The following is a 57,671-nucleotide window of genomic DNA, read 5'->3' on the forward strand; positions in this document are numbered from 1 at the left end:
TGTTTTGAACACGGGTATCAGGATCCTTACAAGAATATGAGCTAAGCTTTTTGCCTTGCTTAGTGCACAAACCCCGCCTACATAAGAAACAAGGCTGCTGATTTTTAAAGCCAGAGCAGCTTGTTCTGCGGATGCTTTGAAATCCGGCTTACAGTCCTAGTTCAGCTAAGCGCTTATTTAACTCTACCGTGGCCTCCGCTTCCCAATTGGGCTTTTCTTTTGCAATTAGTTGTTCGAGAGCGGACTTGATGGGCAGCTTTAAGCCTTGGCAGTTTAGTTCTGTTTGTGGAATAGGAATTAGCATTTCCAGTTCACTGCTTAAGCTTTCTGCAAACAGTGGTTTAAAAACTATCTCGCTAGGGGTTTCAAATTCGGTCTCGCAAGCGATATCTATTTCTTGACCAAAAAGCTTTTGCTTAACTTTGCCACTAAGTCTTACCTTTAAGGGCAAATGTGCGGTAATGGTTTCGCTAGCGCTGCTGATATCTGCTTCGCCCGCTTTTGCAATATGCAGATTGTAATGCCCATATTCCCAAGGAACATCTTTGGCCGCAAATAGCACATGGGGCAGCTGTTTACTTACCGCTCTTTCAAGCAACATGTTCAGGGCATTGTCAGCATGGGCCGCAGTGCTTAGCAATGTAGCTAGCATAACAATAGTGGGTACGGGGAAAGTTATTTTCATAGTCATATCTTTTAAAACAGTTAGCGGCGCCAGAAGCTGGGTGAGAATAGCACTAATAAAGTAAAAATTTCTAAGCGACCCAATAACATGGCAAAACACAGTATCCACTTAGCGGGGTTGTTAATGTCGGTGTAGTTTAAAGCAACATCGCCCATACCCGGACCTAGGTTCGAAATACAGGCACCAACAGCCGATACTGAAGTAAGAAAATCCAAACCAGTTGCCATCAACAAGATAAACATAATCATATAGCTGATCACAAATACTGCAAAAAAGCCCCAAACGGCTTCCACTACACGATCGGATACAGAAGTCTGCCCAAGCTTAATGGGGATTACCGCATTGGGGTTGATCAATCTTTTGATTTCGCGAATACCCTGCTTACAGATCAGTAATACACGAATTACTTTCATACCGCCGCCGGTAGAGCCGGCACAACCACCCATAAAGGCAAATAGAAAAATAAAGAAAGGGAGGAAGCCTGGCCAAATGGTGAAATCCGCAGTGCCAAAACCGGTAGTCGTTAAAATTGAAATAAACTCAAAGCTACCGTGAATTGCACTGGTTTCCAAATCGTAGGTATCGGTGTGGGCTAGATAGGCAACGGTAATTGGAATCCCTATCGCTAAACAGCTGATATAAAATTTAAACTCCGGATCCTGCCAGTAGTGTGCAATGGAACGATTACGGCTGGTATAAAAATGCAGAGCAAAATTCACACCCGATAAAATCATAAACAGCATGCATACGATTAAAATAATCGGGCTATCAAAGTAACCCATACTGGCATCGTGGGTGGAAAAGCCGCCGATCGCTACGGTAGAAAAAGCATGGCCAATGGCGTCGAATAAGGTCATGCCTGCAGCCCAATAGGACAATGCGCAGGTGATGGTTAGGGCGCAGTAAATTAAAAATAATGCCTTGGCTGTTTCGGTAATTCGCGGAGTAAGTTTCGAGTCTTTCACAGGCCCAGGAGTTTCCGCGCGATACAGCTGCATGCCCCCAATACCTAGCATAGGTAGAATAGCTACAGCGATAACAATAATACCGATACCGCCTAACCACTGCAGTTGTTGGCGATAATACAAAATAGATTTTGGTAGATCGTCTAAGCCGGTGATTACTGTAGCTCCGGTAGTTGTCAAACCGGAAAGCGATTCAAACATCGCATCGGTAAAGCTTAGACCTGGCTGTTCAGAGAAAATAAAGGGTAAGCAACCCGCTATTCCAAGTACCGCCCAAAACATAACGGTAATTAAAAAACCATCCCGGGTTCGTAAGTCATGTTTGGTCTTATTGCTAGGTAGCCAAACCATAAAGCCGCTAGCGAAAATTAATGCCATTGCCGAAATAAAAGCGACTAGTGATTCATCGTTATAGTAAATGGACACAAAAGTAGGCGGCAACATGGTCATGCTAAAAAGCATGAGCAAAATACCCAGTACACGAAAGATAACCGAAAAATGCATAGTTGTTTGTGTATTGCCTATTTATTATGCCGCTAAAAGAAGCTAATTCCTGTTTGAAACAGGTGCTCGATATCGCGGGTATATTTTTTATTTACTAAGAATAGAATTACGTGATCACCGTCTTCGACGATAACGTGATCATGGGCGATTAACACTTCGCTGCCGCGGCTACTCTCACGAACGATAGCGCCAATAGTTGCTCCGTCGGGCAGGTCAATATCTTCGATAGCCTTGCCAACAACTTTTGAATTCTCTTTATCACCATGGGCAATAATTTCGATAGCTTCGGCCGCACCACGTCGTAGAGAGTGAACGTTAACCGTATCGCCTTCGCGTACATGGGTAAGCAAGCTGCCTAGAGTTGTCTGTTGTGGCGAGATGGCGATATCAATATCGCCACCTTGCACTAAATCGACATAGGCAGGGTTGCTAATTAAAGCCATCACTTTTCGAGCGCCCAGGCGTTTGGCTAGCATGGACGACATAATATTTGCTTCATCGTCATTGGTAACCGCTAAAAACACATCGGTGTTTTCTATATTTTCTTCCAGCAGCATTTCCTGGTCAGAAGCGGAGCCATGCAAAACAATGGTGCGCTCTAGTTGCTCTGAAAGAAACTTGCAGCGCTGAGCATAAAACTCTATGACCTTGACGGCATAGCGGCTCTCTAATTTCTTGGCCAAGCGATAACCGATGTTACCGCCACCGGCAACAATAATACGTTTATAGTGAGTCTCTAATCGACGTAGCTCACTCATTACCGCCCGAATATTTACCTTGGCGGCAATAAAGAAGACTTCATCGTCTACTTCAATAACGGTTGAACCTTCAGGAGTGATGGCGCGACCGCGACGATAGATAGCGGCTACGCGAGTATCTACCGAGGGCATGTGCTGACGCAAAAAGCGTAGCTCCTGACCTACCAGTGGGCCACCATGGTAGGCTCTCACGGCTACTAGCTGTACCTTGCCATCGGCAAAGTCGACAACCTGCAATGCACCAGGATGTTCGATCAATCGGAATATATAATTGGAAACCAATTGCTCCGGGCTGATTAAAACATCAATGGGAATATTTTCATCAGCAAAGAGCCCGGGTTTATTTAAATAGGATTGGGCGCGAATTCGGGCGATCTTAGTTGGAGTTTTGAACAAACTGAAGGCGATCTGACAGGCGATCATATTGATCTCGTCATTATTGGTAACAGCAACCAACATATCGGCTTCATCGAGACCGGCGCGCAGCAAAACATCGGGGTGGCAAGCATGTCCAGTTACCACGCCAATATCGATGTGATCACGTAGCTCGCGAAGGCGGTTCTCATCGGTATCGACAATAGTAATGTCGTTAGCTTCGTTGGCGAGGTTTTCGGCGAGTGTTCCACCAACCTGGCCGGCCCCGAGTATAATAATTTTCATAGGTTGAACAGCTTAGCTAATCCATTGCGGCTTATAAGGCCATTGCCCGCCAATTCTACGCCTTTTATCCGGCTTTTTGCAGACGTGCGTAGTAAAAACCATCATGACCACCTGGTTGAGGGAATAATTGACGGCCATGCTTTACCTTGAGCCCCCAGCTGGCATCTATTTCTAGCTCATTCGCATCACTGTGTTTAGCTAAGAAAGAGGAGATCTGTTCTTCATTCTCTTGGGGTAATACTGAGCAAGTGGCGTAAACCACAATCCCACCAGGCTTGAGTGTAGTCCAAAGTTTCTCTAGTAACGTTTGTTGTATTTCACACAGCTCGATAATGTTGTTTGGCTTGCGAAGTAGCTTAATATCAGGGTGGCGACGAATAACACCTGTGGCTGAGCAGGGGGCATCAAGCAAAATACGATCGAATGCTTGACCATCAAACCATGCATCAGTATTGCCGGCATCTTCGCAGACTAGCGTTGCGTTCAAATTTAAGCGGCTTAAATTCTCTTGAACACGTTTTAATCGCTTAGCTTCAGTATCTATAGCGGTAAGGGCGATACCTTTTGCGCACTCAAGAATATGGCCTGTTTTTCCGCCAGGGGCGCAACAAGCGTCCAATATTCGTTGATTATCGCCTATTTGCAGTAAACCTGCGCTAAATTGCGCAGCTTCATCCTGTACGCTTAACCAGCCTTCCATAAAGTTGGGCAGCTGTTCTACAGGGCAGGGTTTAGCGAGCGTGATTCCATCAGGGCTAAATTGGCAGGCGCTGGCCTCGATACCTTGTTGGTCTAAAAGCTTGAGGTAATCGTCACGGCTCACGCGTTGGCGATTTACTCGCAAGCTAAATGGCGGGTGTTGATTGTTTTGTTCAAAAATTGCATCGGCCTGTTCGGGCCAAGCTTGGTGCAATTGTTTATATAGCCATTTAGGGTGGCTTTGTTTTAGCCATGGTTGTGAGCTGACATCGCGACTTTCCAGGCGTTGATAGCTACGCAGTACACCGTTAACGAGTTTACAGGCCCAGTTCTTTTTTAGCGCTCGACACGCCTCAACACAGCTGGCAACAGCCGCGTGGGGGGGAATGCGACTGTAGTCCAACTGATAGCAGCCAATAATCAATAGCGCTTGGATATCTTGATCTTTAGGCTTAAGCGGCTGCTTTAACAAGCCCTGCAAATGCTGGTTGATCAGATGAAAGTATCGCAAGCTACCGTAACAAAGTTCTTGCAGTAGCCCCTTGTCTTGAGGCTTAACTTGCTTCAGCAAGGGTGGCAGGGCGCTGGCCAGTGAGCCCTGTTGTTTGAATACCTGAGCAATGGCTTTTGCTGCGGCTGCACGTGTGTCGAGTGCCATACTTAGCTCAAGGCCTCGCCGACAGTGAAGAGGTCGGCGCGACCGTTCAATAAATCCCTAAGGCTCATTGGCTTTTTGCCTGGCAATTGGATTTGGCTGATATGCAGCTGCTTTTTGTCACCACAGGCCACCCAGATACCGTTTTGGTCCACCTTTACAATAGTTCCTGCGGGCGCTGAGTTACTTTCCTCTAATGCATTTGCCTGCCAGATTCTTAGCCGTTGCGCTTTGCCCTTATCTTCGAACCCACAATGGGCGACAGGGAAGGGGTTATAAGCTCGCACTGTCTGCTCAATTTGTTGAGCAGAGCTTTGCCAATCAATCGCGGCATCGGCTTTGCTGAATTTGTGAGCATAGCTTACGCCTACACTTGGCTGAACCTGGGCAGAGGCAGTGCCGTCAGCAATTTCTGACAGAGCTTGCAAGAGCGCAGGTCCACCAATTTTCAGCAATTTATCATGCAGGCTGCCACCGGTTTCATCGCCCTCAATCGAGCAACGGCGTGTAACTAATACCGGGCCAGTATCTAAACCCGCATCCATTTGCATGATGCATACCCCTGATTCGCTATCACCAGCTTCAATCGCACGCTGGATTGGCGCTGCACCGCGCCAACGCGGCAATAAAGAGGCATGCACATTGATGCAGCCATATTTTGGCGTATCCAAAACCGCTTGCGGTAGCAACAGTCCATAAGCGACAACCACCATAATATCGGCGCCAAGAGCGTCGAGGGCAGCTCGGTCTTCAGCCTCTTTAAAGTTTAGTGGTTGGTAAACATCAATATCGTGTTGCAGGGCCAGCTGTTTAACTGGACTAGCTTGCAGGCTTTTGCCGCGATTCGCAGGCCTATCGGGCTGTGTGTAGACGGCGACAACCTTATGTTCGCTATCAAGCAAGGTTTGCAGATGTGCAGCGGCAAAATCCGGCGTACCGGCAAATACAATTTTTAGAGGCATGTTAAATCCGCGAACTTAGGCTTGGCTGCGATGCTGTTTTTCCAGCTTCTTACGAATGCGTTGGCGCTTCATATTGGAGATATAGTCTACGAACAGCTTACCGTTTAAATGATCAAGCTCGTGCTGTATGCATACCGCCAAAAGGCCATCTGGCTCTAAGCTAAAGCTTTTGCCATCCCGGTCCAGCGCGGTCACTCGAATTCGATCTGGACGGCTGACCGTTTCATAGAAGCCAGGTACCGAAAGGCAGCCTTCGTCATAGTCGAGCACGCTGTCTTGATCTAGCACTTCGATATTTGGGTTAATAAATACCAGTGGCTCGTCCTGTTCTTCGCTTACATCTATCACCACTACACGCTTGTGCACATTGATTTGGGTGGCGGCTAAACCAACCCCTGGCGCGTCGTACATGGTTTCAAACATGTCGTCCACCAAGGTGCGTATTTCGTCGTTTACTTCATCCACTTCCTCGGCGGTAGTGCGTAACCTTGGGTCTGGAAATTCTAATATCTCTAATATGGCCATGTGAGCGTGTTAACTGCCTGTGACAAACTTCTAGTAAAAATGTAAGGAGCGCTGCTAACATTATGATCAAGCAGCAAATATTGGACGATTTATCGCCCCCTTTACCTGCCGTCTTGCCGCCGAAGCTGCTATATTAGTGACTTAACATCGACTTAAATCGGCAAAAAGCAGGCATTGAACGGTTTATTATACCGAGATTCTGTAAAGGGGCCGACTACAAAGGGCATTTTCTATGAAAAAAACACTGCTGGCATCTTTGTTCAGCCTGTCCGCCTTGGCCGCACCATTGCTCGGTTGGGCTGATGAGCCCCGCCTGAGGAACAGCCACCCAGACACCTATTCGGTGGTTAAGGGTGATACGCTATGGGATATTTCGGCACGTTTTCTAGAAAACCCCTGGATGTGGCCCGAAATCTGGCATGCCAATGACCAAATCGCCAACCCCCACTTGATCTTTCCTGGCGATAGAATTCGTTTAGTGTATCTAGATGGTAAGCCACGTCTAACCTTAGACCGCGGCGAGGCTGGACGCACCTATAAGGCTAAGCTTGGGCCAGAGATTCATGTGGTACCCAAAGAAAAAGCCATCACCACTATTCCTCTAGATCGCATAAACTCCTTTTTGTCTCGTAGCCGAGTAGTTGATATAGGTGTACTGGATGCCGCGCCGTATGTTTTGGCTGGTGGTGATGAGCACATTGTTACCGGTGCTGGGGACAGCTTATATGCTCGCGGCGAGTTTGATAGTGAAACAAAAGCATATGGCATATACCGCCAGGGCGAAGTGTATGTTGACCCGCAAACCAAAGAGCCTCTTGGTATTCAGGCAATTGATATTGCTTCGATCAAACAAAGGGCGCTAAATGGTGATATTGGTACGTTTGATATTATGCGCACCACCCAGGAAGTTCGACTGGGTGACCGTCTGTTAAAAACGGTAGAAAGATCCATTGATTCAACATTTTTCCCTAGGCCCCCTAGCCAGGACATCAAGGCTGAAATTATTGGTGTTGAGGGCGGAGTCAATCAAGTCGGCAAGCTCGATGTCGTAGCTTTGAATAGAGGCTCAAGAGAAGAGCTACAAATTGGCGATGTTTTACTGATCTATAAAAAAGGCGACACCATACGTGATCGAGTCACTAATGAGTTGGTGGCACTGCCTGCGGAGAAGTCAGGTCTACTAATGGTGTTTAGTGTGTTCGAAAAGATGTCTTATGGAATAGTATTGGAAGCCGAGAGACCTCTTCGTACTGGTGATGAGTTAAGATCACCTTAATCAGAACTTCTAAAGTAATTTCTAAAAAGCCCAACTCGATAGAGTTGGGCTTTTTAGTTTTTAGCTATCAATATAACCCCTCCACTGGAAAGCCCTTCAACGTTCATTTAATTGTTTGCTCAACAATAGCAAGGGTCGGTTCTGGCACTTTTTACCTCAAGTTGTCACATTTCTTCATTGAATTGTATTTGCTGACTACAGAATCAGAGCTTATGTGCTAGCGTTAAATAAATAAGCCTCAATAAGCTGTTAGAAGGCGTATTAGAAAGCAGGAAACTTAGTAAAGCTTTGGGTGGGCAAAAGCCGATTTATGGAGAATGTAGAAGATACAGTTATCGCCAACGAACCCAGTTTGGGCTTGCTGGACTTAACGCGTTTAATTCCCAAGGGGGGGTTGGATGAGCAATCTTTTTATCCACTTGCAATTGATATGGCAACAAGCTTATCTAGCTTGCATGAAGAAGGGATATACCACAGTTGCCTGCGCCCAGAAAAATTTTTGTGCGACAGAAATTTCGAAAATCTAAACCTGATAAACATTAGGCCCAGAGAGAGCGTAACCAAACCCTATGCCAATAAGGAAGATGTACATAGGCTTTGCCAGGATAGCTATTTAGCACCGGAACAGAAAGCACTGATAAACGAGCCACAGGGGCCCTTATCAGACATTTTTAGCTTAGCTCTATGTTGGTACTTTGTTTTATGTGGTCAGGAGCTTATTCCGCGAGGGTTAACAAGTAAAGACAGTGTGGATCAGCTTGAACATTTAAGCGATAAAATAAAAACACTTAATAACTTCAGCTCGTCTAGGGTATCAAGGCCGCTGATTTATCTATTGCGAAATATGCTTTGTGTGCATCCGCTTGCACGTCCGCAAACAGTAAAGGAAATTGTTGGTCGATTAAAGCAACTCTCGAAACAGAATCAGGCTCAAGCTGAACAAGCCAATGAAGCAATCTTGTTAGATAAATTTCATCGTGAGCTTGATCGTACGAATGCGACCGAGCAGATTATGCTACAAGCGGATAAGGCTGCAGAAGGCATACGAATTGTTAGTATTGAATCTAGCTCCGGTAACGGAAAATCTACACTTTGTCAAAATGCTGCGATCAATGTTGCCAGTAAATTTACTTCGGTAATTCATTTTACCTGCAAGGCCTCTCAAACTAGCAGACCATACTTCGGGTTAAAACAACTACTGCGCCAGTTAAGAGAGTTATTAATATCCCATAAAGATTTTAATCAATGGGGTGATGAACTCATTGACGCTCTGCCGATGGGTGGAGCTTACATTTGCCACGTACTGCCAGAATTTAAATCCTTACTGCCAGCTGAAGACATAAATACGGAGTCTGTATTCTTACGTAGTCGATTTATTCAGCAAAGTATTTTTAGTCTTTTTAGTGTTTTAAGCCAAAATGATTTTACAACGGCAATTATTATAGATGATGCTGAACATCTAGATCCTGATAGTTTACAAGTGCTGCAGTCGCTTTGGGAGTTGCCAGCGATAAAAATGTTAGCGCTGCTTGCGTTTAATCCGGGACATAAAGAAAAAGTAGAAATTGTTGGGCCCAATGCAATAAACAGTAAAACTATCGAGCTGGCGGCCCTTACAGAAAGTGAGGCAATTGAGCTATGTGAAAATAGCTTCCCCAGTATACGTGATGCTGTGGAAGTAAAAAGATTAGCGGATATATTACTAATGTTTAGCCGCGGTAATCTAAAGCTCTTTAAGCACTACTGTGCTTTGGTGATTGAGCAAGATCTTATAGATCGACACTCGGTAGAAGATACACTAGATCTGCAGAAAATAGAGGAGTTGCAAGATGTTAATGTTTATGAGTTTTATACTTATCGTTTGAGCATTCTCTCACAACAAGCAATTAAAACCATGCAGTATGCTGAGCTTGTCCACCGCACTATGCCGCTATCAGACATCTCCATCTTAAAAGCTCTATGTTCAGGGCAAAGCCAGGCTCTAACAGAGGTATTCGATCAGGATCTAATGTACACCTTGGGTCAGGACTTTTGCTTTAAAGACAACATTATTTCAAGAATTACCAGTGAATACTGGGGTGATGAGCAACTGCTGGAGGCTCATTTATTGTTATGGGAACAGTTGAGAAGCTTAGAAACTTCCAATATGGAAGATTGGCTATGCTGCTTAAATCCAGTTCAACACTTGATTAAAGATAACAATCTTAAGCTGCAGTTGTTAGAACATAATTATCAGTTTGCTGAATACTGCAGAGAAATGGGCGCACCTTTGGCGGCAGAGAACTATATTCGCCAAGCAATGTACCTGCTAGAGCTTTATCAACTACAAGGCGAGCGACAATTATGTGATGCTCTGCTGCAAAGTTATGGTGAAATTTTAGCAATAAATGGCAAATTGCATGAGAGCGATGAACTTTTTCATAAGGTGCATGATAGTTGCAAAGATGCCAAAGATCAGGACACCATAAGTCTGAAGCAATATGAATTAATGGTCGGCATTAACCAAGCCTTACAAAGCCAAGTTGGGCAGAAAAAGTGTCAGCTCGCAGATCAGCAAAGAGAGATAAATGAACTCAAACAGGAGTTATGGGAAACACAAAATTGTTTGCTTGAGTCAGAGAAAATGGCTGCCCTTGGAAGCTTGGTAGCAGGAATCACCCATGAAATAAACACGCCTGTAGGAATAAGTATTACAGGCATGAGCCATTTTATTGATAGAACAAAGCAAATAAAGAAAAACTACTATAAGCAATCTATGACTCAAAAGGAGTTAGAGTTTTATTTTGATTCATCAGAGCAAGCCGCCGAGATTACTTTCAAAAACCTTTTAAGAGCAGCTGATTTAATTCGAAGTTTCAAACGTATATCTGCAGACCAATCAACTGAGCATGCTAGTCGTTTCAATCTTGTTGATTATATTAATGAGATTTTACTGAGCCTGAGCAGCCAATATAGTAAGCGTGGTATTACGGTAGAATTAAAACAAAGAAAAGACATTATAGTAAAGTCTCACCCAGGTTGGTTTTCGCAAATATTTACTAATTTGATTATGAACTCTCTAATTCATGCGTTTGAAGAGGGACAGAAAGGTGCGATTACAATTGAGGTAGAGGCCAGTAACGATCGGCTCAATATGATTTATCGTGATAGCGGTAAAGGCATCAGTGAAGAGCAAAAACGACAGATATTCGACCCTTTTTACACAACTAACCGTGATGGCGGAGGAACCGGCCTGGGTATGAGTGTTATTTGGGATATTGTCACCGAGAGCCTCGGCGGTGAGATTCAATGTGAAAGTGCATTAGGCCAAGGCGTGACGTTTACAATGATCATCCCCTTTGAAAGCCTTGGAATGACTTAGAGTTTTTGCTTGTCAGTCAATAATAGGCAGAAACTGTATCTTGGTTGCGATGGACTGATTATAAAAATAAAAACAGGGCTTAAAGCCCTGTTTTTATTTGTTGCTGTTACAAGTAGCCTTTACTTGTAATTTTTGTAAATCTCTAAGATGTCATCTAGATTCTCTAGCAATGAATCCACCACCTTTGGATCAAACTGCTTGCCTTTTTCAGATTTAATCAGCTCCAAGGCATCTTCTATAGTCCAGGCATCTTTATAGCAGCGCTTGCTAACCAGAGCATCAAACACATCAGCTACAGCGGTAATTCGCGCTTCTAATGGAATGTCTTCACCAGATAGGTTGCGTGGATAACCACCGCCCTCCCAGCGTTCATGGTGCCCGCCGGCAAGATTGGCGGCTGTTCTTATAATCTCAAGGTCAGACCCAGAGAGCATCTCTTCACCGATAAGAGCATGTTGCTTCATGGTTTCCCACTCATCTGGGTCAAGCTTGCCTTCTTTATGTAAAATTGCATCAGGACAAGCTATTTTGCCAATATCATGTAAAGGTGAAGCGATTTTAATAATTTGCGACTTGGCTGCTGAAAGGCCACATCCTAGGGCTAGCAACTCCGAGGTCATCGCTACACGCTTAACGTGATTACCAGATTCATTCGAGCGGTTTTCGATTGCTTCGCCTAGCCGATAAGCAATCTCTTTTTGGGTGCGTTCTGTCTGGGCTTGTAAGGAAAGGTTTTCATAAGCGATATTTACATTGCTGATGAACAGGTTTAGCAGCGAGTATTGGTTTTTCTCATCGCTGCTATAGGTCATATTATTGAGTAGTAATACCGTAGCGTCGGAGAAGGGGCAGCGTAGTATAATAGCCAGCTTATTGTTGGGCAGATTAACAATGCGTTCATCAGTCGCGAGCAACTTCTCAACGGTGGTCCCAAATTCAGCTCGCACATCGATATCACTAATTCCACGGTAGCAACCTGTAGCGGCAACCACTTCATATTCGCCATGGTTGCGCTGAATGGCAATTGAGTTGTCCTCAATCACCAAATTCATGCTGCGTTCCAGCTTACTTAAAGAAAAGATTTGCTCTAGTACACCTTCAACAAATAAGCCTAAGGAGCGTTTGCCGAAAATATCACCGGTAGACTCAATGACCTTTTTCATGCCTGCTTCATGGGCCATTAAAGAGTGGATATCCTGATATGAACGCAGAGAGCTACAGGTCACGGTGTAGAGCTTATTCGCGGTTAGCTCAGACTTTTCTTTGTAGCCATTGATGTCATAGTCTCGAACCACTTGTCGTTCGGGAGCGTCTCCTGGCTGGCCAGTACGTAGAACAATGCGAACTTGATTGTTCTTTAGTTCTTCTCGAATCCAGATGACCAGTAATAGCCCAGCATCTCTCGATTCCATGACAACATCGAGCAATATCAGCCCAATATCGTCTTCTTGCTGCAATATTTCTTTAGCTTCGGCGGCAGAATTTGCGTGTAGCAATTCAATACCGCGATTTTGATACTCAAAATCACTCAGTGCTAGCTCAGTAATGGTATGAATATCTGGCTCATCATCAACCACGAGAACCTTCCAAGGGTCACCTTGAACTTGTGTTGGCTCGAAGCTGGATTTTTCGTTACTTAGAAAACTGTACTCAGGCATTGGAGCTTCCTTTAAAGCGTCTACTTTCATACTAGACGACATTATTTAGCAGTGCACATCGGAATGAGCTTTTTATACTAAATTCTTTTCTTGCCCCCTCAACTGTAGGCCTGGCAGCGAATTTAGAGCATATTTTTAGTCTATTCCATAGCTTTAAGACTAATAAGAATTTTGGCCTGTTTCAATTTATGTGAGGCAGTTTATGTTTTCCCTTCAGTTGTGTGATTGTGTTGCCTGTTTTTTCACCAGGTCGCCTGTTAGCTGTTCATGCCAAATAAACGAGATATAGGAAAAAGCTATGGAGCTTTCCCTGGAAAACAAGAACCGTATATTGCTTCTTATGTCACAGCATTGGCAGGGCAGATATCTGCGTCGCTCCACTCAAGGCTTAGACTCTATAGCTGAGCTCTTTGAATTGGGTGCTAAAGAGCAAAAGCTTCGACTGGGGGAAGAGGCCTATGCGCTTCTACAAAGCTATCGACAAGCCGGTGATGATAGTGCCTTAGCTAGGAAGCTACGGCAGCTGATCAAGCTTTGTAACGATCAGTCGGTGCGCCTGCTTTTCGCTAAGGACAAGGACTTCCCGAAATTGTTGTTGGAAACGGCGGACCCGCCAGAGCTACTCTTCGTAAAAGGAAGTGTCGAAGCTCTGCATTGGCCGCAGCTAGCTATTGTGGGCAGCCGCAAAGCGAGCCCCTCAGGTGTTAAGCAGGCAGAGCAGATCTCTAAAGAGCTTAGTATTGCAGGAATAGCTATTACCAGTGGCTTGGCACTAGGGATCGACTCAGCCGCACACAGGGGGTGCTTGGCCGCAGGCGGCAAGACGATAGCGGTGTTGGGAAGCGGCCTAGATCAGCTTTATCCTCGACGAAATACAGCCTTGAGCCAAGAAATTATTAATACAGGCGGCGCACTTCTAAGTGAGTACCCTTTTGGTACACCGCCAATCGCGGCGAACTTCCCAAAACGAAACCGCATCGTGACAGGCTTAGCCTTGGGTACGCTAGTCGTAGAGGCTGCAGAGCGAAGCGGCTCTTTAATTAGTGCCTCTTTGGCGCTTGACGAAAACCGTGAGGTTTTTGCAATTCCCGGCTCTATAAATAACCCTTTGAGCCGAGGTTGCCATAAGTTGTTAAAGCAAGGTGCGGTGCTGGTGGAAGGTGCTGAGGATATCGCTCAACATTTAAGTGGAGCCATCCAGTGCCAGCTAGATTTCAAACCGGCTACTGTAAGTCCAAATGAAGAATCAGGGCAAAGCTCCAAGCCCAATGGCCTATTAAAGTTTATAGGTTACGATCCGCTCAGTATCGATGAAATACAGCTGAGCAGCGGGCTCAAAGTCGAAGAGATATCGACACAACTCATAGAGTTAGAACTTAATGGTCAAATTTGCCAGCAGGCTGGGCTATATCAGCGTTTGAAATAGGGGCTTTGGGAAGAATGCTAAGTTTTTCAAAAATGCTTGAGCACGGCATGAAGTTCGGGTAAATTTGCCGCTTTTTCGCACAAGAGACTAAGCCGATGAGCAAACCATTTGTTGCTATTTTGATGGGTTCTGATTCAGACCTACCTATTATGGAAGCCGCTTTCGATACCCTAGACAAGCTAGGCGTGCCTTTCGAAGCTAAAGTTAGCTCCGCTCACCGTACCCCAGAAGCTACTCACACTTATGTTAAAGATGCTGACGCCCGTGGTGCTGGCGCCTTTATCTGTGCCGCTGGTATGGCCGCTCACTTGGCGGGTGCTGTTTCTGCAAACACCTTGAAGCCAGTGATTGGTGTGCCAATTAACTCTTCTTTGGACGGCCTAGATGCCTTGTTGTCTACCGTTCAAATGCCTGGTGGTATCCCAGTAGCAACCGTTGCTATCGGTAAAGCTGGTGCTAAGAACGCAGCATATTTAGCGGCTCAGATCCTAGGTACCTCAGACGCTGAGTTGCACCAGAAGTTGATCGACGAGCGTAAAGCAAATGCTGATGCCGTTATCGCTAAAGATGCTTCTTTGCAGGAAAAGTTAGCTCAGCGCTAATTTGACTGTGAACTGGGCCCTAAATCCTCGTATTCGCCGTCTTGCAGAGCAAATGCATGATGGAGGCGTTATCGCCTATCCGACCGAAGCGGTTTGGGGTCTAGGTTGCGATCCTTTTCAACAAGAAGCTGTTGAGCGTATCTTGTTCTTAAAGGGTCGTGCCCAAGCCAAGGGGCTTATCTTGGTCGCTGCCAATATTGAGCAGTTTGAGCCTTATCTTGCGGGTATCTCCCACGATCAATACGCTAAACTAGAAGAAACTTGGCCTGGGCCTAATACTTGGCTGGTGCCTGTTAATGGCTATTGTCCGAGTTGGATTAGCGGTCGTTTTGATTCTGTTGCCCTGCGTGTCAGTGCTCACCCAGTCGTTGCAGGCCTTTGCCGAGCCTTTGATGGCCCTATTGTTTCTACCTCAGCCAACCCACAGGGTTTACCGCCTGCCATTAGTGCTATGCATGCCGAGCGATATTTTCACGGCTGCCTTGCCGGTTTGGCTCCAGGCCTTGTGAATACCAAGGCTAAACCGTCCACCATTCGCGATTTACGCACGGGCGACATTATCCGCGCTTAAGCTTTGCCCTAGCTGAATTCTCCCTAATAGCCAAAAGATATTTCCAACTGCAGTGATCATGGGCTTTTGTTACTATGCCAAGCCCAGTAATGACACGAAGAAATATCTATGAGCTCGGTCGATAAAGAGGCGGTAAAAGCCTATCTAATGGCGCTGCAAGATAAGATCTGCGCCGACCTAAGCCAAGCCGATGGCGGCACTGAGTTTAAGCAAGATCAGTGGGTGCGCGAAGAGGGGGGTGGCGGCCGTTCGCGAGTGATTGAAAATGGCAATGTTTTTGAAAAAGGCGGGGTCAACTTCTCCCATGTAAGCGGAGCGGCTATGCCGGCCTCAGCAACGGCGCACCGTCCAGAACTTGCCGGCCGCTCTTTTGAAGCCATGGGGGTGTCCTTGGTAATTCATCCTCACAATCCTTATGTGCCCACTAGCCACGCCAATGTACGTTTTTTTATTGCCGAGAAAGAAGGTGCCGAGCCGGTTTGGTGGTTTGGGGGTGGTTATGATCTAACGCCTTATTATGGTGATGAAGAAGATTGTCGCCAGTGGCACCAAACCGCCAAAGACGCTTGCGATCCTTTTGGTGATGATGTTTATCCGCGATATAAAAAATGGTGTGATGACTATTTCTTTCTTAAACATCGCGATGAAGCTCGCGGCGTGGGGGGCTTGTTCTTCGATGATCTCAATGAGTGGGGTTTTGAAAAGAGCTTCGCCTTTATGCAGGCCGTGGGTGATAGTTACACCAAAGCTTACGTTCCTATCGTAGAGCGTCGCAAAGATCAGCCTTACGGTGAACGTGAACGAGAGTTTCAGTTGTATCGCCGAGGTCGATATGTGGAATTTAACCTAGTCTGGGATCGAGGCACCTTGTTTGGTTTGCAAACCGGTGGCCGTACCGAGTCGATATTAATGTCGATGCCGCCATTGGTGCGCTGGGAGTATGACTATCAGCCAGAGCCGGGTTCTGCTGAAGCGCAACTGACAGAGAAGTTTTTACCCCATAGAGATTGGCTGGCCAGCTGAGCGAGGTTACCGTGACTAATTCGACAATAGATCGTTATGCGGTGCTAGGTAACCCCATAGCCCATTCCAAATCGCCACAGATACAGCAATCATTCGCTGAGCAATGTGCTGAGGCCCTAAGCTACGAAGCCATTTGCGCGCAAAATTTTGCTGATGAGGCGGGTAAGTTCTTTGCACAAGGTGGCAAGGGCATGAATGTCACAGTGCCCTTTAAGCTTGATGCACTGGAGTTTGCAGATGAGCTAAGCCCAAGGGCCTCCAGAGCTGGTGCAAGCAATACCCTGATTTTGCAGGAAAATGGCCGTATTTGCGCCGAAAATACCGATGGCGTAGGTATGGTACGTGATATTGAGCAAAACCTATCTTGGCCTTTGGCTGGCAAAAGGGTTTTGCTTTTAGGTGCAGGCGGGGCTGTCCGTGGTGTCATTCAACCTTTATTGGCTTCGAGCCCTGCGGCGCTTCATATAGCAAATCGTACGGTCTCTAAGGCGCAGCTGTTGGCCGACGAATTTGCTGATATTGGCAAAATTACAGCTTCTGGTTTTTCAGATATTAAGCCCGGTCAGTTTGATATCATCATTAATGGTAGTGCCGCTAGCTTGCAAGGTGATAGTTTGCCATTGGCCAATGGGGTTGCTGAGGGCTGCTATTGCTACGATATGATGTATGCCGCCGAGCCCACAGTGTTTATGAGCTGGGCCAAGAATAATGGTGCTCTGGCTGAAGCTGATGGCCTTGGTATGTTGGTCGAACAGGCTGCTGAATCCTTTTATTTGTGGCGTGGCAAGCGTCCCAACACCGCTCCAATCTTAGCTCAATTGCGTCAGCAGCTAGAGCCAAAATCGCCTTAATCTAGGCCTTAGCTAAATTAATCTCAAAGTTTTTCTGGCGCTTGCATCCATTCGGCTGTTTGCGCCGTCTTAAGCAATACCAAGCGAAATTCGCTTAGCAATAGCAGGGCAGAAGATCACTGCCCAATGAAACACTACGAGGAATATGAATATGAATCATTTAAACCTAAAGCAGCTGTTCGCCGCGCTGCTGATGATGTGCACCATCGTTGGTGCAGCGGCGGTAACGGCCGAAAGCGAAGCTGATAGTCACCGCAAAGTGATTGTGGTGAAAGATGGTGATGTTGAAAAAACCATCGATCTCAACGTCGAATCCGGCGAAATTGTGGTTCGTACCAGCGATGGCAGCGACGAACAGAAGAAAGTCACCATCAACCTAGGTTCATTTATCGGTGAAAACGTCCTTAAAGAGATTGCCCACGAGCTGGAAAAAGAAGGTGTTGAGATAGACGGCAAAATCGTCCTTGAAAGAGAGGCCGAGCACCAAGCCGAACTGGAAAGCGAGCGTCGAAGCGAAAGCAAATCTCGAGTGGTTTATAAAGAAGGTGGCAATGCTTTTACCGACTCAATCGGCGATTTTCTCGAAGCTTTAGTGGCCGTTGTCGCCATTGTACTGATCTTTGGCATGCCGGTATTGATCGTAGGCGTGGTTATGTACGGTCGTCATAAGCGCCGCGAGCTGATCAATCAAAGCATCGATAAGATGCTGGAGAAAGGCCAAGAGATCCCGCCTGAAATGTTCCAAGAAGCAACCGGTAAGCCTGAGAAGAGCACTCAAAGCAAAGGCGTCATGCTGATCGCTGTAGGTGTTGGCTTGATGGGCTTCTTAGGTGCAGTTGCCGGTGAGGTTGGTGCGGTAGGCTTAATCCCAGCGCTGATTGGTGTGGCCCACCTTTATATCTGGAAGACTGAGCAAGCTCAGCAAGAAAAAGAAAACAACAGCCAATCCGTATAACAAAAACAGTAACTTAGGCCACCTTTGTGATAGAGCTTAGCGACCAACAACTGATTGACCTAGTAGTAAAGGCGGGAAACCAACGCGCCTTTGCTATCTTGGTTAATCGCCATCAATCTGGTTTGCGCGCATCATTGCGCCAATGGTGCCAGAACGATGCCTTGGCTGATGATCTAGCCCAGGAGACCTTTTTAAAGGCTTTCCGTAAGTTAGACAGTTTTCAGTCAAACGCTAAGCTAAGTACCTGGCTATATCGGATCGCTTATAATACCTTCCTCGATTATAAGAAGATCAAGAAGAATAATTTCCAGGATACTTTTGAGGACATTGATAATGTTCACTCGGCAGCAGGCTCTGATTTAGAGCATGTGGGTAATAGCAGGGACCTTGATCAAGCCCTAGCCCAGCTGCCTGATATCCAAAGGCAAACCATTGACCTGTGTTATACTCAAGGGATGAGCCACAGTGAGGCTGCTGAAATCTTGCAGTGTCCTGTGGGTTCGGTAAAATCCCATGTTCAGCGGGCGAAACAGAAGCTTAAGGCTATCTTAGCTGCACCCGCAACCGCTCAAGTAGCGGGGGAATGAAGACTATGAATGATCAAGAATTTGAACTGTTTCTTCAGCGAGAGCTGAAGGCCCAAAATGACTATATTGCGGATGATGGCTTTACTGATGCTTTGATGGCTCAGTTACCGGCCAAGCCCGACCGAGAGAAAGCCAAGCCTAACCGTCTAGTGGTTTGGGCGGCTATTCTGTCGACCGCACTTGTTGCTGCTATCTTGCCTTTGCAGACTATGTTGCAGGGCTTCGCCTCAATTTTCACCCAGCCAAGCGCAAACTGGGCGACTTTGTTGGGCCTAGGTCTTAGCATGCTAGCTGTAGCGGCTCTAGTTGTGTGGAATGACCGAACTCGCATATTCGAAGTATAGACCTCCCAAAGTTCTTAGTTCCTATTTTATCAGCGGCCAATGATCTTCATTGGCCGTTGTTCGTCTAACTACCGTAAAACAACAATATTTGTGTATGCGGCTGGTATCACTCAGCCAAGCTACACGCTCGTCATGAGGAAATACAATGAAGTTGATGACTAAAGCGACGCGCTTAGCGGTAGCGCTCGTAGCTGCAAGCAGCGCAACATGGGCGCTTGCAGAAAAAACCGAGTCTGAAAAGGCTGCTGAGTTTTTCGAAAGCTCATTTAAAGAATCTTTGGCCAATAAGCCGATGTACCTTACTTATTTAGGTATGAAGGAAAAGTACGGCGAGTGGGGCGATATTTCAGCAGCAGAAGATGATCGCGATCTAGCACTTGTTAAAAAGCAATTAGCCGAGCTTAAGAAGATTGACTTTGCTAAATTGGGTGAGCAAGAAAAGCTAAGCTATCGCCTATTTGAAGAGCAGGCCAAAGATCAGATCTTTGCGGATCGCTATCGCGACTATGGCTACCAAGTTAATCAAATGTTTGGCCTTCAGTCTCAACTCCCATCATTCCTGATCAATATGCATCGCGTTGATAATGTTAGCGATGCTGAGGCTTATATTTCTCGCTTGAAAAAAGCCAAGCCACTTTTTGATCAGCTTATCGTGCGCATGGAGAGCAGCGAAAAACTAGGTGTGGTGCCTCCTAAATTTGTTTTCCCGATGGTGATTAGCGACAGTAAAAATATCATTGCCGGTAAGCCTTTTGAGAAAGACGCTAAAGAAGACAACCCAGTTTGGGCAGACATCCAGGGCAAAGTTGAAAAGCTAGAAGCTACAGACGAAGAAAAAGCAAAACTGCTAAAAGAAGCGAAAGCGGCTTTATTGGGTGAATTTAAAAATGCCTATACTGCATTGATTGGCTTCCTAGAAAGTCAGGAGAAGCGTGCTGATACGCGTGATGGTGTTTGGAAGTTTCCTAAAGGCGAAGAGTATTACAAGTATCGCCTAAAAGACATGACCACCACAGATATGACTGCGGATGAAATTCATAAGCTAGGGCTTTCTGAGGTTGCTCGTATTCATGATGAAATGCGTGCGATTAAAGAAAAGGTGGGCTTCAAAGGTGATTTGCAGGCATTCTTTAAATTTATGCGTAATGATGCCCAGTTTAAATTACCCAACACCGATGAAGGTCGTCAGAAGTACTTAGATGATGCCGTTAAAGCCATCGATGTGATGAAGTCTCGCTTGGATGAGCTATTCCTTACTAAGCCGAAGGCCGACCTTGTAGTTACCCGTGTGGAGCCTTTCCGTGAAGATTCTGCTGGCCGTGCATTTTATCAGCGCCCATCTTTAGATGGCTCTCGTCCAGGTCGCTACTACGTAAACTTAGCTGATATGAATGAGATGGCAGTGTATGAGCTAGAAGCTTTGGCTTATCACGAAGGTATTCCTGGCCACCATATGCAACTGGCGATCGCGCAAGAGTTAGAAGGCATTCCAACATTCCGTAAGGTAGGTGGTTATACAGCCTATACTGAGGGTTGGGGTTTGTACTCCGAAACACTACCAAAAGAAATTGGTTTTTATCAGGACCCTTATTCTGATTTTGGTCGCTTATCAATGGAGCTATGGCGTGCTTGTCGTTTAGTGGTTGATACTGGTATTCACGCTAAGAAGTGGACACGCGAGCAGGCTATTAAGTATTTACGTGATAGCACACCAAGTCCTGAGCTAGACGTTGTAAAAGCCATCGAGCGTTACATTGTTATGCCTGGACAGGCGACTGCCTATAAGATTGGTCAAATCAAAATTATGCAATTGCGTGCTAAGGCCAAGAAGGCGCTAGCAGAGAAATTTGATATTCGTGAATTCCACGATGTTATTTTGCGCAATGGCATGTTGCCATTAGGTATCTTGGAAGAGCAAGTCGACCAGTATATCGCCAGCAAAGGCTAATCTTGTTGAAGCCGGCTCATAGGGCCGGCTTCATTCTTAAACTGCTATTTGTATTTGAACGTTTATCCTTTCTAAATAACGGCATTCTCGAACTACGATATAATTCCCAGCTAGCAAATACGTTAGTTATTCTGATCTTTGGCCTCGGCTAAATACTCATCCTTCAGCTTCACATAATTCCCAGCGGTGTAAGGGAAGAAATTACGTTCTTTTTCTTTTAGTGGGCGAGCTTTCTTAACTGGGGAGCCAACGTACAAATGGCCGGATTCTAGGCGTTTACCAGGTGGTACAAGGCTGCCAGCTCCGATGATGACTTCATCTTCTACGATTGCGCCATCCATAATGGTAGAGCCAACACCGACTAGGATTCGGCTGCCTAAGGTACAGCCATGGAGATTGACGGAGTGTCCGACGGTAACATCGTCGCCTAAGGTTAGAGGCCAGCCGCCCGGGTTGAAGTCACTAGCATGGGTAATATGCAAAACTGAGCCGTCTTGGATACTGCAGCGATCGCCAATTCGGATAGAGTGCATATCGCCGCGAATCACCGCACAGGGCCATACCGAGCAGTCATCGCCTAGAACCACATCACCTATGACTACGGCAGCGGGGTCGATCATAACTCGTTGCCCCAGGCTTGGGCTGATGCCTTTGTGGCTGCGAATGGCGGTTTTATTGGCTTTGTTTGGCTCGGAACTCATAGGGCTATCTCATGGCTGTATATCTAATATTATCCGCCGCAGTTTATAGGATAATCTTTGGTTTACAAAAAACACTGGAGATTTACATTGGCGCCAGACTTCTCTGGGTTATAATTTGAACAGTTTTAAAAATGCAGACCAATAAATCATGAACCCTTCCAATAAAGCCAATTCCAAAGCCATAACTTTACTTATTGTGGAAGACGAATTGGCGAGCATGGAGCTCTTATACAGCTATTTCAATCAAGCCCCCTATGAGGTGTATAAGGCTCACAACTGTAGTCAAGCAAGAGAGCTGCTAGCGCAAAAGACAATAGATATTGTGTTGTTGGATATTACCCTGCCAGATGGCGACGGCTTAGCTTTAACTAGAGAGATACGGGGTCGCTCGAATATGGGGATTATTTTAGTCACCCAGCGCTCTGATGATATTGACCGTATTGTGGGTCTTGAGCTGGGTGCCGATGATTATGTGACCAAGCCCTACAATATTCGGGAGTTGATGGTACGGGTAAAAAACCTCGCATCACGATTGCATCAAGAAACACTCAATAACAGCCAAGATTTAGCCGAGCAAATAAGCTTTGATTGTTGGTCTTTTTTACCCGGTCGCCGACTATTAATGCATGTAAATGGGGAAGAGGTAAATCTTACCGAGGGTGAATACAAATTATTGGCCGCCCTACTAGCAAATCCAGGAATGGTACTGAGTAGGGATCAGCTGATGAATAAAATGCAACGTCGTGATTGGTATCCCACAGATCGAACTATCGATGTAATGGTAGCAAGGCTGAGAAAAAAGCTACAAGACGATAAAGGATCTCCAAAATATATTAGTACCGTTCATGGTGCAGGCTATCTGTTTATTGCAGAAATTAACTCGAATGAGTCATAACTGTGCCATTCAGTAAGGGCCAACCTCCACTGCGCCAACGATTGGCGTATAAGCAAACCAGAAATATTGTTTTGGTGGCCTTTATAATTGGTCTATTGCTGACCGGTGGCCAGTTGATGGCCGATTACTTTCAACAAAAGAACAATCACGATAATGATGTTGAGCGTATTCTTAGCACCGCAATTAAATCGGCACAATTCGCAGCTTATAACCTAGATGATGCCACCGCGGGCGAAATCGTCGCGGGTCTTTTGAATAATCGGTTTATCGTAAAGGCAAGCATCAAAGACAACTATAAAAACACCTTAGCACATGCTAGTAAAGCTCCTGAAAAAGTCTCGGGGGTTGGGCGCTGGCTGTTTGGAGACCTAGAAGATATACAGGTTTCCTTGTTGCATACTGGTACAGAGGAAGTCGGTGTTCTATATATCCAGGTAGATCCCGCAAATGAATCTCAAGCTTTTATACAGCGTTCATTGTTGACCTTTCTATTCGGCATTATTCGCAACATCATCCTCGCGGCCTGCATAATGCTGGTGTTTTATTTTGGTGTTACAAAATCTGTACTCTTAGCTAGCCAACAAGTGAGCAAACCGGAAAAGCTGAAAAATATCGATATTCCTAATGCGCACCGAGATGATGAAATTGGCATGTTGCTCAATGCTTTTAATCAACAATTAAAAACCATTGAAACCCAGCATGAGCAAATTCTAACCGCGAACAAAAACCTTGAAGCGCAAGTGCTTGAGCGAACCCACGAACTTAAAAAAGAACAGCAATCAGCCCTAGCGGCCAGTAAGGCTAAATCAGACTTTTTGGCTGTTATGAGTCATGAGATTCGAACCCCAATGAATGGCATTTTGGGTTTGCTAAGGCTTCTTTCAGATAGTGGTTTACCCAATGCACAAGCCCAGTATGTCGATTCAATCAATGACGCTTGCGAATCATTATTGGGTTTAATGAACAATGCTTTGGAATACACCCGCAATGAGCAGGGTGAGTTAGAGCTAGTGGATAAGGTATTTGATCTAGAAAGGCTGATTAGCTCAATTATCTTCTTAATGGGCTCTTCTGCTAAAAAAAACCAGAATCAGCTTAGCTATCATATTGCGAATAATGTCGATCGTTACTATGAGTTAGATTCCGAGAGGTTGCGCCAAGTAATTTTAAACCTAATCAATAACGCTATTAAGTTTACCCGCGACGGTGAAATACATTTAGAGGTTAGCTGCTTAGAAAAGAAAGATGGTTGTAGCCTACTAAGGTTTTTGGTGAGTGACACAGGGGTGGGCATAGCTGAACAGGCTAAAGAAAAAATATTCTCCCCCTACCAACAAGCTGATAAAAGCATTCATGCACTTTATGGCGGTGCGGGTATGGGGCTAGCGATATGTAAGGCCATTGTAGACAAAATGGATGGAGAGCTGAATTTTAGCAGTCAAGAAGGCGAAGGCGCTGAATTTTGGTTTGAAGTTAGTGCCAAGGTAGCACAGAAAATGCCAGCCCTGAGCCATGAGGGCGGCACTGCAAGTATGAGTCCACTGCGAGTTTTGGTGGCTGACGATGTAGAAATGAATTTAAAGTTGGCCAAAATATATTTTGAACAAAATAAGCATAAGGTCTATGTGGCCGAAAATGGCCTAGAAGCGATATCCCTTTGCGAAGCCGAGCAGCCCCAGTTAGTGCTTATGGATGTCAATATGCCAGAGCTTGATGGCATTAGTGCAACTGAAAAGCTAAGACAGGCTGATTATTGCGGCACAATTTATGGCGTGACTGCACATATCGACCCTGAGACAAAAACAAAGTGTTATGCCGCTGGCATGGATGGCGTAATTGAAAAGCCCGTGGACTACGGCGAGCTTTTGAACAGTATTAATCAAGATTTCGCTAAACAAAATATTGCTTTGAACAAATCTGTCATTCATGAACATTTCAATAATTTAGGTATTGAACCAGCGGCACAACTGTATGAAAAAGCCTTGCAGGAGCTTCGAAAAAATATCTCGGCAGAGGAGGGGGTTTTAGTAGGAAAACCCTTGAGTAATGAGCAATTACATAAACTAAGAGGCCTAGCGGGAAACTTTGGCCTTCAGGCTATGTTGGATTTATTTGACGATTTTGATGACGATGATGGTATATTGAGCCCCGCTACATATGCCCTGTGGATAAAAACCATGAGAATAACCCAAGGGGCTATCAATCAATATCAGCCGAATAAGATGTAATTATGAAGCTTAGAACACTGAGTTTATCTGTATTTCTAGTGGCCTTATGGGGCGGTTTCAATGCAGCAAACAGCCAAGCTCAAGTGACTCTAGATGTAGTAACTGAAAGAACTCCAATTACTTTCCGTAGCAATGATAACTTAGCCGATGGGCAAGCGACGGAATTGGTTCAAGAGCTCATAGCGCAATCGGGCTTTGAGTATCAGCTATATTTCTCACCATGGAAAAGAGCCTACCGCAGAGCTGAAACGGAATCTAATGTCATCATTTACCCACTGGCTCGAACCACAGAAAGGGAAAATAAGTTTCATTGGATAGGCCAAATAACCCCAGTTCACTATTATCTATTTCGATTACTTGAACGTCGAGATATTACGGTGGATAGCCTTGCTGATGTAAATCAATACAAAGTCGGTGTGGTTAACTTTCACGCACACCATGTTTATTTGAAATCCCAAGGTATAGCAAATCTAGAGCCCGTAAATTCCAATCGACAAAACTTCCATAAGTTACTCCGCAAGCGGGTTGAGTTGTTTGCGTCTAGCTCGGCGGGCTTATTAACACTTTGCGAGCAAGAAAAGACTGATTGCGAAAAATTCGTACCGGCACTTAAGTTAGAAGGTATTTCTAAAGGGCTTTTTATTGCGGCCAGCTTAGACACTCCTGAAGAAACTGTCGCTAAGCTAAGAGCTGCCTACGACCTTATTGAAGAGAGTGGCTTGCTAGGAAAGATAATGGGGGAGCGAATGAATGCGCAGGATAAGGATCGCTTTCTAGAACAATTCTGATACTCAGTTCTTAAAAAACCTTAAAAGCCCACATAGCTATGTGGGCCCTGACTATTGATCAGTGATGGTTTTCAAAGTCTGGCTTATTCTGCAATCGTAGCCGCGCCAGGTCTTCTAGGATCAGATGCTCCGTAAACAATACCACTTTTAATCACTATCGATTGTGTGCTACCTATGCCTTTACTAGGTTTTGTTGTGTAGCCCATATTACTCAGTATTGAGATGGTGTCGGCGCTGATTCCAGATTCGAGGTTTAGGATATCAGGTAGCCATTGATGATGAATACGTGGTACCGAGGAAGCTTGCGCAATATTCATATCATAATCGATAACATTACTTATGGTTTGTAAAACGGCATTGGCAATTTTGCTGCCCCCGGGGCTACCCGTAATCATAAACGGCTTATCATTTTTGAAGATAATGGTCGGTGCCATCGAACTCAAGGGGCGTTTGCCAGCCTTAATTGCATTGGCTTCACGGCCAATCAAGCCAAAGGCGTTCGGTACACCGGGCTTGGCAGAAAAGTCATCCATCTCATTGTTCAGAATAAAACCGGCACCTTCAACGACAATACCCGAGCCGTAACTGAAATTAAGTGTGTAGGTATTGGACACTGCATTACCGTACTTATCGATAACCGAGTAATGGGTGGTATCGGGGCTCTCCTTCCATTGATTAAGGTTCAGAGGCTTAACTTCCGCGGCCGACTTTGCGCGCATTGGTACAATGCTATCGGCTAATTTTTTAGCGTATCGTTTGCTGGTAATAGTTTGAATAGGGACATCATAAAAGTCAGGGTCACCTAAGTGCTCACTACGATCGGCAAAGGCAAACTGCATGGCGCTGCTGAGTAAATGTAGATGTGCTGCACTGTTGTGGGGAATATCATGGAGCTGACTGTTTTCCAATATATTGAGCATTTGAATAATGTGAATGCCGCTGGCGCTAGGTGGGGGCATGGTAACTACATCGTAGCCTCGGTATTTACCCTTGGCCGTTTTTCTTAGTGCCGGCTGATAGTTTTTCAGATCCTCTAGCCGAATCAGGCCGCCTTGTTTTTTGGAATCTTGAACAATCAGTTTGGCGGTTTCGCCTTGGTAAAAGGACTGTCCATTAGTTTCAGCGATTTTTTTTAAGGTATTGGCCAGATCTTTTTGGATTAGCTTTTCACCCGCTTTATAAAAGCGACCATTGGGCTTATAGAAAATCTTCTGTCCGGCCTTAGAGCGGCTGAGTTGCGAATGACGTTGCTGTAGCTCAAGTGCGAGCTCTTCTGATACTACAAAACCTTCTTGAGCGAGTTTAATCGCAGGAGCAATGACTTGCTTGGGGCTCATGGTACCGTGTTGTTCTAAAGCCAGAAGTAGGCCCGCAACGGTACCCGGAACGCCAGCGCTTTGAAAACTATTGCGAGCTCTTTGTTTATTAACACTGCCGTCACTGTTTAAGAATATATCGCGGTGAGCGGCTGCTGGAGCCGTTTCTCGATAATCGATTGCATGGGTTTCAGTTGATTTTGAATTGTGCACTAGCATAAAGCCACCGCCACCTATATTGCCTGCTTTTGGCAAGGTAACCGCTAATGCAAAGCCGACGGCAACCGCTGCATCGACGGCGTTGCCGCCCTGTCTAAGGATATCCACACCCACTTGGCTGGCCAAGGCTTCTTGGCTGGAAACCATACCCTTACGTCCAATAACGGGATGAAATTGTCCTGCTAGGTCAATAATCGCTTCTGAGCCGTGTGCACTTTGAGCTTGTGCGCTAGGTAACTGACTATGGAACAGTGCAATGCTGCTGCAGGCTAGTAAACAAACTTTTTTAATCGATATTTTCATAATCAATCAGTAGAAAAAGGAAAAAAAGCCCGTAGCAGAGACGGGCAAAAACTCGTATAAACTGCACTGACAGTTGAGATCAAGCATGCGGGTAGCCGCCTCATTTGCTATACGAGAGTGAGGGGTGGGGCCATCGGGCCCCTAAAATTTCTTGCTTACATCAAGATAAACGTAACGACCTCTGGCTGAATGAAGCGCCGGACTATAACCGCGAGAAGAATCAAACAATGGCGGTTCTTCATCAAATAGGTTGTTGGCACCCAAACGGATGTTGGTGTTATCTAATACGCCTTCTTCAAACTTGTAATTCACATAAGTATTTACAGTGGTCCAAGAAGGAATCTTTAGAATAATACTAGGGTCGTCATCTTGCTTAACGTCTGGGTCGTAAACTTTACCCACATAACGAGCACTCAGACCCGCGCGCCAGTTGTCTTTTCTCCAGGTGACACTGGCTTTTGCACGCCAGCGTGGTGTGGCTTCATCTTGAATGCGTGAACCGCTACTGAAAGATGATACAGAGCCTGTAAGTAATGGATTGGAATCCACAGCAGCTTGAATCTCTTCAACCTGTGGGGAGGCCTCTTGATCCCATTTTGCGATATAGGCACCATCAAACTTCAGTGTAAAGCTGCCGATACTGAATTCATCGGTGTCATAGGCAACACTAAAATCGGCCCCTTCAATTGTGCGAGGCTGTAGATTTAAGAAGGTATCATTGACATGCAAAAGCTGGCCAACGGCTGCTAAACTGGTGCCATTTGCTGCATTGTAAGCATCGATTTCAGCTTGATCTTGAGCGGTAGCGGCTGCACGTATTACGTTAGGGTTACTGCTGCCGTTTAGGCGCATGATTTGATCAAGAATTAGGTGGTTATCGCGGCCGAATAAACCAACCACACCTTCTTGCTCAATACGCCACCAATCAGCAGTAAAAACCAGGCCTTCAAGAGGTTCTACAACAAAGCCAAAGGTTAAGTTCTCAGACTCTTCACTTTGTAGATCTTTGTTACCTAGGCGGCGAGTATTAATTGATTGCTGACAGGCATCAACATCTGACTCTGGCGTACCTGCAGCTTGACCGGCAGCGCAACGCAAAAAGTCGCTCTGGTTATTATTGAAACGTTCCTGCACGGTTAGGTTCAGCGTTTCTAGGTTAGGAGCACGGAAGCCTTTAGAAAAAGCACTGCGAACTTGCAACCAATCAGCAGGGCGCCAAGCTAGAGCAAACTTTGGTTTGACAATATCTTCGTCAACATCCGAGTAGCTTTCGGCGCGTACTGCGATTTGTGCATCTAAGCTTTTAACTAAGGGGATATCCATACCCTCATTAACCATAGGCACTAGGAATTCTGCATAAGCGGAATAGACTTCACGAGCACCATAGGTGTCTGGGGTAGCACTAACACCCATAACATCACTGCTAAAGAACTCACCGCTAAGAGGGTGAGTAAAGGTTACTGTGCCATCAAGTAGTGGGTCACGATCATCACGGTAGGTTTCGCGGCGCTGTTCTACACCAAAAGCGGCGCCAATATCACCGCCAGCCCAGCTCACTAAGTTAGGGGTGGAGGCCTTAAAATCTATACCGCTGATTTCGGTTTTGTTTTTGCGCTCTACATTAACGGTGAACTCAGAAGCGTCGCCACCGCTGCTTGGGTCGCCATTGGCTGGGTCGGCAAAGTTACCACCGGTAAATGGGTTATAAGCATCGGGTGTTGAGCGTGAAACCGCTTCGTAGAATTTACTGCGACTAACACTTAGCTGGCTATCTTCGGCTTTGGCAGCTGAAGTATAAGCGGCTGATTCCCAATCCCAGTCATCCCAAGTACCGCGGAAGCCTACAAGGAAGCGATGTGAATCACTTTCAGTGGCGATTTTACGTGGACCTGTATCGTACAAACGTAAGCGATCAATTTTTACATCTAGTCCTTCTTCAGGCACATCATCTGTACTTAAACCTGCCAGGCGGTTCGGGTTACCAACAGCTCCAAATGGGTTGTAATAGGCCGTTTTTGGAATGTACATCTTGTTAACGTCAGAAATAACGTTAGGCCCGAAAAAGGTATCGTACTCAGATTCGTAGTACGAAGCTTCTGAAAATAGTTCTATCCCACTATCAAACTCATGGGTAAAGGTCGTAAAGAACTGGCGACGTTCTAGATTAGGAATGATCATACGGAGATCATTAATGTTGTAACGCAGATCGCTATTCAGCGTACCGTCGTCGATTGCTAAGCCGTCTTTGTACTCCACCCCACCAGAGGCAGTATCTGGCTGAAGGTGAAAGCGTCCATCACTGCTGCGAGCAACACCAGAAACCCCAACCGGTGAAAAGCTACCGTCACTGTTAACGGTACCTAGATTAAATTGACCCCATGGAGTAAAAGTAGACAGGTTTCTCAATGAGCTATCACCAACGAACAAGGCCGGGGTGCGGTCTGTATCGCGGTAATCACTGTTTTGGGTGTAATCAATTTCTTGGGCGGTTACCCCAGAACGATTAAAGTCGCTGGCGAAGAAGGTTAGGTTGGAAGCGCCTTCGTTGAATTCGAAGCCACCGCGAAACTGAATAGAAGTCTCGCCTAAGCTATCGGAATGTCCAGAGCCATAACGAGTTTTGATTTCAAAACCCTCATAGTCTGTATCGAGTACATAGTTAACAACACCGGCTACTGCATCGGTTCCATAAATAGCGGCGGCACCATCGCGTAACACTTCAACGCGATCCAGCCCAGATGCTGGGATCATGGCGCTGTTAACGAATTGAATCGGTACGCCGTCACGAGTAGAAGAAGATGGGTTGAGCACCATGCGGCGACCATTTACGAGCACCAGGGTGCTGTCTGCTCCTAAGCCGCGAAGGTTGATGGAGGCTACATCGCCACGAACATTGTTAGAGGAGGTGCCTTCGCTAGAGCTATTAAACTCTACCTGCCCGGCTTGGGGTAGTTCACCAATAAGCTCTTCGGTACTTAAAGCGCCAGCTAAATCCAGGTCTTCTTTACTAAGCTGGCTAACAGGCAGGGCGCCGGCTATATCAACGCCTTTAATATGGGTTCCCGTAACAATAACTTCTTCTAGGGCTGCATTTTCTTGGGCTATTGCAGTCCCTGCACTTAAGCTTGCGATAATCGCAATACTTAAAGGATGCGGTTTAAACATATGGACTCTCCGGTATAGTTAGCTCCACTTATCGCGGGCTTTATTATTGTTCAGCATTATTGGATGACACTCTCACGCTGTTGCCATAGGCACTATTCAGCACCCTCATAGTAGCGCCTAGGAGTAAACCAACTGCTGCAGCTATGTGCTAAGTTGTAACAGGATGTAAATGAATTGTTACAGTCCGATCGCCTTGGCCCCAGGACGACGGCTATCAGCGGCACCAAGCAATTGATTTCCTGTGATGGCAATCGATTGGGTGCTACCCATAGTGGCGCCAGCTTTTAGGCTATGCCCTTTGGCTTTCAACAAGGCCAAGGTATCTGGACTAAAGCCTGGTTCATATTCCAGCTTATAGTCACGTTTCCCCCAGCCCTGGTGAATTCGAGGGTAGGCCGTCGCCTCGGCAATGTTCATTTGGTGATCCACCACATTGGAAATTAACTGGGCAACAGTCGTGATAATACGTCGTCCACCAGGTGTACCAGTGGCAAGCACGGCTTTACCGTCTTTAAAGAGCAAGGTGGGTGATTGGGTGCTCTTGGTGCGCTTACCACCAGCGATGGCATTGGGCTCACGCTGCTGGTTTTTGTAAACATGGCTGGGGCGGATAACAAAATTATTAATCTGATTATTCATCAGAATACCGGTGCCTTTAATGGTGACACCCGAGCCAAAGGAAGCGCTGAGGGTGTAAGTATTAGAAACCACATTGCCTTCACTGTCAGCGATTGAGTAGTGAGTGGTATCTGGGCCGGGAGCAGGCCCTTGTAACACACTAGCTTTTACTTTGCGTGCGTCGCTAGCTTTGTTCAGATTTATGCTCTCGCTATGTTGCTTGGCCAGAGATTTGTCCAGTAGCTGCTCAACCGGAATATCACTGAAGCGCGGATCACCTAAATACTTAAATCGATCAGCATAAGAGCGCTTCATGGCCTCCGATAAAATATGGAGGTTTTCTGCTGAGCCGGCACCCATTTTACGGATATCAAAATTTTCAAGAATATTTAGAATCTGCAGTAAAGGCAGGCCACCTGCTGGTGGAGGCATGGTAAGTACTTGATGATCGCGATAAGAAGTCTGTAATGGTTTGACTAAGCGAGCCTGATAGCTTTCTAGATCTTGCGTTTGAAAATAACCTCCGTTGGCTTGCATATCTTTAACAAGACTGTCAGCAATGTCTCCTTGGTAGAAGGCATCGGCGCCATGCTTGGCAATTTTTTCTAAAGATTTTGCTAGATCTTCCTGAACAAACCTTTCACCTGCTTCCATATAGCCGCTACAGTTTTTGAAAAAAATTCGGCAGCTTTCGGCGTTTTGGATGAGCACTGAGGATTTTGCTTTGAGGGCCCAAGCGAGATCATGGCTTACCGTTATACCTTCGCGAGCCAGCTTAACAGCAGGCTTAAGTAGATCTGCCCAAGGTAATTTACCTTGAGCCTGGTGGGCAGCGAACAAGCCTGCAACGGTGCCAGGCACCGTAGAGGCAGTATGACCGAGTTTGGTTTTACTGCGGTTTACTTTGCCATCTTTGATAAAGTCGTCAGATGTGACTGAGGAGGGGGCTTCACCGCGATAGTCGATAGCCTGGGTGTCTCCGCTTTTTGCGGAGTGCATTAGCATAAAGCCACCGCCGCCTAGGTTGCCGGCTCTTGGGAGAGTAACGGCAAGCGCAAAGCCTACGGCAACAGCAGCATCAACAGCATTGCCGCCTTTCGCTAAAATATCCCGCCCGACTTCACTGGCAGTAATATTTTGGCTAACAACCATACCTCGCTTGCCAATAACAGGGTGGTGGACACTATCGTAGCGTAAAATATAGCTAGAGCTTTTTTCTTGGCTTGGTGGCCAACTCAGTGTCTGATCGGCTGCCGCGCTGTGTTGGAATGGAATCACGCTGCAACTACTAGCGGCGATAAGGCAATTAAGGATGGTCTTTTTCATAATAGCTCCCCAGGGCGAATAGCTTACGCTACAAGTTTTCAGAGAAGGGAACAAGCGAGGAAAGTGGCCATTTTGTTAACCTCAAGTTAACAAAATGGCGGAGGTGGTACTAAGTGTGGAGCTGCTGTGCTATTGCAGCTTTAGGGCTTCACGAATTGCAGACCAAGAGAGTAATTTGAAGTTTTGTGGCTCGCTCGGTAGTACATTATGCCCATCCTGTACGACCAGTAGGCCTTCGCTGAACTTACCCCCTAAGTTGGCGCTCGTGACATGGAGGCCATCAGTTTCTGATGCTCCATCTAACCCAGCTAATGGATCCATGGAAATTTTAAATGATCCACGATACTCGAAAGGCGCAAGCGTATCGTAAACGGCATAGCTATTATTACCCTGGCTAGAAACCACTAAGTAGTCTCTATCTTTGCCTTGATAGATAGCCATTCCTTCAACGTCATCTTTCAGTGGGCCACCCACTTTATGGATAAGCTCAGCTTGGCTTTGACTTTCGGGCTTGCTATCAATTACCCAAATGCCCACGTCTTCTTCACCCATAAAGAGGCGCTGCTGCTTCTCATCAACGGCGCAACCTTCAGGCTGGCCTGGAAGGCTAAATTCACGGCTCAGTTGCCCTGTCATATTGCGGCTTGAGCCGCCGATTAAGTATTGCTGGTAAAGGCCGCTTTTATCATTGGCCAAAACGTAAGCTTTACCATCTGTTTGGAACATGCAAAGTCCATAAATTTCATGCATGGATGTGGCAATCTGGCCGGCCTCACGCACAACTCCATCTGAGGAAATCTGAAACATAGCAATGCTATTATTATCGCGTAGGCTTGCAGCAGCGATATCAGATTTACCGTCATTCAATGGTACCTGATAGACGATATCGACATTATTCAAGCGGCCAGTACGTAAGAACTGTTGTTCCTTCCCGTCTAAGCTATAGCTATGCAAGCCGGCAGTTTTATTGGTACCTAAGATTAGCGAGTCAGTGGGTGAGCTTTGGTTTACCCAAATGGCTGGATCATCAGCGACATCTCCATAACGGGGCATCGCCTGAGTTTCGCCGTCTGCTTTAAGCTGTGGCATGTTCGCGGCACTGTGGTTTTTTAATTCGATATTGTCGTGCCATAAATAGACTTGGCCCTGCTCATCTACACTTGCAAGCTTAAGCTGCTCTTCGTCTTGAGCGAGAGCTAGCTGTTCAGCCTCGGCGGCACCAGCAAGTTGGTAGCGAGCTTTAAACTCACCATCAATCACTAAAGTAACGCTGCCCTCAATTGTAGAAAGAGCAGCAAAGCCACCATCGATTGCACTGATAGCGCTAATATCTGTTCCAAGAATGCCATCCCAAGCACTGGTCAAAGCGATGAGCTCACGGCCACTTTCAGCTTCGGGCTCAGCTTCATAGGCCCACACGCCGGTAGATTCTTCACTTACATAAAGAACTTGTTCGCTATCATCGACTGCACAATAGCTTCCAGGCGCTGTCGTAAACTTGCGGACCTGTTGAGATGGGCCGCGATCGTTAATTAACCACTGCTGCGCCCGGCCCTCGCCATCCAAATAAAAAGCAAAAAGCTGTTGCTCAAACTCATTTAAGCACAAACCATCAATATTAAATCCAGGGCTAGCAAAGCGGTTGAGCTCACGAATTTCTTCGTCGACTTGGGTAAATAGAATAGGAGTATTCTTATTTTTGTCGACTATTAGCAAGCGAAGAAACCCACCTGGCTTGCGAAAGTCAGCCAATTCAAACTTCCCTTGTATTTCTTGAAGTGTGCTTCCAGACTTATCCAATAAACGCAAACCAAAAGATTCACTAATAGCGATCGTGTAATTATCAAGAGGAATAATTTGTTGGGCGGATTCTACGGTATAGCTGGCCGCTACCTCAGTGTTTTCCTGCTTAATATTGGATTTTCGTGGCTCAGAATGTTCGGCACAAGCGATCAATCCAAACAAAGCTATGGTGGAGGCGAGGGTTTTGTTAAAGCTGTTTTTGTACATCATCAATTTATGCATAGTATTCTACTTAAAGTTAGCAGTGCCACCCAGCTATAGGGGGGCTGGGCAACACTACTAAAAACTGGACTAATTAAAAATTAGTAATTGTGGCGCCTAGTTTAAAGGTCGGACCGTAATCTTCGTATTGTGCATTCCAACGAGGCTGGCTTACGTAAGCGTAAAACGGCTCATCATTGATATTAATGGCTTCAAAAAACACTTGGATATTGTCTTTGATGAAGTAGCGTGCGCTAAAATCAAGCTGAAAGTGGTCGTCGACAATGATATCGTTAACGGGGCTTTCGGCATTAATTTCATCAAGGTAATCAGACTTGTAGTTTGCAGCTAGGCGTAAACTTAATTTGTCACTATCGTAACCGACGGTAAAGTTTCCGGTAGTATCTGACTGCTGTGGTAGTCGAATAGTGCGAGAGCCTTCGATGGTGTCAATCTCGGCATCAGATTCTGCCAATGTTAAGTTGGCAGAAAGTAGTAGGCCATTAAAAGGTTCTGGCAACTCACTGAGTTGTTTAGACCAGGCGAATTCAACACCATAGAGCTTTGCGTCTTTACCATTCAGCGCGATTTCGGCTTCTTCGATGTTTTCAAATCCACTCAGTTGATCTGTAATGGTGTCATAAATAAAAGTATCGATATCTTTATAAAATGCGAATGCTGAAACAACACCGGCAAAACCCATATAGTGCTCAATACCTACATCTAAGTTGCTGCTCTCCCAGGGTTTAAGTTGGGGGTTTCCGAACTCACCTTTTTCACCATCGTCTTCCAAAATATAACCGGGGCGAGCTTGTTCGAAAGTAGGGCGAACCACTGAGTTGGTCCATGCGGCACGAAGTTGAGTATTGTCATTAACGATATAGCGTAAATGCAGCGCGGGTAGAAAATGAGAGTCGCTGCGGCTAGCTTGACGCGCTGTGATTTGCTGATCGTCCTCAGCGTCGTCATCATAGGCAAAGCCATTCGCTTTGAAGTCAACCTCTTGATAACGTGCACCAAAGACTAAGCGTAGATCCTCAATATCCATGGTGGCCATGGCATAGACAGCTTGCAGATCTTCTTCAACTACCCAATCACCTGCGTTAGACTCTTCAATATTGAGTTCGCGCTCCTGATTTTGTGCAGCGGCCAGTACTGCCGAAGAGTCAATGCCTGGGCCAAAACGCTGAAGTTTGTAATTGATATCACTATTAGCAAAATCACTTAAAGGATTGAGCATTTCCTCGATTTCACTGACGGTTTCGTCGACCTGTTTTTCTCTTTGGCTAAATTTGGCACCGAATTTAATTTCTGTTGGGTAAGCGCCTAGCTTAATATCTTTAGATATATCAAGCTTAAAGCTGCTAGCTTCGTCTTCAGCTTGTGCTTTGGAGAGCTCAACAGATTCTAAAAAATATAAGTTTGGGTTGTAGAATGAATCGGGTGCAATTAGCTTTGGTTGCTGAGAGTCTTCAAAGCCAATATCTCCTTCAATATTAGCCACGAATTTAGCTTCGGAGATATGTTCTGGTTCTACTTCTTCTGATTTACTGTAGCCCAGGTTGTATTCTATGGTCCAGTCATTGGCCTTGTATTCTCCGCCGAATACTGTCGAAAATATCTTTTGGGTTTCTAGGCGTTGTTTCAACTCACGCACAGCGATAGGGCGGTCTTCAAATTCATTGCCTTCGCCATCTATGTAGTCATCTTCTTTTAAGCTGCCCAGCTCTCCTGGCGCGAGAGGATCTTCGAATTCAATAATATTGGCTAGACGCTGCTCGGTATCGGTATATTCACTAAATAAATTTCGCAGAAATATTTGATGGTTTTCACTAATTTTATAATCGATATTAAAAGCGGCCCCTAAGCGCTCGCGTTCAATTGCATAATTACGTTGCTCAAACTCTTCTAGTTTGGCTTCGCCCTCTTCAATTTCCCACTTACCACCAGTCTCACTGTTATTAGAACCAAACTCACGGTCAAACCAACTGACAGCGCCCGCAATGGCAAGATTGTCGCTACCCTTACCAACGCTAAAAATATTGCTAATGCTGGCTGCAAGTTTAGGGCTGCTTTCACCGCTAAGGTCATCGTAGCTACCTTCGCTGCTTAAAGAGTAGAACAGGCCATCGCGATCGAAACCAGAAACACTTTTAACTTCAACAGAGCCGCCGATGGCATCAGGATCCATATCCGGGGTTATGGATTTTGTGACCTCTAAAGTTTCAACGAGATCAGCAGGGATGACATCTAAAGCTACCGCGCGACGATCAGACTCTGGTGACGGGGTGCTCATGCCGTTGATACTGACAGAGTTTAAGTCAGCAGAAAGACCCCGCACACTGACGAAGCGGCCTTCACCTTGGTCACGCTCAATGGAAACACCCGGCACACGCTGCAAAGCTTCAGAAACATTAGTATCGGGTAATTTCCCAATAGAGTCGGCACTGACAATACTTTTGATATTATCGGCCATGCGCTGCTTTTCGAGCGCGCGATTCAAACTTGCGGCATTACCGAAAACGATAATTTCTTCTAACTTTTCGCTGTCTTGAGCAAAACTTAGATTGCTTGCGCCGATTGTTGCTGTAATCGCCAGAGCAAGCTGACTGTGTTTAAAGACTTTGCGTACTACTGTGGCCATGGTGGCTCCCCTTAAATAAAGTCCCGAAGGAATTGGGGCGAACCTTAGAAAGTCTATGTGACAGATTAGTGACGTCAAGCCGTCGAAAGGCTGTACTCTCAATATTATGGGCATCGAAACGCTTATTTTGTAAGCAGCTTGAGCTTTTAGGACTACGGCAATCACTTAAAACACGATCTTTCCTAACGCCAGAGCAGTATAAATAGCCTTTTTCGTAAAAGAAAATCCAAAAAATCTCAATTTCTATGAGCTAATGAGCAGAGCTAAAGATTGGACGGTTACTTGTTGTCATAAAGCTGTCACCTGAAACTGTTTTATTGTCATCAGTGAAAAAGGTAATGACATGCTGCAACAGCTAAAAAAACACACAAACAAGCTTTTGTTAATTCTACTGCTATTGAGCGCACAGATATTAATTACTCTTGCGCTGGGTGAAAGTAAACAATGGCAGGAAGTTGATTGGCTTGATATTGCTGGTGAAGGTGGGGCGGTATGGCTTTGCATGGTGTGGTTGATTGTGCTGTTGGCAAGCCGGCCTCATGGTCCTGTCACGAGCTTGTTGTTCTGGGGGTTCAGTTGCTTTTTAATTGCCAGTGGACAAGATTTACTGGATGAATTTATTCGCCTTCCTGATGCAACTATTTGGAGTCATGCCGTAGAGTCAATTCCCATGCCGATTGGCATGTTGCTAATGAGCATTGGTTTATTGCATTGGTACCGTGAACAACAAGCACTGAATGAGCAGTTGCTCAAGCGCGAGAGAGGCAACCGAGATCATCGACGCTTGGACAAGATTACCGGTCTGGCTGATGCTCATTACCTACGTACGCAATTGTCGATTGAGCTTAAAAAAGCTCGTGCAGAAGGCTTGCCGACATCAATTTTGATGTTGGATATCGATGAGTTTAGAAACTTTAATCGCAGGCTTGGAATCGCAGAAGGGGACAGGTTATTAAGTGAATTGACAGAGTTGATCTTGTTAAATTTACGCCGAAGAGACCTTTTGTGTCGCTATGCTGGTGATCGCTTTGCTATTGTAATGCCGGCAACCTGCCAAGAAATGGCTGTGCTTGTTGCTCAGCAATTGGAGGATGTTTGCCGCCACTTTGCATTTAGAGCTCGCAATAATGATAGCGCACAATTTCATACTGTTAGCACCGCGGTGGCAACCGATGGTCTAGATGCTTCAATCGAAGAATCTTACGTTGTAGATAAGCTTTTGGAGCGTGCAAACTATGGCTTAGCAAAGGCTAAAGAAAGGCGTTCGCTAAAGGTTGCCTGATGCCTAAACCATATTATGCATTGGCGGATAAGCGTATTTTCGCACAAGAAAGCTTGTTAGGCTTGCTAGAGCTGGCCCATAGTCGTGGGGTACACCCAGATAAATTATTAAAGGGTAGTAGCTTATTCTCTGGGGATATCGAAGATGCCAGTACAATGCTATCAGCACAACAGCTGTTGACCATTTTTAAAAATGCCAAGCGCAGCTTTGGAGCAGATGACAGTAGCTTTCTACTAGGTCAGTATCTATTGCCGGGAAATCACCCGCAATTTGCCAGCGCAATTCTTGCCTCACCAACGCTTCTTGATTTAATAGAACTCTTGCAGAAATTTGGGTTTTTATCCCAGCCCCTGATAGAGTTTAAAAGCGTTTATGATGATCAAAACCTCTATTTGCAATTACTGCCTGTTGATATTGATGATTATGCTAATGATTTCTTGATGGAATCGATAAGCAGTGCTTTTTTTTCCTTCTCTCGCTGGTTGGGTGTCGATACCTCTTCTTGGTCCTGCTTGCATGCCTTTAAAGAGCCTAAGTATCAAGAGCAGTTTTTAGTTCACTATGGCCTGAGGCCAAAGTTTGCCAGCCATATCAATGCCATTATTATCCCGAGAGCAAGCTTGTCTGAACAGTTACCCAGAGGGTCAAGGGCCCGCTTTGATTTGGCATGCAAGCTTTGCAAACAGAACCTAGCTGAGAAGTCGAGTAGAAGTTTATCGCTGTGGGTTTATCAGAGCTTGCAAGACGAGCTATCCCAAGCACCTGGCCTCGAGGAGCTAGCGGAGCGCTTAGAGCTAAGCCCTGCATCTTTTAAGCGCCACTTGAAGGCGGAGGGGCGTAGCTACCAAGCTATCTTGGATAGTGTTCGACGTCATATGGCGGTCTACTACTTGCATACCGGTCAGCTGAGTACTGAACAAATTGCCCAAAAGCTAAATTATCATGACAAACACAATTTTAAACGCTCGTTCCGCCGTTGGACGGGGATTAACCCATCGGTATACCTAGCTAGCAGTTAGAATGATCAGCAAATGCCTAAGGGTTAACAAGCCTCATATGAATTGAGCTAAAATAGAGGGATTGTCATGATTTAAGAGATGAGTCCTCTATGAGCGCCAATCCACTATTAGCTGATCACCGTTTACCGCCGTTTTCCAAGATTGAAAATCAACACATCGAGCCCGCCATTCGCTCATTGATTGAACAGTCTAATTCCGAGCTGGAAGCTCAGCTGGCGAGTTTGGGGTCGGACATCAGCTGGCAGTCCCTGGTTGAGCCTCTAGAATCTCGAGGAGATCGTTTGGCCAAAGCTTGGTCTCCTGTGAGCCACATGCACTCGGTAGTTAACAATGATGAGCTGCGCGAAGCTTATCAGGCATGTATTGGGCAGTTGACCGAATACAGCACAGCCTTGGGACAGAATGCTGAACTCTATCAGGCCTATCAACAGCTTGCTGATAGCCCAACCTATAAAGATATGACCACCGCTCAACAAGCTACGATCGAGCATGCCTTAAGAGATTTTAAGTTAGCAGGGGTGAGCTTGCCGGATGCGGCAAAGGCTCGTTTTGGAGAAATTAAGTCTCGCTTATCTGAACTTAGTACCCAGTTTTCTAATAATGTAATGGATGCCAATCAAGCTTGGTATTACCACACAGAAGATGAAGCTGAGTTGCTTGGCTTACCAAAGATGCAGTTGGATATTGCTAAGCAAACCGCGGCAGCAAAAGAGCTTAATGGCTATGTGGTTACTCTCGATATCCCTTCATATCTTGCTGTAATGCAGTACGCCGAAAACCGGCAGCTGCGTGAAACCATGTATCGTGCCTATGTTAGTCGTGCTAGCGAAAACACGGTTCGACTTGATGAGCAGGCTGGTCCTTGGGATAACAGCCCCTTAATTGCAGAAACTTTGGCTTTGCGCCATGAGCTCGCCGAGCTTTTGGGCTTTTCAAATTATGCAGAGCTTTCCATCGCTAAAAAAATGGCTAAAGAAACTCAAGAGGTCGTAGACTTCCTACGTGAGCTGGCGATCAAGAGCCGTGCTGTAGCAGAATCAGATTTGCAGGAATTGAAGGGCTTTGCCGCAGAGCAGGGCTTAGAGCAAGAATTGCAAGCTTGGGATCTAAACTTCTACAGTGAAAAGCTCAAACAAGAAAAATACGATATTTCTGATGAACTCCTGAGACCTTACTTCCCAGCACCCCATGTGATTCAAGGCATGTTCGATATTGTCAGTAAGCTATTCGCCATTGAGGTGAAAGAAGAGTCGAACAATGAATTATGGCATCAAGACGTAAAGTTCTATCGAATTGAAAAAGACGGAGAAGTACTGGCGTATTTCTATTTGGACTTATATGCACGTGAGAAAAAGCGAGGCGGTGCATGGATGGACGAATGTCGTGTGCGCCGTAAAGATAATAATGACATACAACTTCCCGTTGCCTATTTGGTTTGTAATTTCACGGCGCCTCTGGCCGATAAGCCTGCGTTACTTAGCCATGATGAAGTGACAACGCTATTTCATGAGTTTGGTCACGGCTTACATCATATGTTAACTAGTATTGATGTGGCCGCGGTGAGCGGAATTAATGGTGTACCTTGGGATGCCGTTGAGTTGCCCAGCCAATTTTTGGAAAACTGGTGCTGGCAGGCTGAGTCTATCGCGATGATATCTTCGCACCATGAATCAGGCGAGAGTTTGCCGAAAGATCTTTTAGATAAATTACTATCTGCAAAGAACTTTCAAGCTGGTTTGCAAATGCTGAGGCAAATAGAGTTCGCCTTGTTTGATTTTATTTTGCACAAGGACTATCAAGCACAATCGCCGCAGGATCCGCAGCAAGTGCTGGATGCTGTTCGTAAAGAAGTCGCACTTATTATTCCGCCTTCGTTCAATAAATTTCAAAATGGCTTTTCCCATATTTTTGCCGGTGGCTATGCGGCCGGTTATTACAGCTATAAATGGGCTGAAGTGCTTTCAGCTGATGCCTTCTCATATTTTGAAGAGCAGGGCATTTTTAGTGAGCAGGCTGGACAATGGTTTCTAGAAACGATTTTAAGTCGTGGTGGTAGTGAAGATATTGCAGATTTGTACAAACGCTTTCGTGGTAGAGGGCCAAGCAGTGAAGCCTTGTTGCGTCACAATGGCATGGCTTAGGAGTTAATATGAAAAAGCGATTTATAGCTGGAGCCGTTTGCCCAAAGTGTTCGCAAATGGATAAGGTTGTTATGTACAAGGAAGATGATAGCGATTGGCGAGAGTGTGTGGCTTGCGGCTTCAAGGATAAAATGCATTTTCAGCCTAAAGCTAGAGAGCTAGAAACTCGGGTAAACGTTACTGAGGAAGAAAAAGCTCAAGAGGTTCAGGTAATTGAATTACAACCTTTAGGGAAAAAGCACTAACCGCGATTTAGTGATTCAGAGCTAGGCGAACAGCATTCTCTTCTTTATAGATAGATTGCTGTTTTCTTTGGTTCTGTTTTTGGGCTTCAACGTAGAGCATTAGGGATTGTTTGCTGAACAGGGCATTTTGGCTAATCAGCATCTCTACGGAATAATGAACGGCAAGATCCAATTCGTTAGCCAGGCTTTCACCAATTAGAAAGTGCATCACTACATTATCTTCGGTGTTATCGATGGGCGAAATGGAAACACCGGCATTTCCAATAAAGCGATCATTCACTTCTTCAATGAGTCTATGGGCTAAATAGGCTGCGTCCATAATTTTCAGTAAGCCGCGGTGGCTTGCTGTTATTTCTAAGGGCTGCAGGAAGTAATCAATGGCGATATGTAAAAAAGCTTCTAGTTCGTCTTCGACACCCGCTGCCAATGATATCTTGTGGAAGTGTGCTAAAACATCGGGTACCTGCTTGATATAGCGATGAACAAACTCTTGCAGCAGCTCGACCTGGTCGCCATCACCAAAGCCAATGCCGCGATGCATGGTTTTCGCACGACTAGCGAGGAAGCGATGAAGGCTAACATCGTTGCTGCTCTCGCTAAAGGCAGCGTCTATAGCTAACCTTAATTCGGATAGTGAAACCAGTTCGTCATTCATTATCAGTTCTTTTCGTAATTCTTAGTACTGACGACATCAGTCAGATAAACATAGACACAATTTCAAACAAATCAAATGGTGGTGGTGATATTCAGAGTAAAGTCATGGACTGCTCATTTCGTATATCGTGCTTTGGTAATTATAGACAATTACTTTCCTACTTATTTCCCATTATTTGCTCATGCCCCAATTATTACGCTGTCGATAGCAAAACATCAATGCCAAAAAAAAGCCTCTGGCGCCATTAAAAGCGCAAAATGATAACCAAAGGCCATGATTTGCATAGCCTTGGCTGAGCCACCAGAGGGGCAGGAATACCCCAAAAGAGGACAGAATCATAGTTATTTCCATATCAAAGGTGTGTGCTGTTCCAATAAACACACCATCTAAGAAATAACATGTCGCTGATACTATGGGTAAGAGCAATACCCAAGGGTAATAAATTGCTACTTGTTGCCTAAGCATGGTGTCATCACTAAATAGCGCGATAAGCGGTGACTGTGCAAGATAGAAGAGCGCCGATATAAACAGCGCTACTAGGACCGACCAAAAACCGGTACTTAAGCAAGCCTGTTTAAACAGCTCTGGGCTCTTTTGCCCAACAGCCTTGCCGACTAAAGCTTCTGTAGCGTGGGCAAAACCATCTAAGGCATAGGAGGCTAGGTGGACCAGCTGCAGCAGTATTGCATTGGCGGCCAAAATGAGTGGACCTTGTGCGGCCCCTTGAGCGGTAAAAAAGCTAAGGCTGCCCAGAAGGATTAAGGTTCTAACAAACAAATGCTTATTAACTTGCAATAGCTCTTTGTATGGGCCCGCTTGGGCCAGTGCTGCCAAGGTGAAGCCACCGGCTGGGAAGTGCTGTTGCAGCTGCCTAATGCAAAAATACAGGCCAATACTAAGGTTCGTTAGATCCCCAAATAAACTGGCAATGGCGGCACCACGGCTGCCCATATCTAGCCATAGCACTAAAATAACATCCCCTACGATATTGACGGCATTCGCCGAGATCGCCATGTATAAAGGCACGCGGGTATTCTGTAAGCCAATAAACCAGCCAATAATTCCGTAGGACAGCAATACGGCAGGGGCGGCCAATAAACGTATGTGGATATATTCTTTGCTTAAATCCCCAAGAGCTTGATCACTTTGCATCAAATTAACAGCGAGAGGGACCAGCAAAGGTGATAGCAAAACTATCAGTAGGCCAATACCTAGAGCCAAAACCAGCGACTGCCCTAATAAAAGCTTGAGTTTCTCCAGCTCATTAGCGCCAAAAGCGCGGGCGGCCAAACTGGTTGTGCCCATACGCAAAAAGCCAAACGCCCACAATAAAAAGCTAACGACCGATGCTCCAACAGCCACCGCGGCGAGGTAATCAGGGGTGTCTAAATGACCCAAAATAGCGGTATCCACCAAGCCAAATAGCGGAACACTGATGCTGGAAAGCAGCATGGGAATCGCAAGATTAAAAACCTTACGATGAGCAAGTGTATTTAACAATAAATTCTCCGAACCACTTTAAACGTGCAAAATTTAGTCATTATAATCGTTAAAAATACAATAATTAGACAAGTTGAATGTAATTTGATCGCTATAGCAAAACGAGATCAAAGGCCCTTTCTAAAGGAATTAATTAAATATCAAACATTGACATTGCGTTTAGGCTGTGGCCTTCTAGGCCATGCTGTAGTTGCGACGATTTGTCGCATAGCATTGGTTCTGCCTTCTGGAAAGCAACGGTTTGGGGTTTGCCGGGAGTTAAGTCGTCCGCTTCATTTTTTAGACAGAAGCGAGTTAACAGCCACGCAGCAACATAAAATAATAAACCAAAAAACAACTAAAGTTGTTAACAGTGTTTAGCCGACACTGAAAGAATACCTTTGTTCTCCAGTTGGTCGTAGTTGCCACAACAACTGCTCCGGACCAATGGGGGTGCCGTTAGCGAGTGATAAATCGCTTGTTCTAGTCGCATTGGCATCTCCAGAAGTAGTAATAAAAACGTATAAGACTACACGGAGATAAAAAGCAATGTTATATCGAGCGCGCAGCTTGTTAAGCCGGCTGCTGTCTGTCTGTCTGATGGCAGCGGTATCTATGCAGTCAATGGCTGAAAAAGAAGTCGAGCGATGGGGGCTCAATATGACTGAAGGTGTTACCACCGTCAGTCGAGATATCTTTGGCCTGCATATGAATATCCTATGGTGGTGCGTTGGCATTGGCGTAGTGGTGTTCGGCGTGATGTTTTACACCATGCTTGCCCATCGAAAGTCAAAAGGTGCTAAGGCTGAAAATTTCCATGAAAGTACAACTCTGGAAATTATTTGGACGGTTATCCCTTTTGTTATTCTCATTATCATGGCGATACCCGCCACCACTACCCTAAAACAAATCTATGACACTGAAGAAGCTGACATGGATATTGTAATTACCGGGTATCAGTGGAAATGGAAATACGAATATCTCGGGCAGGACGTCAGTTTCTTCTCCTTGTTAAGTACGCCAATTGAAGAAATTCAAAACCTGAAAGAGAAAAACCCAAATTACCTACTTGAGGTTGATGAGCCTTTAGTAATACCGATCAATAAAAAAGTTCGCTTTCTTATTACCGCTAACGACGTTATCCACTCTTGGTGGGTACCGGATTTAGCCGTGAAGAAAGATGCCATCCCTGGCTTTATGAATGCTGCTTGGACTCGAGTTGACGAGCCAGGAATTTATCGTGGTCAGTGCGCGGAACTTTGTGGTAAAGATCATGGCTTTATGCCGATTGTGGTGAAAGCTGTTCCTCAAGACGAATACGATCAATGGATTTCTGAGCGCCGAGAAATGGCCGCCAAACTCAAGGCAATGGCCAATCAAACGTTTAGCTTTGACGAGCTGTACAGCAAAGGTGAGCAGGTTTATAACACTGTTTGTGCTGCTTGCCATCAGGCTAATGGTGAAGGTATTCCACCGACATTCCCTGCAATCAAAGGTAGCCCTGTTGCCACAGGCCCTCTCGCTGGGCATATGGATATGGTGATCAATGGTAGCCGCACAAATCCCGCCATGGCAGCTTTTGGGGACCAGCTTTCTGAAGTTGACCTTGCAGCTGTAGTTACTTTCCAACGCAATGCCTTTGGCAACAATATGGGCGATACCATTCAGCCCATAGATGTGCTTAAAGCAAAACAACAATAAGGAGGCACGTCATGGCACACGGTCCTGCAAAAGGTTTTACTCGTTGGTTGTACACTACCAACCACAAAGACATCGGCAGTATGTACCTTTGGTTCAGCTTCGCGATGTTTCTTCTCGGTGGCGTCTTTGCTTTAGTCATTCGCGCCGAGTTATTTGAACCTGGCCTACAAATTGTAGAGCCTGAACTGTTTAACCAAATGACCACCATGCACGGCTTGGTGATGGTCTTCGGTGCAGTAATGCCAGCCTTTGTGGGTTTGGCAAACTGGATGATTCCAATGATGATCGGCGCACCCGATATGGCCTTGCCCCGAATGAATAACTGGAGTTTCTGGATACTGCCTTTCGCCTTCGCAATGATGACATCGACATTGTTTATGGAGGGTGGGGCACCGAACTTTGGCTGGACATTCTACGCACCACTATCGACAACTTATGCGCCGCCGAGCGTAACCTTCTTTATCTTTGCTGTGCATATCATGGGTGCATCTTCGATCATGGGTGCAATTAATATCATTGCTACCATTATGAATATGCGTGCGCCTGGCATGACTTATATGAAGATGCCGCTGTTTGTGTGGACTTGGTTTATCACGGCCTATCTTTTGATTGCCGTTATGCCGGTGCTAGCAGGCGTAGTTACCATGATGTTGTTTGATATTCATTTTGGTACCAGCTTCTTTGATGCCGCCGGTGGTGGTGATCCCGTATTGTTCCAGCATGTGTTCTGGTTCTTTGGTCACCCTGAAGTGTATATCATGATTCTACCGGCCTTTGGTATTGTGAGTGCAATCATTCCAACCTTCGCACGTAAGCCGCTATTCGGGTATTCCTCGATGGTGTACGCCACCGCATCAATTGCATTTTTAAGTTTTGTGGTATGGGCACACCATATGTTCACAGTAGGTATGCCCTTAGCTGGTGAGCTGGCCTTCATGTATATGACGATGTTAATCGCGGTGCCGACCGGGGTGAAGGTATTTAACTGGGTAACCACTATGTTTAAAGGTTCGATGACATTCGAAACGCCTATGCTGTTTTCGATCGCTTTCGTAATCTTATTTACCATTGGTGGTTTCTCAGGCTTGATGTTGGCAATTGCGCCAGCGGATTTCCAATATCACGACACCTATTTTGTGGTAGCGCATTTCCATTATGTACTAGTTCCTGGTGCAATTTTCTCAATCACTGCGGGGGTTTATTACTGGCTTCCTAAGTGGTGCGGAAATATGTACAACGAAACGATGGGTAAAACCCATTTCTGGACAGCTTTTATTGGCTTGAACCTTACGTTTTTCCCAATGCACTTCGCAGGCTTGTCCGGGATGCCAAGGCGAATCCCTGATTACAATATGATGTTTGCTGATTGGAATATGATTTCGTCTGTCGGTGCATTTTTATTTGGCGCTGCCCAGATCTTGTTCCTATTTAATGTGATAGCAACGATTCGAGGCGGTAAGAAGGCCACTGATGAAGTGTGGGAAAACCCAGAAGGTTTGGAGTGGACGGTTGCGTCTCCTGCGCCTTACCACACCTTTAGCAAACCCCCACAGGTAAGCTAAGGAGAACGTTGTGGCGGCTAGAGAAAACATGAAAGTGACTTGGCGACTACTGTTTACAGTAGTGGCCATGTTCATATTCGCTGTGTTTATTATGCCGCCCATATATGACGTGTTTTGCGAAATTACAGGGCTAAATGGAAAGACCGGTGATCAATATCAAGCGATATCGGCTGAAGTGGATACCAGTCGCAAGGTAAAGGTTCAGTTTTTGGCGACCAATAATGAATCTATGCCTTGGCAGTTTAAGCCAATGCAGAGTGAAATTTATGTCCACCCGGGCGAAGAGGTTGAGGTTAAGTACTACGCTAGCAACCCTACGCAGCAAGATATGGTAGCTCAAGCGGTTCCCAGCGTGATTCCATTCAAGGCGGCAGAATACTTCCATAAAACGGAGTGTTTCTGTTTTAACAATCAGCCTTTAGAAGCTGGTGGGAGTACAGAAATGGCCTTGCGTTTTATTGTGGATATTGGTGTCGCAAAATCGGTTAATACCATCACACTGTCATATACAATTTTTGATATTACTGGGGCTGCAACTGAACAAACGCTAGCCCAAAACTAATGGCCAAAATAAGGCCACCCCAATAAATAACTGAAAAGGCGGGGAAGTTATGTCGAGTAATCAAGATAACACTGTAGAACATGAAGAGTATTATGTTCCAGAGCAGAGTAAGCTACCGATCTTTGCATCGATAGGTTTATTTTTAACGGTTTGGGGCGCAGCAAATTGGCTGAATGGCGATGCCAATGGGCCAATGTATTTCTTTGCTGGCTCGCTTATGTTCGCTTTTGTACTGTGGAATTGGTTTTCCATTGTCATCAGCGAAAATATTCAAGGTTTAAATAGTCCACAGCTTAAAAAATCCTATGTCATTGGCATGGCTTGGTTTATTTTCTCCGAAGTTATGTTTTTCGCTGCCTTCTTTGGTGCGCTATTCTATGTGCGTAGCCTAGCAGGACCTTGGTTGGCGGGCGAAGGAGAACAAGGGTTAGGGAATGATTTGATTTGGCCTGGCTATGAGCATGAATGGCCGGTGATGACTACTCCAGACATGGCGGCTAATGGCGATTCAGCCACCATGCGAGGTCCAGAACAAAACATGAGTAACCCAGGCTTGGCAAATTGGTTGGGCTGGTTGCCATTTTGGAATACCGCAATACTGCTAACCTCAAGTGTTACCTGCCACATTGCTCATGGTGCACTGAAAAAAGATAATCGACGTCAATTCAACATCTGGTTAGGCTTAACTGTTCTTTTGGGTATAGCGTTTATTATTCTTCAAATTGAAGAGTATGTGCATGCCTACAATGAAATGGGCTTAACACTAGAGTCGGGCATCTACGGGGCAACCTTCTTTTTGTTAACCGGTTTTCACGGCGCGCACGTAACCTTGGGAACATTTATGTTGCTGGTTATGTTTCTAAGGTCAGTACTGAAAGGCCATTTCAAATCCGATGATCACTTTGGCTTTGAATCAGCGAGCTGGTACTGGCACTTTGTGGATGTGGTCTGGGTCGGTCTTTTCCTATACGTTTATGTTTTTGGTTAATCATTAATTATTACTCTGCACCAGTAGTGCTTTGCTGGTGCAGGCGCTTATCCCAAGGCGCTTGGTTGCTCAACTGGCCACTTGATATTCCATAATAAACAGCAGCAAGTAAGGCGGCAGCTAAAATAACACGAACACCCAAGGCTGCTTTAAGGCGTTGAGATTCAGTATTACCGAAGTCCTTGAGTAAAAAGTAAAGCCCACTTGAAAGAGAAAGTAGTACGCCAATAAACAGCACCACTATAATAATCTTTATCGCCATTGGTCTGCTCTCCGTTGGTAAACACTAGTGACAAGTTTAACATTTAAAATAAATATACCGCTAAGCTTTATCTTTTTGCTCTTATTTCCAATTTTAATAAGCCTTGGGTTTTGGCAGTTAAACAGAGCTGAGGAAAAAAAGGAAATTCTAAGAGACCTTCAGGAGATTAAACGCTTAGAGGCTACGAAATGGAAAAGCAAAGGCTTGCAGAGCGGTCGCCTGATAAAAGCAACCGGAAAATTTGATTCAAAGCAGTATTGGTTATTAGACAATAAAATTTATCGAGGTAAAGTAGGCTTCGAGGTCATAATGCCTTTTATCATTGACGGTAAAGTGGCTTTGGTTAATCGAGGTTGGGTGCAAGGGGATCTTGCGCGACGTAAATTGCCAACGGTAGAAACGCCTAATTACGAAGTGACCATCACAGGGCGTATACATCAAAACAGCGATAATGTATTGGTCGATTATCAAAGCACCGCGGCTTGGCCAAAAATTATCAGCCGGGTAGATATAGAAAAAATGTCGGTGAACATTGAGGGCTTAGAGGTAGATCATACAGTGCGATTGCAAAGTGATAGCCCTGCTGCTTTGCCCAGTGATTGGTCGGCAATTAATGTCTCACCTCAAAAGCATATGGCTTATGCTGTACAGTGGTTTGCAATGGCAGCTGCCCTTTTACTGATGTATTTAATATATAGCAGTAATATTTTAAGAGTTATTGGCCTTAGTGAAGCCACTAATTCCGATACATAACAATAAAGTCGAAGAGCCGAGTAGTATCTTATGGTTGCACAAGTACAAAATACACAATCTGAAAATACAACTAGTAATCGAATCGGTAATTGGCAGGCTGTCTTGTTGTTTGCCGTTATTGCGCTGCCGATGGTTTTGGCGCTACTCATCTATAAAACCGGTATTGGAATGCCGGCAGGTACGATTAATGAAGGCTTAATGCTAAGTCCCGCCAAACAGATTAATGTCATAGCTAAAGCGGATAATGATGGCCATAGCTTGTTGGCGACTGGTAAGAAGTGGCGTCTAGTAATTCCCTATAGCCAGAACTGTGATAGAGCATGTGCATCTAATCTTTATATTACCAGGCAAGTGCATATAAGACTTGGAGAAAAAGCTCGACGAGTTGAGAGGGTGTTGTTGTCGATGGGGGCTGATAAGACGGCATTGGAAAAGCTATTGCAAGAACATCCTCGCATGAGGGTAATGAATATTGAAGCCAGCGATTTCAGTCGTTGGTTAAGTGAGTCTTCCCTACCTGAGAGTGTTGACCCTTTGCAGCATTATTTATTAGTTGATGAAGATGGCTTCGCAATGATGGCTTATAACACCGAGCATGAAGGCAATCAACTATTGAAAGATATAAAGCGTGTACTGAAATTCACAAATGAAGAGTAGGTGACAACATGCAAGCAAATAATAATGGTTTACTTTGGCAATATAGACTGGTTCTAGCATCCGTTGCATTAGCTTTTTTGGTTGTAGGCTTAGGTGCGTTTACTCGTCTAGTTGATGCGGGTTTGGGCTGCCCAGATTGGCCTGGCTGCTATGGGCATTTGATGTGGCCGGAAACTAATGCAGAAAAACAAGCGGCCGCCCAACTGTTTCCTGATTCGCCGGTAGATACACAAAAAACTTGGCCAGAAATGGTGCACCGCTATTTCGCAGGAAGCCTTGGCTTGTTGATTGTGGCGATAACAATTTTTGCTTATCGAGCAAGAAAAAGTGGCCTTGATGTGCCAATGAAGTTACCGCTTGCATTAATTGCATTGGTGACGCTACAGGCTGCCTTTGGTATGTGGACGGTAACACTTAAATTGCTACCGCAGGTAGTGACCGCCCATTTATTAGGCGGGTTTTGTACGCTATCTTTGCTTTGGTTGCTAAGCTTGCGTATTAAATATCGATTTACTGACATTAAAGCTTACCAGAACAGAGGGCCTATAAAGCTAGCCTTTGTGTTACTAAGCGTTGTGGTTGCGCAGATTGCTTTAGGTGGCTGGGTTAGCTCTAATTACGCTGCCCTCGCTTGCTCGGATCTTCCTACTTGCCAAGGACAGTGGTGGCCGGCGGTAGATTTCGCTAAGGGCTTTTCACTCAATAATGAAATTGGCCCAAATTATGAGGGTGGCATTTTGGGCATAGAGGCGAGAACTGCGATACATGTTGCTCATAGGTTGGGGGCGATCATTGTTACGGTACTATCTCTAGCTTTTGTTTTTAGGCTTCTACAAAATCATTTCTTGGGTTCAGCACTAGCGTTTTTGGCTGTATTAGGTTTCCAGGTTGGACTAGGGCTTAGCAATGTATTCTTTGCTCTGCCTTTGGCGATCGCTGTCGCCCATAATATTGGTGGTGCGGTACTACTGTTGGTATTGATCAGTATCATTTATAAGCTCTATAAAAATAATCAACTTAATGAATCGAGGGTAGTCTAATGAGTGCAGGTGCAATTGCAAAAAACCAAAACGCCTCTTGGAGGGACTATCTAGAGCTGTGTAAACCCGGTGTTGTATTGTTGATGATACTAACCAGTGTAATCGGCATGTTACTTGCCGTTCCTGGTGCGGTTCCACTCGATATATTTTTAATTGGCAATTTGGGCATTGCCTTATGTGCTGGCTCAGCGGCGACAGTGAATCACTTGGTGGATCGACAGATCGATCAAAAAATGGCTCGCACACTGAATAGACCGGTTGCTAAAGGGCGTGTCGAGCCGCTTAATGCAGGCCTGTTTGCCCTTGTATTGGGCGCTAGCGGCATGGCTCTATTATTACTGTTTGTTAATGCGATTACCGCCTATTTAACTCTGGCATCACTACTGGGATATGCGGTGGTGTATACATTATTTTTAAAGCGCGCTACGCCTCAGAATATTGTGATTGGTGGTATTGCTGGAGCTGCTCCGCCTCTGCTGGGTTGGACTGCGGTAACCGGTGAGGTTGCTGGTCATGGTTTATTGTTGATGTTGATTATTTTCGCTTGGACGCCACCACACTTTTGGGCTTTAGCAGTACATCGTAAAGATGAGTATGCGAAAGCGGATATTCCGATGTTGCCGGTAACGCATGGTGAGCACTACACCAAGATCCACATTCTGTTGTACACCATTATTCTATTAGCTGTTAGCTTACTTCCCTTTGCGACAGGCATGCTAAATTGGTTTTACCTATTAGGCGCGTTAGCTTTAGGTTTGGGCTTTATCTACTGGGCCCTGGTGATGCTGTTCACTGAGCGGAAAAACGCAGGTATGCAAACCTTCAAGTACTCAATAATTTACTTAATGTGTTTATTTGTCGTTATGCTCATTGATCATTATGCTCTGCCGGTAAGAATGGTAATAGCGCCTTAAAACATTGTATCTATCCCAAGTTTTAAAGGGCCGATTTCTGAAAAGCTAGGAAAAATCAGAGCTACATTGAGGAGCAATTGGTGGACGAAGTAAGTACTAATAATAGTGAAAGTTTACATACGCAAGAGCAAAGGTCCGGAATCATCAAAACGGTTGTTGCGATAGTTGTAGCAATTGCCGTTATGCTAATGATGTTTATCCATAAAATTAACTCGCCTCGCGTGTTAAGCGCAGAAGAGTTGCGGATTAATGGTTTGTTTGTATTGGACCAGCCAAGAATACTCAGTGACTTTGAGCTAAAAAATCACCGCGGGGAAGCTTTTAATCGTGATAGCTTGAAAGGAAAGTGGAGTTTGGTTTTTTTCGGCTTTACCCATTGCCCAGATATTTGCCCAACCACAATGGCTCTACTTAATCAGCTGCTAACAGAGATCAATGGTGACATATTAGATCAGACTCAAGTTGTTATGGTGACGGCAGACCCTGCGAGAGATTCGGTTGAAAAGTTAGCTGAGTATGTCCCGTTTTTTAATCCCGACTTTATTGGGGTCACCGGTGAGTTCATTACGCTTAAGAAGTTGGGTAATCAGTTGAATGTTCCATTTGTGAAAGTGCCGCAAGGTGATAGCTATACGGTGGATCATGGTGGTCAAGTGGTTATTATTAATCCCCGTGGCGATTATCATGGCTTTTTAAGTACACCATTAGATTTAGCTAGGATGAAACTCACCTACCAGTCGATGGTAACCGCCTCAACATGTTGTGGGCAGTAGCGATCACTAATGCTTAGCTCCTTATCTAAATACTGATTATTGATACGCATCAACTCACCACTTGCTCTTAGCTCTTCAAGAGCATTTGCCAGTTTTGGAGCTAGCGTCATCGCATTGCTGCTTTTAAGTGATAGTGCTAAATAGGTTGGCTTGGGCATCGTAAACCTTTTGGGTTCTATCTTAAGGTCTTTTTCAATGCCCATTTTGGTAGCGACATGCCCAAGAGTTGTGATGTTACTGATGTAATAGTCGATTCTATCTCTTTGCAGGGCTTTTAAGCCAAGTTCCAAACTATTAAATTCTTTGAGGGAGAAGTGCTTTTCCTCTTTAGATTGTTCGAACTTCTTATTGACGTAAAAGCCTGCGTGCAAACCCAGTCTCTTGTTAAACAGATCGCCTAATTTATTGATCTCGGCTTGCCCGTTTGAGTGGCTCGCTAGAACATAAGACTCATAATGCAGCGGAGTCATAATGAAATTAGCCCAAGATTTTCTCTTATCCGTTATATAAAGAGGAAAGACACCGTCCAGATTTCCGGCAGCCACTTCATGTAAGCTCCTGCGCCAAGGGCTGCAGTGTACACTTAGTTTTATATTGAGCTTTTTGGCCACAGCGGACAGTATTCGGACATCGAGACCGTCTACAGCAACATTGTCTTTGTTACAGACTACAAATGGAGGGTAATGAACGCTGCTAAATTGAAGTGAAGATGACTGGCTTTTCGCCTCCACGGAAGAGCTTGAAGATAAAGCCCACATAAATAATATGCATAGCACAGAAACGCTTTTCATAAAGAAAGCCTAAAGTCGTTAATATTTGACGTTTAGAACTCCGTTTCTATGCGGCACCCTAGCGCATGACAAACAGTCTAATAGAGCTAAAGTAGAGCGGCAAGCATTAATCTGCCTGCTTAAAAATTGTCGAAGATTTACTTAATCCAAATAGCATACAGGCTGCTGCAACGATGGCAGGCCCTGTGGGCATATCCCATTGATAAGATGCGTACATGCCAATGCCAAGCGCGATAAGAGCACTGGCCATAGCAATAAGAGCCATCTGCCCAGGGCTTTTAGCAAAGGAGCGAGCGCTGGCAGCTGGGATGATTAAAAGTGCCGTTATTAGCAATGCACCGACCAGCTTCATCGACATTGCAGTGATAAACGCAATGGCAAGCATTAGTAAAAGCTTGTGCCGAGAAACCGCGATACCTTCAACGCGCGCCAAATCTTCGTTCAGGCAAATACAAATTAGAGAGTCCCAGCAACGCCATAGATACAAGCCTAAGGCAACTGCACAAGCGCTAATCAAAACCACATCAACTAGACTAGCAGATAGTAGGTCGCCAAATAGGTAGCCGTATAAATCTACACGTCCGGCACCGGCTAGGCTAATCGCGATAATACTTAAGGCAAGGCTTCCGTGAGATAAAACACCAAGCCAAGTATCGCTGCTGAGCTCACCATGTTGTTTGATTTGCGCGAGACTGATTGCCAAAATTACACAGCTAAATAGTATGGCAAGTTGAGTAGAAACCTGCAGAATTAAACCAATAGCCACGCCAAGCAGTGCCGAATGAGCTAAGGCGTCACCAAAGTAAGCAAGGCGCCGCCAAACAATAAAGCAACCTAGTGGGCCGGCTAAAAGTGCGATTACAATGCCGGTTAAAATTGGCGCGAGTAGAATTTCCAGCATATCAATGTTTGTGATTACAGTTTTCGATTAGCTCACCATGAACACCGTGTTGGTGATCGTGGCGATGTGTGTATAGCGCTACATTGGAAGCTTGATTGTGGCCAAATAGCTTTAGATATTCAGGATGCGCGCTGACTTTTTCTGGGTGCCCGTGGCAACAAATATGTTGATTCAAACAAATTACTTCGTCGGTGGCGGCCATTACAAAATGTAAGTCATGGGACACCATCAATACACCGCAGTTTAATTCATCACGAAGTTGGGCAATCAGCTGGTAAAGCTCTGCTTGGCCGTTGACGTCAAGCCCTTGGGCAGGCTCATCCAATATCAGTAATTGTGGCTTTTTTAACAGTGCGCGACATAATAGAACTCTTTGTAACTCCCCACCTGATAGCGATTGCATCGGACGGCTAAAAATACAATCAACATCGCTAATTTGTGCGCAGTGTAAAAAGTGCTCACGGTTACTGTTTTGGTTTAGGGATAGGAAACCCTTGACTGAAATAGGTAGGCTTGCATCTAAGTTTAATTTCTGCGGCATGTAGCCAATTTGCAAACCCTTGCTGGCACTAATATAGCCTTCATTGATTTCAACTAAGCCCATTAGTGCGCGCACAAGCGTCGTTTTTCCAGCGCCATTTGGCCCAATTAAGCTAACGACCTTGCCGGCTTCTAAGCGTAAGCTGGCATTGTCGACCAAGGTGCGGCCTTGTTTATATATAGACAGTCCGCTGGCTTCTAGCAGCAAGATATCACTCACTCAGAGAGCTCCCGACAATGAGGGCAAAGGCCATTAAATTCCATATTCTGTTGGCGAATGGCAAAACCGCTTTGTTGCTTAAGTTGGCTAACGGCGGCTTGAAATGGGCCGGGGTCTGTCTCGACGGCAAGATTACAAGATGTACAAATCAAAAAATAACAGTGGTGTTCATGGCTAGGGTCTTGGCAGCCAATGTAGGCATTTAATGAATTAATTCGGTGGATTAATCCTAGCTCAAGTAAAAAATCTAAAGCCCTGTACACTGTAGGTGGTGCAACCCGCTTTTGTTCCCCTTCGGCCAGCGCATCCATTAGGGAATAGGCGCCAATTGGGCGATGGCTACCCCATATCAACTGCAAAACCTTTTCTCGAGTCTTGGTAAGCTTTTGCTGCTTATCGCGACAAAGTTCCCGTGCGGCCGCCAAGGCCGAATCGATACAGGCTTGATGGTCGTGATCTGGGTGGGGGGCGATGCTTTGGGCATCCAAGTTGCTGGGCATAGGCAAAACGTCCAATTTTATCGTGTTACAATATAACACATCGATGAATTTTGAGGTATGCGGTTACAATGTGGAGTAGTTTACAGCGGCTATTGCTGCTGTTTTGTTTAAGCTTGCCGGCAAGCTGGGCGGCAAGCGAAAAGCCAGTCGTGCTTGCTAGTATTGAACCGCTGGCTAAAATTGCGAGGGAGTTACTTGGTGACCGGGCTGACGTAGAGGTGTTGCTGCCCGCTGGGGCCAATCCGCATCAATATGCTTTGAAAATATCAGATCTAGGGCGAATTAAGTCGGCCTCATTGTTGATTTGGAACGGGCCTGCATTAGAGCCTTATTTACAGCGTGCAATTGTGAAAACTGGGGTGCTTGATGTTCATTTTGAGGATCCACAGCTAGTTCATACTGATCTTCATCAGGATCCTCACTATTGGCTAAGCCCGTTACAAGCTATGCAAATGGCAGAAGGAATTGTTGAGCATTTATCATTGCCGGCTAGCTTATTACAAGCCTATCAGGCGGAACAGTTGGCATTGCTCGCACGTTGGCGCGAGCCATTGGCTGCAAGGTCGGTAGCGGTTTACCATGATGGCTACTCCCACCTTGCAGAGGCCTTTGATATTCATATCGTGGCAGCGGCGAGTGCCGGAGAAGGCAAAGGTATCAGTTTGGCTAAGCGATTGGAGCTTCGCTCAAAGTTACAGGCTGCGCCTTGTTTATTGGCTGAACCCTATAGCGAGGCTAATCGTGCCAAGCGACTGGCAGAGCAAGAAGATTTGCCGCTAGTTTGGCTTGATCCATTAGCAAATAGTAGCTCTGAGAGGCTTTATCATCCCTGGATGGAGGCCATGCTAACTCAGATTTCTGGCTGCTTTAAGCCATAGGCGCCGTCTTTGTGACTGAATGCCCCTTGCTAGAATAAGTATAAAAAAGGCCAGCATTTGCTGGCCTTTTTTGTAACAGTAAATCTTACTGCTTAGGTGGCATTTGGAACTGGCGTTCCTCTTGTAATGCCAATTTGCTTTCCAGCTTTTCATGTAGCTTGCTGGTTAGCTCTTCGTGCTGTGCTTCAAGCTCTAGCAGTTTTAACTCAGCGGGGTTGGTGTTCATTTTCTCAACCGCCCAACTGTAGTTAGCGCCTGCTTCGGCAATGGCAACGGCGATATTAGATACCGCAACTTCCTTGGCCATAACACTGGGTACAAACAGTGCTAGGGCAACGTACAAACCAAATTTTTTCATACTGTAGCCCTCCTTTTTAAAAGGCAAAAATAAAAGTGAGCAGCTTGGTCTACTGCTCACTTGAAATTCAAAATCTACTGGCGAAAAAGCATGTGTTACTTGTTGCTGATTCGTTTTGTTACTTTGTGTTACATATTGTAGCGGCTGTTCAATAATTGCGCTAGTAAAGACAATGGTAAAGTTTAGTTAGGTTTATATTTCAGGGCTGTAACGTAAGTAAGTACAAAC

The 57,671-nt window shown here is 45.4% G+C and carries 50 protein-coding genes (1 of these 50 cut by a window edge); 29 read left to right on the plus strand and 21 right to left on the minus strand.

Annotated elements, in window-relative coordinates; genetic code table 11:
* Nucleotides 1-45 carry the 3' end of a lysophospholipid acyltransferase family protein gene (locus Q1A41_RS13895; RefSeq protein ID WP_299980184.1) on the plus strand. Its footprint begins 813 nt before the window's first position, so 45 of the gene's 858 nt are visible here — the last part of the coding sequence; the start codon falls outside the window, past its left edge; its stop codon occupies nucleotides 43-45.
* A gap of 103 nt (nucleotides 46-148) precedes the next feature.
* Here Q1A41_RS13895 and Q1A41_RS13900 read toward each other — a convergent pair whose 3' ends face one another.
* From Q1A41_RS13900 to def, 6 genes are all read right to left on the minus strand, one after another.
* Nucleotides 149-685 carry a hypothetical protein gene (locus Q1A41_RS13900; RefSeq protein WP_299980187.1) on the minus strand — a complete coding sequence of 179 codons (537 nt, stop codon included), beginning with the start codon at nucleotides 683-685 and terminating at the stop codon, nucleotides 149-151.
* A 20-nt stretch (nucleotides 686-705) separates the two neighbouring features.
* Complete coding sequence (locus Q1A41_RS13905; RefSeq protein WP_299980190.1) at nucleotides 706-2,154, minus strand: TrkH family potassium uptake protein; 1,449 nt, start codon at nucleotides 2,152-2,154, stop codon at nucleotides 706-708.
* A gap of 32 nt (nucleotides 2,155-2,186) precedes the next feature.
* Nucleotides 2,187-3,572 carry a Trk system potassium transporter TrkA gene (gene trkA / locus Q1A41_RS13910; RefSeq protein ID WP_299980193.1) on the minus strand — a complete coding sequence of 462 codons (1,386 nt, stop codon included), beginning with the start codon at nucleotides 3,570-3,572 and terminating at the stop codon, nucleotides 2,187-2,189.
* 64 nt (nucleotides 3,573-3,636) lie between these two features.
* Nucleotides 3,637-4,929: a 16S rRNA (cytosine(967)-C(5))-methyltransferase RsmB gene (gene rsmB, locus Q1A41_RS13915; RefSeq protein WP_299980196.1), complete on the minus strand. Its 1,293-nt coding sequence runs from the start codon at nucleotides 4,927-4,929 to the stop codon at nucleotides 3,637-3,639.
* 2 nt (nucleotides 4,930-4,931) lie between these two features.
* Complete coding sequence (gene fmt, locus Q1A41_RS13920; RefSeq protein WP_299980199.1) at nucleotides 4,932-5,888, minus strand: methionyl-tRNA formyltransferase; 957 nt, start codon at nucleotides 5,886-5,888, stop codon at nucleotides 4,932-4,934.
* 15 nt (nucleotides 5,889-5,903) lie between these two features.
* Nucleotides 5,904-6,413 (minus strand): peptide deformylase, encoded by a 510-nt coding sequence (gene def, locus Q1A41_RS13925; protein WP_299980202.1) that lies wholly within the window; start codon nucleotides 6,411-6,413, stop codon nucleotides 5,904-5,906.
* A 232-nt stretch (nucleotides 6,414-6,645) separates the two neighbouring features.
* Between def and Q1A41_RS13930 the strand changes: the two genes are divergently transcribed.
* The gene (locus Q1A41_RS13930; RefSeq protein ID WP_299980205.1) at nucleotides 6,646-7,689 is read left to right on the plus strand and encodes a LysM peptidoglycan-binding domain-containing protein; all 1,044 of its coding nucleotides are present in this window, start codon (nucleotides 6,646-6,648) and stop codon (nucleotides 7,687-7,689) included.
* 310 nt (nucleotides 7,690-7,999) lie between these two features.
* On the plus strand, nucleotides 8,000-11,050 hold the full coding sequence (locus Q1A41_RS13935) for an ATP-binding protein (protein ID WP_299980208.1): 3,051 nt from the start codon (nucleotides 8,000-8,002) through the stop codon (nucleotides 11,048-11,050).
* Between the two features lie 119 nt (nucleotides 11,051-11,169).
* Here the strand turns inward: Q1A41_RS13935 and Q1A41_RS13940 are convergent, their stop codons facing one another.
* Nucleotides 11,170-12,708 (minus strand): HD domain-containing phosphohydrolase, encoded by a 1,539-nt coding sequence (locus tag Q1A41_RS13940; RefSeq protein WP_299980211.1) that lies wholly within the window; start codon nucleotides 12,706-12,708, stop codon nucleotides 11,170-11,172.
* 298 nt (nucleotides 12,709-13,006) lie between these two features.
* Here Q1A41_RS13940 and dprA point away from each other — a divergent pair, with 298 nt between their 5' ends.
* The 9 genes from dprA to Q1A41_RS13985 all read left to right on the plus strand — a co-directional run bounded on the left by dprA (nucleotide 13,007) and on the right by Q1A41_RS13985 (nucleotide 21,015).
* Complete coding sequence (dprA, locus tag Q1A41_RS13945; RefSeq protein WP_299980214.1) at nucleotides 13,007-14,134, plus strand: DNA-processing protein DprA; 1,128 nt, start codon at nucleotides 13,007-13,009, stop codon at nucleotides 14,132-14,134.
* A gap of 95 nt (nucleotides 14,135-14,229) precedes the next feature.
* The gene (gene purE / locus Q1A41_RS13950) at nucleotides 14,230-14,736 is read left to right on the plus strand and encodes a 5-(carboxyamino)imidazole ribonucleotide mutase (protein ID WP_299770765.1); all 507 of its coding nucleotides are present in this window, start codon (nucleotides 14,230-14,232) and stop codon (nucleotides 14,734-14,736) included.
* A gap of 7 nt (nucleotides 14,737-14,743) precedes the next feature.
* Nucleotides 14,744-15,307 (plus strand): Sua5/YciO/YrdC/YwlC family protein, encoded by a 564-nt coding sequence (locus Q1A41_RS13955; RefSeq protein ID WP_299980692.1) that lies wholly within the window; start codon nucleotides 14,744-14,746, stop codon nucleotides 15,305-15,307.
* A gap of 108 nt (nucleotides 15,308-15,415) precedes the next feature.
* Nucleotides 15,416-16,330: an oxygen-dependent coproporphyrinogen oxidase gene (gene hemF / locus Q1A41_RS13960; RefSeq protein ID WP_299980217.1), complete on the plus strand. Its 915-nt coding sequence runs from the start codon at nucleotides 15,416-15,418 to the stop codon at nucleotides 16,328-16,330.
* Between the two features lie 11 nt (nucleotides 16,331-16,341).
* The gene (gene aroE, locus Q1A41_RS13965) at nucleotides 16,342-17,181 is read left to right on the plus strand and encodes a shikimate dehydrogenase (RefSeq protein WP_299980220.1); all 840 of its coding nucleotides are present in this window, start codon (nucleotides 16,342-16,344) and stop codon (nucleotides 17,179-17,181) included.
* A gap of 151 nt (nucleotides 17,182-17,332) precedes the next feature.
* Complete coding sequence (locus Q1A41_RS13970; protein WP_299980223.1) at nucleotides 17,333-18,136, plus strand: DUF6249 domain-containing protein; 804 nt, start codon at nucleotides 17,333-17,335, stop codon at nucleotides 18,134-18,136.
* A 26-nt stretch (nucleotides 18,137-18,162) separates the two neighbouring features.
* Complete coding sequence (locus Q1A41_RS13975; protein WP_299770775.1) at nucleotides 18,163-18,723, plus strand: RNA polymerase sigma factor; 561 nt, start codon at nucleotides 18,163-18,165, stop codon at nucleotides 18,721-18,723.
* 5 nt (nucleotides 18,724-18,728) lie between these two features.
* On the plus strand, nucleotides 18,729-19,067 hold the full coding sequence (locus Q1A41_RS13980; protein ID WP_299980226.1) for a DUF5056 domain-containing protein: 339 nt from the start codon (nucleotides 18,729-18,731) through the stop codon (nucleotides 19,065-19,067).
* Nucleotides 19,068-19,212: 145 nt separating this feature from the next.
* Nucleotides 19,213-21,015, plus strand: coding sequence for a DUF885 domain-containing protein (locus Q1A41_RS13985; protein ID WP_299980229.1), 1,803 nt, complete (start codon nucleotides 19,213-19,215; stop codon nucleotides 21,013-21,015).
* Nucleotides 21,016-21,137: 122 nt separating this feature from the next.
* On the opposite strand, the gene Q1A41_RS13990 is transcribed toward Q1A41_RS13985, so the two are convergent.
* The gene (locus tag Q1A41_RS13990) at nucleotides 21,138-21,716 is read right to left on the minus strand and encodes a gamma carbonic anhydrase family protein (protein ID WP_299980232.1); all 579 of its coding nucleotides are present in this window, start codon (nucleotides 21,714-21,716) and stop codon (nucleotides 21,138-21,140) included.
* Nucleotides 21,717-21,864: 148 nt separating this feature from the next.
* Between Q1A41_RS13990 and Q1A41_RS13995 the strand changes: the two genes are divergently transcribed.
* Genes Q1A41_RS13995 through Q1A41_RS14005 form a run of 3 tightly spaced genes read left to right on the plus strand, consistent with a single transcriptional unit; the run spans nucleotide 21,865 to nucleotide 25,627 of the window.
* Nucleotides 21,865-22,611: a response regulator gene (locus Q1A41_RS13995; protein WP_299980235.1), complete on the plus strand. Its 747-nt coding sequence runs from the start codon at nucleotides 21,865-21,867 to the stop codon at nucleotides 22,609-22,611.
* A 2-nt stretch (nucleotides 22,612-22,613) separates the two neighbouring features.
* Nucleotides 22,614-24,839, plus strand: a complete 2,226-nt coding sequence (locus Q1A41_RS14000; RefSeq protein ID WP_299980238.1) for an ATP-binding protein — start codon at nucleotides 22,614-22,616, stop codon at nucleotides 24,837-24,839.
* A 2-nt stretch (nucleotides 24,840-24,841) separates the two neighbouring features.
* Complete coding sequence (locus Q1A41_RS14005; RefSeq protein ID WP_299980241.1) at nucleotides 24,842-25,627, plus strand: transporter substrate-binding domain-containing protein; 786 nt, start codon at nucleotides 24,842-24,844, stop codon at nucleotides 25,625-25,627.
* A gap of 83 nt (nucleotides 25,628-25,710) precedes the next feature.
* On the opposite strand, the gene ggt (Q1A41_RS14010) is transcribed toward Q1A41_RS14005, so the two are convergent.
* The 5 genes from ggt (Q1A41_RS14010) to Q1A41_RS14030 form a co-directional block, all read right to left on the minus strand.
* Nucleotides 25,711-27,465, minus strand: a complete 1,755-nt coding sequence (gene ggt / locus Q1A41_RS14010; RefSeq protein WP_299980244.1) for a gamma-glutamyltransferase — start codon at nucleotides 27,463-27,465, stop codon at nucleotides 25,711-25,713.
* A 141-nt stretch (nucleotides 27,466-27,606) separates the two neighbouring features.
* Nucleotides 27,607-30,630: a TonB-dependent receptor gene (locus Q1A41_RS14015; protein ID WP_299980247.1), complete on the minus strand. Its 3,024-nt coding sequence runs from the start codon at nucleotides 30,628-30,630 to the stop codon at nucleotides 27,607-27,609.
* Between the two features lie 177 nt (nucleotides 30,631-30,807).
* Nucleotides 30,808-32,574 (minus strand): gamma-glutamyltransferase, encoded by a 1,767-nt coding sequence (ggt, locus tag Q1A41_RS14020; RefSeq protein ID WP_299980250.1) that lies wholly within the window; start codon nucleotides 32,572-32,574, stop codon nucleotides 30,808-30,810.
* 129 nt (nucleotides 32,575-32,703) lie between these two features.
* Nucleotides 32,704-34,599: a phytase gene (locus Q1A41_RS14025; RefSeq protein ID WP_299980252.1), complete on the minus strand. Its 1,896-nt coding sequence runs from the start codon at nucleotides 34,597-34,599 to the stop codon at nucleotides 32,704-32,706.
* Between the two features lie 73 nt (nucleotides 34,600-34,672).
* A complete protein-coding gene (locus tag Q1A41_RS14030; RefSeq protein ID WP_299980255.1) occupies nucleotides 34,673-37,222 on the minus strand; it encodes a TonB-dependent receptor in 2,550 nt (849 codons plus the stop codon).
* Between the two features lie 343 nt (nucleotides 37,223-37,565).
* Between Q1A41_RS14030 and Q1A41_RS14035 the strand changes: the two genes are divergently transcribed.
* The 4 genes from Q1A41_RS14035 (at nucleotide 37,566) to Q1A41_RS14050 (ending at nucleotide 41,909) form a co-directional block, all read left to right on the plus strand.
* Nucleotides 37,566-38,504, plus strand: coding sequence for a diguanylate cyclase (locus tag Q1A41_RS14035; RefSeq protein WP_299980259.1), 939 nt, complete (start codon nucleotides 37,566-37,568; stop codon nucleotides 38,502-38,504).
* Nucleotides 38,504-39,523, plus strand: coding sequence for a helix-turn-helix domain-containing protein (locus tag Q1A41_RS14040; protein WP_299980262.1), 1,020 nt, complete (start codon nucleotides 38,504-38,506; stop codon nucleotides 39,521-39,523). The genes Q1A41_RS14035 and Q1A41_RS14040 overlap by 1 nt, the downstream gene beginning before the upstream one ends.
* 89 nt (nucleotides 39,524-39,612) lie before the next feature.
* The gene (locus tag Q1A41_RS14045) at nucleotides 39,613-41,664 is read left to right on the plus strand and encodes a M3 family metallopeptidase (protein ID WP_299980265.1); all 2,052 of its coding nucleotides are present in this window, start codon (nucleotides 39,613-39,615) and stop codon (nucleotides 41,662-41,664) included.
* A gap of 8 nt (nucleotides 41,665-41,672) precedes the next feature.
* Nucleotides 41,673-41,909 (plus strand): YheV family putative zinc ribbon protein, encoded by a 237-nt coding sequence (locus Q1A41_RS14050; protein ID WP_299980268.1) that lies wholly within the window; start codon nucleotides 41,673-41,675, stop codon nucleotides 41,907-41,909.
* 7 nt (nucleotides 41,910-41,916) lie between these two features.
* Here the strand turns inward: Q1A41_RS14050 and Q1A41_RS14055 are convergent, their stop codons facing one another.
* The gene (locus tag Q1A41_RS14055; RefSeq protein ID WP_299980270.1) at nucleotides 41,917-42,564 is read right to left on the minus strand and encodes a hypothetical protein; all 648 of its coding nucleotides are present in this window, start codon (nucleotides 42,562-42,564) and stop codon (nucleotides 41,917-41,919) included.
* A 171-nt stretch (nucleotides 42,565-42,735) separates the two neighbouring features.
* Complete coding sequence (locus Q1A41_RS14060) at nucleotides 42,736-44,064, minus strand: MATE family efflux transporter (RefSeq protein ID WP_299980273.1); 1,329 nt, start codon at nucleotides 44,062-44,064, stop codon at nucleotides 42,736-42,738.
* 579 nt (nucleotides 44,065-44,643) lie between these two features.
* Here Q1A41_RS14060 and coxB point away from each other — a divergent pair.
* The 4 genes from coxB to Q1A41_RS14080 are packed head-to-tail and all read left to right on the plus strand — an operon-like array spanning nucleotide 44,644 to nucleotide 48,856.
* Nucleotides 44,644-45,744: a cytochrome c oxidase subunit II gene (coxB, locus tag Q1A41_RS14065; protein WP_299980694.1), complete on the plus strand. Its 1,101-nt coding sequence runs from the start codon at nucleotides 44,644-44,646 to the stop codon at nucleotides 45,742-45,744.
* 11 nt (nucleotides 45,745-45,755) lie between these two features.
* Nucleotides 45,756-47,306, plus strand: coding sequence for a cytochrome c oxidase subunit I (ctaD, locus tag Q1A41_RS14070; RefSeq protein WP_299980276.1), 1,551 nt, complete (start codon nucleotides 45,756-45,758; stop codon nucleotides 47,304-47,306).
* 10 nt (nucleotides 47,307-47,316) lie between these two features.
* Nucleotides 47,317-47,868: a cytochrome c oxidase assembly protein gene (locus Q1A41_RS14075; protein WP_299980279.1), complete on the plus strand. Its 552-nt coding sequence runs from the start codon at nucleotides 47,317-47,319 to the stop codon at nucleotides 47,866-47,868.
* Nucleotides 47,869-47,917: 49 nt separating this feature from the next.
* On the plus strand, nucleotides 47,918-48,856 hold the full coding sequence (locus Q1A41_RS14080; protein ID WP_299980282.1) for a cytochrome c oxidase subunit 3: 939 nt from the start codon (nucleotides 47,918-47,920) through the stop codon (nucleotides 48,854-48,856).
* Between the two features lie 10 nt (nucleotides 48,857-48,866).
* Here Q1A41_RS14080 and Q1A41_RS14085 read toward each other — a convergent pair whose 3' ends face one another.
* Complete coding sequence (locus tag Q1A41_RS14085; RefSeq protein ID WP_299980285.1) at nucleotides 48,867-49,118, minus strand: DUF2909 domain-containing protein; 252 nt, start codon at nucleotides 49,116-49,118, stop codon at nucleotides 48,867-48,869.
* A 27-nt stretch (nucleotides 49,119-49,145) separates the two neighbouring features.
* Here Q1A41_RS14085 and Q1A41_RS14090 point away from each other — a divergent pair, with 27 nt between their 5' ends.
* The 5 genes from Q1A41_RS14090 to Q1A41_RS14110 all read left to right on the plus strand — a co-directional run bounded on the left by Q1A41_RS14090 (nucleotide 49,146) and on the right by Q1A41_RS14110 (nucleotide 53,255).
* Nucleotides 49,146-49,871: an SURF1 family protein gene (locus Q1A41_RS14090; RefSeq protein WP_299980288.1), complete on the plus strand. Its 726-nt coding sequence runs from the start codon at nucleotides 49,146-49,148 to the stop codon at nucleotides 49,869-49,871.
* Between the two features lie 30 nt (nucleotides 49,872-49,901).
* Nucleotides 49,902-50,528 carry a hypothetical protein gene (locus Q1A41_RS14095; protein ID WP_299980291.1) on the plus strand — a complete coding sequence of 209 codons (627 nt, stop codon included), beginning with the start codon at nucleotides 49,902-49,904 and terminating at the stop codon, nucleotides 50,526-50,528.
* A gap of 8 nt (nucleotides 50,529-50,536) precedes the next feature.
* Nucleotides 50,537-51,568 (plus strand): COX15/CtaA family protein, encoded by a 1,032-nt coding sequence (locus tag Q1A41_RS14100; RefSeq protein ID WP_299980293.1) that lies wholly within the window; start codon nucleotides 50,537-50,539, stop codon nucleotides 51,566-51,568.
* Nucleotides 51,568-52,482, plus strand: a complete 915-nt coding sequence (gene cyoE, locus Q1A41_RS14105) for a heme o synthase (RefSeq protein ID WP_299980295.1) — start codon at nucleotides 51,568-51,570, stop codon at nucleotides 52,480-52,482. Before Q1A41_RS14100 ends, cyoE begins: the two co-directional genes overlap by 1 nt.
* A gap of 80 nt (nucleotides 52,483-52,562) precedes the next feature.
* Nucleotides 52,563-53,255, plus strand: coding sequence for an SCO family protein (locus tag Q1A41_RS14110; RefSeq protein ID WP_299980297.1), 693 nt, complete (start codon nucleotides 52,563-52,565; stop codon nucleotides 53,253-53,255).
* On the opposite strand, the gene Q1A41_RS14115 is transcribed toward Q1A41_RS14110, so the two are convergent.
* The 4 genes from Q1A41_RS14115 to Q1A41_RS14130 form a co-directional block, all read right to left on the minus strand.
* On the minus strand, nucleotides 53,213-54,046 hold the full coding sequence (locus Q1A41_RS14115) for a transporter substrate-binding domain-containing protein (RefSeq protein ID WP_299980299.1): 834 nt from the start codon (nucleotides 54,044-54,046) through the stop codon (nucleotides 53,213-53,215). The genes Q1A41_RS14110 and Q1A41_RS14115 overlap by 43 nt on opposite strands.
* A gap of 106 nt (nucleotides 54,047-54,152) precedes the next feature.
* Entirely contained in the window at nucleotides 54,153-54,947 is a 795-nt protein-coding gene (locus tag Q1A41_RS14120; protein ID WP_299980301.1) for a metal ABC transporter permease, read from the minus strand.
* Between the two features lies 1 nt (nucleotide 54,948).
* Nucleotides 54,949-55,707 carry a zinc ABC transporter ATP-binding protein ZnuC gene (znuC, locus tag Q1A41_RS14125; protein ID WP_299980303.1) on the minus strand — a complete coding sequence of 253 codons (759 nt, stop codon included), beginning with the start codon at nucleotides 55,705-55,707 and terminating at the stop codon, nucleotides 54,949-54,951.
* Nucleotides 55,704-56,207, minus strand: a complete 504-nt coding sequence (locus tag Q1A41_RS14130; RefSeq protein ID WP_299980305.1) for a Fur family transcriptional regulator — start codon at nucleotides 56,205-56,207, stop codon at nucleotides 55,704-55,706. The genes znuC and Q1A41_RS14130 overlap by 4 nt, the downstream gene beginning before the upstream one ends.
* A 68-nt stretch (nucleotides 56,208-56,275) precedes the next feature.
* On the opposite strand from Q1A41_RS14130, the gene Q1A41_RS14135 reads away from it, so the two are divergent.
* A complete protein-coding gene (locus Q1A41_RS14135; RefSeq protein ID WP_299980307.1) occupies nucleotides 56,276-57,085 on the plus strand; it encodes a metal ABC transporter substrate-binding protein in 810 nt (269 codons plus the stop codon).
* 85 nt (nucleotides 57,086-57,170) lie between these two features.
* Here the strand turns inward: Q1A41_RS14135 and Q1A41_RS14140 are convergent, their stop codons facing one another.
* Nucleotides 57,171-57,443 (minus strand): hypothetical protein, encoded by a 273-nt coding sequence (locus tag Q1A41_RS14140; protein WP_299980309.1) that lies wholly within the window; start codon nucleotides 57,441-57,443, stop codon nucleotides 57,171-57,173.
* Between the last annotated feature and the right edge of the window lie 228 nt (nucleotides 57,444-57,671).

The sequence above is a fragment of the uncultured Pseudoteredinibacter sp. genome (assembly GCF_947502065.1).
In the GTDB taxonomy this organism is placed as follows: Bacteria; Pseudomonadota; Gammaproteobacteria; order Pseudomonadales; family Cellvibrionaceae; genus Pseudoteredinibacter.

Coding starts and splice junctions, on each gene's coding strand:
- Q1A41_RS14015 (WP_299980247.1), bottom strand. CDS start 30,630: ATGTTTAAACCGCATCCTTTAAGTATTGCGATTATCGCAAGCTTAAGT.
- Q1A41_RS14040 (WP_299980262.1), top strand. CDS start 38,504: ATGCCTAAACCATATTATGCATTGGCGGATAAGCGTATTTTCGCACAA.
- purE (WP_299770765.1), top strand. CDS start 14,230: ATGAGCAAACCATTTGTTGCTATTTTGATGGGTTCTGATTCAGACCTA.
- ctaD (WP_299980276.1), top strand. CDS start 45,756: ATGGCACACGGTCCTGCAAAAGGTTTTACTCGTTGGTTGTACACTACC.
- Q1A41_RS13930 (WP_299980205.1), top strand. CDS start 6,646: ATGAAAAAAACACTGCTGGCATCTTTGTTCAGCCTGTCCGCCTTGGCC.
- def (WP_299980202.1), bottom strand. CDS start 6,413: ATGGCCATATTAGAGATATTAGAATTTCCAGACCCAAGGTTACGCACT.
- Q1A41_RS14115 (WP_299980299.1), bottom strand. CDS start 54,046: ATGAAAAGCGTTTCTGTGCTATGCATATTATTTATGTGGGCTTTATCT.
- Q1A41_RS13935 (WP_299980208.1), top strand. CDS start 8,000: ATGGAGAATGTAGAAGATACAGTTATCGCCAACGAACCCAGTTTGGGC.
- Q1A41_RS14130 (WP_299980305.1), bottom strand. CDS start 56,207: ATGCCCAGCAACTTGGATGCCCAAAGCATCGCCCCCCACCCAGATCAC.
- Q1A41_RS14120 (WP_299980301.1), bottom strand. CDS start 54,947: ATGCTGGAAATTCTACTCGCGCCAATTTTAACCGGCATTGTAATCGCA.
- ggt (WP_299980244.1), bottom strand. CDS start 27,465: ATGAAAATATCGATTAAAAAAGTTTGTTTACTAGCCTGCAGCAGCATT.
- trkA (WP_299980193.1), bottom strand. CDS start 3,572: ATGAAAATTATTATACTCGGGGCCGGCCAGGTTGGTGGAACACTCGCC.
- hemF (WP_299980217.1), top strand. CDS start 15,416: ATGAGCTCGGTCGATAAAGAGGCGGTAAAAGCCTATCTAATGGCGCTG.
- Q1A41_RS14030 (WP_299980255.1), bottom strand. CDS start 37,222: ATGGCCACAGTAGTACGCAAAGTCTTTAAACACAGTCAGCTTGCTCTG.
- Q1A41_RS13940 (WP_299980211.1), bottom strand. CDS start 12,708: ATGCCTGAGTACAGTTTTCTAAGTAACGAAAAATCCAGCTTCGAGCCA.
- dprA (WP_299980214.1), top strand. CDS start 13,007: ATGGAGCTTTCCCTGGAAAACAAGAACCGTATATTGCTTCTTATGTCA.
- Q1A41_RS14085 (WP_299980285.1), bottom strand. CDS start 49,118: ATGGCGATAAAGATTATTATAGTGGTGCTGTTTATTGGCGTACTACTT.
- Q1A41_RS13905 (WP_299980190.1), bottom strand. CDS start 2,154: ATGCATTTTTCGGTTATCTTTCGTGTACTGGGTATTTTGCTCATGCTT.
- Q1A41_RS14035 (WP_299980259.1), top strand. CDS start 37,566: ATGCTGCAACAGCTAAAAAAACACACAAACAAGCTTTTGTTAATTCTA.
- coxB (WP_299980694.1), top strand. CDS start 44,644: ATGGCAGCGGTATCTATGCAGTCAATGGCTGAAAAAGAAGTCGAGCGA.
- Q1A41_RS14050 (WP_299980268.1), top strand. CDS start 41,673: ATGAAAAAGCGATTTATAGCTGGAGCCGTTTGCCCAAAGTGTTCGCAA.
- Q1A41_RS14025 (WP_299980252.1), bottom strand. CDS start 34,599: ATGCATAAATTGATGATGTACAAAAACAGCTTTAACAAAACCCTCGCC.
- rsmB (WP_299980196.1), bottom strand. CDS start 4,929: ATGGCACTCGACACACGTGCAGCCGCAGCAAAAGCCATTGCTCAGGTA.
- fmt (WP_299980199.1), bottom strand. CDS start 5,888: ATGCCTCTAAAAATTGTATTTGCCGGTACGCCGGATTTTGCCGCTGCA.
- Q1A41_RS14055 (WP_299980270.1), bottom strand. CDS start 42,564: ATGAATGACGAACTGGTTTCACTATCCGAATTAAGGTTAGCTATAGAC.
- cyoE (WP_299980295.1), top strand. CDS start 51,568: ATGAGTGCAGGTGCAATTGCAAAAAACCAAAACGCCTCTTGGAGGGAC.
- Q1A41_RS13990 (WP_299980232.1), bottom strand. CDS start 21,716: ATGAGTTCCGAGCCAAACAAAGCCAATAAAACCGCCATTCGCAGCCAC.
- Q1A41_RS13900 (WP_299980187.1), bottom strand. CDS start 685: ATGAAAATAACTTTCCCCGTACCCACTATTGTTATGCTAGCTACATTG.
- Q1A41_RS14140 (WP_299980309.1), bottom strand. CDS start 57,443: ATGAAAAAATTTGGTTTGTACGTTGCCCTAGCACTGTTTGTACCCAGT.
- Q1A41_RS13985 (WP_299980229.1), top strand. CDS start 19,213: ATGAAGTTGATGACTAAAGCGACGCGCTTAGCGGTAGCGCTCGTAGCT.
- Q1A41_RS13980 (WP_299980226.1), top strand. CDS start 18,729: ATGAATGATCAAGAATTTGAACTGTTTCTTCAGCGAGAGCTGAAGGCC.
- Q1A41_RS14080 (WP_299980282.1), top strand. CDS start 47,918: ATGTCGAGTAATCAAGATAACACTGTAGAACATGAAGAGTATTATGTT.
- Q1A41_RS14100 (WP_299980293.1), top strand. CDS start 50,537: ATGCAAGCAAATAATAATGGTTTACTTTGGCAATATAGACTGGTTCTA.
- Q1A41_RS14045 (WP_299980265.1), top strand. CDS start 39,613: ATGAGCGCCAATCCACTATTAGCTGATCACCGTTTACCGCCGTTTTCC.
- Q1A41_RS14095 (WP_299980291.1), top strand. CDS start 49,902: ATGGTTGCACAAGTACAAAATACACAATCTGAAAATACAACTAGTAAT.
- Q1A41_RS13995 (WP_299980235.1), top strand. CDS start 21,865: ATGAACCCTTCCAATAAAGCCAATTCCAAAGCCATAACTTTACTTATT.
- ggt (WP_299980250.1), bottom strand. CDS start 32,574: ATGAAAAAGACCATCCTTAATTGCCTTATCGCCGCTAGTAGTTGCAGC.
- Q1A41_RS13970 (WP_299980223.1), top strand. CDS start 17,333: ATGAATCATTTAAACCTAAAGCAGCTGTTCGCCGCGCTGCTGATGATG.
- Q1A41_RS14005 (WP_299980241.1), top strand. CDS start 24,842: ATGAAGCTTAGAACACTGAGTTTATCTGTATTTCTAGTGGCCTTATGG.
- Q1A41_RS14135 (WP_299980307.1), top strand. CDS start 56,276: ATGTGGAGTAGTTTACAGCGGCTATTGCTGCTGTTTTGTTTAAGCTTG.